This window comes from Bradyrhizobium sp. CFUWI (assembly GCF_056429085.1).
On the sequence record NZ_JBWJZE010000011.1, the window covers coordinates 55,300 to 112,711 of the forward strand.

The window sequence follows — 57,412 nt, forward strand, 5'->3', positions numbered from 1 at the left end:
ATCATCCGCTGCCGCGAGCGGTCGCGCGCCAGCGAGCGCAGGCGAGCCTTGATCAGCGGATCGCCCTCGGCCTGCTTGTGCTCGTCCTTGATCTCCTGCTTGGTCATGCGCAGCTCGCGCCGCCAGTGGAAACGCGCCCAGGCGAGATCGATCGCGACCAGGACGATGGTCGCGATGCAGATCGCCGAGACGATCCGCATCGCGATGTTGAGGATCATCTCCGGCAGCGCGACCGGATCGGTATACATGGCCTCGAACGCCTTCGCCTCCGAGGAGCGCAGCACGAAGACGACCACGGAGCTGACCGCGGCCAGCTTGAACAGCGACTTGGCGAACTCGACGAGCCCTCGCGTTCCGAAGATCCGGCTCCAGCCACTGACCGGCGAGATTCGCGACAATTCGGGCTTGATGCGCTCCAGCACGAAGCGCGGCGCATTCTGCAGCAGCTGTGAGGCGAGTCCGAATACCATGAGGATGACGACCAGCGGCACCAGGAAGCGCAGCGCCTGGAGGCCGACCACGGTGAGCAGGTTCTGCGCGTCCGCGCCGGTGGCGAGCGGGAAGCCTTCGGGATCGTCCAGCAGGCTCTTCAGCGTCGGCGTCAATTGCTGCACGCCCTGGCCGATCAGGAACGCCTGGATGACCATCAGCGCGGCCATCGAGGCGAAAATGGAGGCCTCCCGAGAGACCGGGATCTTGCCCTGTTCGAGCGCGTCACGGACTTTCTTCTCGGTCGGTTCTTCTGTCTTGCTGTCCTGATCGGATGTTTCTGCCATGCCCGTTCAGCGGTCAGCGGAAGACCAGCTCATCCTCCTGCTCGGGGTTGAGCTCGATTTCGCCCTTCTCCGCGAGGTCGAGTGCGAGATCGGTGATGACGCGCCGCGCCTCCAGCACGTCGCGCTGGTTCGACGGCTCGCCGATGGCGAGCTCGTGCTCGACGACGCGGCGCACGCGCGACGCGACCGAGGACAGGATCAGTTCGCGGAAATGCTTGTCGGTTCCCTTCAGTGCGACGACGATGCGATCGGTCGGCACCTGGTCGAAGATCATGGTGCGCGCCTTCGGCGTCAGGTTGGTCACGTCGTCGAAGGTGAACAGCAGCTCCTTCAGGACCTCGGCCGACTTCGGCCGTTTTTCCGACAGGCTCTTCAGCATGTCCTCGATGTGGCCGCGCTCCATCTTGTTGATGATGTCGGCGACGCGGGCGTAGGTGTCGGCGCCGAGGTTGCGGGCGAAGTTCAGCGTCAGGTCCTCGTGCAGCGTCTTCTCGAGCACCCTCATGGCGTCGTCGACGATCGGCTTGAGGCTCAGCACGCGCCGCATCAATTCGTTGCGCAGGCTCGAGGGCAGCTGGCTCATGACCTTGGCGGCACAGGCCGGCTTGACCTTGGACAGGATCAGCGCCGCGGTCTGCGGATGCTCCTTGGACAGGTAGCTCGCGAGCGAGTTTTCAGACACCGACGAGACGCGGTCCCACACCGACCGGCTCGAATTGCCGAGCAGGTCGGACATGATCTGCGAGACCTGATCGGCCGGAAGCACGTCACCGAGCACGGCCTCGAGACCGCCGAGCGTGCCGAGGATGTTGGCGCCCATCGAGAACTGCTGGGCGAACTCCTCGACGATCCCCTCGAGCTCCTGCGCCGTGATCGGCCGCAGCTCTGCCGCGGCCTTGGTGACGATGCGGATCTCCTGCGGCTCGAACTGCTGAAGCACGCTCGCGGCCGCCTGCCGGCCCATCGCCAGGAGGAGCGCCGCGACCTTTTCCGTTCCGCCCAGCGTGGCAACGCCTCGCTGCTTGATGGGGGCGATGCCGACCTGTGCCGCCATGGTCAGCTATCACCCTGCCCCAGTGGTCCGACAATCTCCGTGAGCGAGACGCCGAAGCGGGAATTGTCCTCTTCGACGACGACGACCTCGCCGCGGGCGACGATGCGGCCGTTGACGACGACGTCGACCGGCTCGCCGACCCGGTGGTCGAGCGGAACGACCGCGCCGCGGCCGAGCTTCATCAGGTTCGCCACCGGAATGGTCGCCGATCCCAGCACCACCTGCATGGTGACCGGAATGCGCAGGATGGCATCGACATTGGCGAACTTGCCGCTCTCCTCCGCCGTGCGCGCGGCGATCTCCGCCAGCCGCTCCAGCGGGGTCGTGTCGACATGCCCCTCCTCGGAGGCAGGTGCTCGCGTGGCAGAGTCATAGTCGAAGGATTGCGCCATGGTATCGCCTCTTGGTATTTCCGCTCTCGGAGCGCCTCGGCGTTCCGATCGTATGGTTTCGCCGGCTTCGGCTTCAGTGCTTGTTCACTTCGGCGCCGCCTGCGGTCGCGGCCGGCGCAAGCCCGGCGCGGGCGTCGAGCGCCGCGATCGCCTCATGGGCCTGATCGATCTTGGTGGTCAGCACGTTGGCGAGCCGCCCGAGATTGGCGGTGGAATCATGCGCCGCGCTGATGACCGTGTCGAAGGCGCCCGCCGTCTCGTGCACGATGGTGGAGAACTCGCCCTGGTAGCTGCGCAAGCGCGCCAGCTCGCGGTGCATCCGGGTCACCCGCATGCTGGTGAAGGCGAGCGCGATCAGCAACACGGCATCAACGAGATAGGATATCATCGACGAACTCCCGTTTCTGATCCACGGGATCGGCCACCTGCATGGCGTAATAGCCATCAAGCTGGCCGATCTGACACCAGAACAGCACTTGATTGTTGCTTTCGAGACGGGCCAGCGTGCGCGGCGTAGCTTCGAGCTCGAGCACCTGCCCGACATGGAACTTGACGACGTCGCCGAGGGTCAGCATCTTTTCGTCGAGCACCGCGCTCAGCGTCACCTCGGTCCTTTGGACCTCGCTCTCCATCTGCTCGCGCCAGCGCGGATCGGAAGCGCGACCGTCGCTGACGACGACGTGGGCCAGCTTCTGCCGGAGCGGGTTGAGCGCGGAGTGCGGAATGATCAGGAACATCTGGCCGCCGCGGTACAGCGCCTGCAGCATGATGTTCGCGCAGATCGACATGTTGCCGCTTCGCCCGATCGCCAGCGAAGCCATCGCGGTCTCGACCCGCTCGACGCGGAAGGTGACGTTGGAGGTGCCGGCGAAGGCGGATTGCAGCGCCTTGGCGAAGCGCTCGAACAGCGCCTGCACCAGCCGGATTTCGATGTTCGAGAACGCGCGCTCGACGTCGAGCGGCGGCTCGGCACCGTCGGAGCCGAACATCGCCTCGACCATCGTGAACACGAAATCGCGATCGAGCATGATGATGACGCGCGAATCCCACTGCTCGGCATAGAGCACGGCGGCGACCGCGTTGGCCTCGTAGTCCTTGACGATGTCGCCGACGCGGTCGTTGGTGATGCCATTGACCGAGAAATAGCAGGGCGTTCCGGCCATCGGCTGCAGGCTGTCGGTGCACGATGCCGCCATGCGATCGAAGATCACATTGAGCATCGGCATGCGTTCGATCGATATGCCGGCGGCGTCCAGCAGGTAGTTCGGCAGCTGCTTGCGCTGATCGACTTCGACGTCTTCCATCATCATGCGCGGGCAGCCTTGGGTTCGGGCTCGGTGACGGCGGCCTTGGGACCTGCGATCGTCTCGTTCTCGACAACGTCGATCGACGGGCGCTCGCTGCTCGCGATCATCTTGCGGCCGTGCTCGACGGCGATCTGCGGCATCGCGCCGTTCATGAAGGCCAGCAGCGTCTGCTTGACGATGATGTAGGGCCGGCACTTCTTCTCGCGGGTCATCTTGATCTTGATCGCGAAGGGTGAAAGCACGCCGTAGGACAGAAAGATGCCGGCGAAGGTGCCGACCAGCGCCGCGCCGATGAAGCCGCCCAGCAGCTTCGGCGACTGGTCGAGCGCGCCCATCGCCTTGATGACGCCGAGCACCGCAGCGACGATGCCGAGCGCCGGCAGCGCCTCGGATACCGTCACCAGCGCATGGTAAGGCATCAACTTGGTCTTCACGATGGTGTGAATCTCCTCGTCCATCAGGGCCTCGATCTCATGCGTGCGCGCATTGCCCATGATGATGAGGCGGACGTAATCGCAGATGAACTGGAGCAGCGAGGGATCACCGAGCACGCTCGGGAACGCCTTGAAGATCTCGGAAGAGGCGGGATCGTCGATATGCGCTTCCACCTCGTTGCGGCCCTTGCCCCTGAGCTCGCGCATCAGGGCATGAAGCGCCCCGAGCAGGTCGAGATAGTAGCGCTCACTCGGCACCGCGCCGGTGATGGCCTGCAGGCAGGCGACGCCGGTGTCCACGACCGTCTTCCACGGATTGGCGACGATGAAGGTGCCGACCGCGGTGCCGATGATGATCACGAACTCCCAGGGCTGCATGAGCACGGCCAGATGCCCGCCCATGGCGGCAAAGCCGCCGAGCAGCGCCGCTACCGTGATGAAAACCCCCACGAAACTGCCCAACGCGCCGCTCCATCGCCGATCCCATCGGGAATATCTAGTCGGCGAGCCTTGCGCGAAGCTGGCTTCCCGCATCGCCAGCCTCGCGCAAGCAATTGGCGGCACCTTGACGCCGCGTCGCAACGGCGGCCAGAGAGGCGCGTGTCATGCTATCCACCATCGCGGACTACACCCGACTGACCAGGGACATGGGCAAGTCGCTGACGCAGGTCGCGAAGCAGCCGGACGTCAGCCGCGAGACCGATTACTTCCTGAGCCACATCGGCAACGTGAAGACGATCGACGATTTCCTGAAGGACTATCGCCTCTATTCCTATGCGATGAAGGCCTACGGCCTCAGCGACATGACCTATGCCAAGGCGTTCATGCGCAAGGTGCTGACCGAGGGTATCGCGAACAAGAACACCTTCGCCAACAAGCTGACCGACACGCGCTACCGGGAATTCGCCGCCGCCTTCAATTTCGCCGCCCTCGGCAGCAATGCGACCAAGACCACCCAGGCCACGACCGGAACGGCGACTCAATACGTCAGACAGACGATGGAGCAGAAGGCCGGCGACCAGAACGAGGGCCTGCGGCTGGCGCTCTATTTCACCCGCAAGGCCTCCACGATCACCACCGCCTACCAGGTCCTCGCCGACAAGGCGCTGACGCAGGTGGTTCAGACCGCGCTCGGCCTGCCCTCGACGATCAGCGCCGCCGACATCGACGCCCAGGCCAAGATGATCACGAACAAGGTCAAGCTCACCGATTTCCAGGATCCGGCCAAGGTCACCAGGTTCGTGCAGCGCTTTGCGGCGATGTGGGACGCGACCCAGGCCCAGAGCGACAGCTCGACCAATCCCGCGCTGGTCCTGATCGGCGGCGCGTCGACGTCGGCCGGAATGGATATCGACATGCTCTCGAAACTCCAGTCCATCCGGTTCGGAAAGTAGCACATGCAATCGGCCCTCTATGTGGGATTGTCGGCGCAGGTCGCGCTCGAAAAGCGCCTCCAGACGATCGCCAACAACGTCGCCAACGTGAACACGGCGGCGTTCCGCACCGACGTGGTGAAGTTCGAGACCGTGCTGTCCAAGGCGGGCCCGAACCCGGTCGCCTTCTCTTCGCCCGGCGACAACATCATCTCGCGCGAGATGGGCAACATCACCGAGAGCGGCAACCCGCTCGACGTCGCCGTGGTCGGACAGGGCTGGATCGCCTTCGCCGGTCCGAACGGCACGGTCTATACCCGCGACGGCCGCCTCCAGATCGCCCCCAACGGCGATCTTCAGACCGTGAGCGGCTTTCCGATCGTCGATTCCGGCGGCGCGCAGATCACGCTCGACCCGAACGGCGGGCCGATCTCGATCGCCCGCAGCGGTGCGATCACCCAGGACAACAACGAGATCGGCACCATCGGCCTGTTCAACATCCCCGCTGATGCCAATCTCGAACGCTACGGCAATTCCGGCGTGACGCCGGACCGGCCCGCGACCGCCATCGCCGATTTCTCCCGCGACGGCTTCAAGCAGGGCTATGTCGAGGGCTCCGGGGCCAATCCCATGATGGAATTGACCAAGCTGATCGCGGCCTCGCGCGCCTTCGACGGCACCAATTCGATGATCGAGGGCACCGAGAGCTCGCTTCAGAACGCCATTCGGACGCTGGGCGAACCCGGCAAGTAGAAGCGCGCCTCGCGCGCACCAGGATTGAGGTTGGACGGTTTCCTTGAACGCTCTTCGGCAACTCGAGTGGGCGCTGCTGGAGCTTCAGCAGAGCACTCCCCTGGCAAGCGTCAGCGGTGCGATCTCCGAGATCGCGCCGACGCACTTCCGTGTCTCCGGCCTGTCGCGCTTCGTCAGGCTCGGCGAGCTCATCGGCGTCAATTCGGCCGGTAAGCCCCAGATCGGCGAGGTGGTGCGGATCGACAGCGACGGCATCGTTGCCAAGCCGTTCGACCGGCACTTCGCCGGCGGCCTCGGCTCGGCCGCCTACCGGATGCCGCCCTTGTCCTTTGCGCCCGATCCGAGCTGGAAGGGCCGCGTCATCAACGCTCTCGGCGCGCCGCTCGACGGACAGGGTCCCCTCACGCCGGGCTCCCTTACGGTCTCGGCAGAGGCCGAGGCGCCGTCGGCCATGAAACGCGCACGCGTGCACAAGCCGCTGCGCACCGGCGTGCGCGTCATCGACCTGTTCGCGCCGATCTGCGCCGGCCAGCGCGTCGGCATCTTCGCCGGCTCCGGCGTCGGCAAATCGACGCTGCTGGCGATGCTCGCCCGCAGCCAGGGTTTCGACACCGTCGTGCTGGCCCTGGTCGGCGAGCGTGGCCGCGAGGTGCGCGAGTTCATCGAGGACGTGCTGGGCAACGACCGCCAGCGCGCCGTCACCATCGTGTCGACGGGCGACGAAAGCCCGATGATGCGGCGGCTGGCGCCGAAGACGGCGATGGCGGTCGCCGAATATTTCCGCGACCGGGGCGAATCGGTGCTGCTCATGGTCGATTCGATCACCCGTTTCGCCCACGCCGCCCGCGAGGTCGCTCTCGCGGCCGGCGAGCCCGCGGTCGCGCGCGGCTACGCGCCGTCGGTCTTCACCGACCTGCCGCGCCTGTTGGAGCGCGCCGGCCCCGGCGAGGAAGGCTCCGGCACCATCACCGGGATCTTCTCCGTGCTGGTCGATGGCGACGATCACAACGAGCCGATCGCGGACACCATCCGCAGCACCCTCGATGGACATATCGTGCTGTCCAGGCAGATCGCCGACCAGGCGCGCTATCCCGCCGTCGACGTTCTGGCTTCGGTCTCCCGGCTCGCCCATAACATCTGGGACCCCGAGGAGCGCGAATTGGTGAGCAAGCTGCGCGCCATGATCGCGCAATACGAGGACACGCGCGATCTTCGCCTGATGGGCGGATATCAGTCGGGACGTGATTCGGGTCTCGACCAGGCGGTCGACATGGTTCCGAGAATCTACAACGCGATGCGGCAAGGCGCTTCGGCTCCGCCGAGCGCCGATCCGTTCCGCGAGCTGCGGGACATGCTCAAGGGCGACTAGCAGCTCGGAGCGCCTGCCGGCGCACGGTGCCCTCGCATCGCTCCGCGTTATCGACAAGCGATTGCGCATGCGCGCCACGCTTCCAGCGCATGCACGTGCACGGCCGCCACCGACTTCCAGTGCCCGCACATCGGGCGACAGAACAGGACGGTGACGATGGATGGGGCGATTCGGGGCATGCGCCCAAACAACCGTCGCGTGCAATTTCTGTGAGTTCCCTGATCATTCGCCTTGGAGATCGTACGATTGTGAATGACCTCGCGATAGACATCGTCGTCGTGCACAAGCAGCGATCAACTTGCATCAACGACAGACAACAACGCGCCGTGCAATCAAACCGTCGCACAGTTGCGTACATGCTGCTCGTTGCGCAACGTATCGCGTTCGCCGCGTTCACCATCATGTGTTCCGACGAAGGAGATTGTCTTGAACGTTACATTCGAGTGCAACGACATCCAGTCTCCCCGAGTGTCTTGACTTGATTTTGTTGAGAAGCTCATTCATCGTTTTGGTTGAATACAGAAACGTCTGCTCGTGACTGAACTTTAGGGGCCTCGGTTGAACTACTCCGATCCATCGTCTGCTCGCGGCGGCGACTCGGGCTCCCGTGCAACGACGACGCTAGAGCTCGGCACGATTTTCTCATCGGACACCTTCAGCCGTCCGGCGTCTCTCGACGGATTCGTGAGCCAGGGCGCAAAGCGGCGTCGAGACGCCGCAGACGAAGTTCCGGGGACGAGGTAGATTCATGCCATTGGCACGAGAAGCCGTCGAGCTGCTGGTTCAAGCGGCGAGGGCTTGGTATTTCGAAGGCAATCGGCATGGACTGCGCGATCGGGAATGGATGGCGCTGCGCTTTCTCGGCCGAGCCAACAGGTTTTCGCGCACGCCGTCCGCGCTTGCCGGCTTCATCGGCTCCACCAGAGCGACTGCATCGCAAATCGTGAAGACGCTGGAAAGCAAGTCCTATCTGGTGAGGAAGCCGTCGCAGGAGGACAAGCGCTCCGTCGTCCTGCACGTCACCGCCCAGGGCGAGAAATGCCTCAACCAGCACGACCCGATCAATCACGTGGTGAATGCGGTCGCGGCACTCGGGAACGACGGATGCGTCGGGCTGCGCGACTCGCTCCGCGACGTCCTCAATCACCTCGACGCGGCCCATCAGCGGCTCGATGCCAGCATCTGCCGTGACTGCATGTTTCTCGCCGAACGCGGCCCGGCTACTCCCAAGGGACGCGCAGGCGCCGAGTTCATGTGCCGGCTGTATCGCGCCCCGGTCTCGCTCGAGGAAACCGAATTGCTGTGCACCAGCTTCGAGCGCACCCGAGACCGCCCGAAGATCGAGGAGCATCTCGACCGCGCGCGGATCGCGAGCCAGGGCTGAAGCGCGCGCGATCTCCGGGCGAATAGCCCGGGTAGCGCCTTCATCCTCCTTGCGGCGAGCCCTTGCGACGAAGCAATTCAGAATCCCCCGCGGGCAATTCTGGATTGCTCCCGCGCTCGCCCCAGGCATCGCGGCCTTGTATGCATTATCCCAGTTGCCATCCCAGCGCACTTCGCTTTACATGCCGGCAACTCGCCCGCGGATGACGGCCGAGGCTGAAAAATCGCACAGACAGATTGTCAAAGGGACGGAGCATGGCGCGCAACATATTGATTCTCGGGGCTTCTTACGGCTCGCTGCTGGGCACGAAGCTGCTGATGGCCGGCCACAACGTGACCCTGGTCTGCCGCGCCAAGACCGCGCAGCTGATCAATCGCGAAGGTACCGAGGTGCGCATCAAGTTGCGTGACGAGGCGGTGCACCGGGCGATCTTCTCGCGCGACCTTCCGGGCAAGCTCGACGCGGTGACCCCCGCCAATGTCGATCTCTCCCGCTACGATCTGGTCGGCCTTGCGATGCAGGAGCCGCAATACACCAACCACACGGTGCGCGTGCTCATGGTCAAGATCGCCGCGGCGAAGCTGCCGTGCCTGTCGATCATGAACATGCCGCCGCTGCCCTATCTGAAGCGGATTCCGGCGCTCGCCGACATGGATCTGGAAGAGGCCTACACCAACGCTCAGGTGTGGGAGCGGTTCGAGCCGGGGCTGGTGACGCTGTGCTCGCCCGACCCGCAGGCGTTCCGTCCGCCGGAAGAAGCGGCGAACGTGCTGCATGTCGGCCTGCCCACCAACTTCAAGGCGTCGGTCTTTGCCGACGAGAAGCACAACAAGGTGCTGCGCGAACTCGAAGCCGACATCGATGCGGTGACGCTCGACGGCCACGACGTTCCGGTGAAGCTGAAAGTATTCGATTCCCTGTTCGTGCCGCTGGCGAAATGGTCGATGCTGCTGACCGGCAATTACCGCTGCATCACCCCGCACGAGCCGCAGTCGATCCGGGACGCCGTGCACGGCGACCTCAAGCGCTCGCAGACGATCTACGACCATGTCGACGCGATCGCGCGCCGCCTCGGCGCCGATCCGCAGGACCAGGTGCCGTTCGCAAAATACGCCAAGGCCGCCGAGAGCCTGCTCAAGCCGTCCTCGGCCGCACGGGCGGTCGCAAGCGGCGCGCCCTTCATCGAGCGCGTCGACCTCCTGGTGAAGCTGATCTCGCATCAGCTCGGCGTGCCCAACGCCGAGATCGACCGCACGGTCGACACGGTGGACCAGAAGCTGAACGAGAAGATCGTGCAGGGCGGCTCCGGCGCGCAGTAGGCGCGCCGTTACGGGCGGGGCGCGGCGCTTCAGGCCGTCAGGAAGGATTGAAGCCAGATCAGGCCGGTCACGGCAACCAGCGTGACCGCGCCGATGCGCGTGACCAAGTGGGGTTGGCCGAGGCGACGGGCGCCACGGCCGAGAGTTGCGCCGAGCGCGATCCACGCGGCGCCAGCCGTGAGAATCTGAAGCGCGATCGCGCCGAACCAGGGCAGCAATTCGAGCGGCCCAGCCTCGAGCGGCAGGAGCAGGAAAGCGAACACGAGCGCTTTCGGGTTGAGCAGCGTCGCAAGCAGCACTTGGCCGAACGTCACCGGTGCACCATCGCGAAGCTCGCGTGTGTTGACCCGCCAGAGCATGAAGGCGAGGCAGAGGATATAGACGGTCACCGCGACGCGAAGCACGAGCGCCGCGATCGGGATATCGCTGACGATGGGGCCGAGCGCGAGCCGCAGCACGGCAATCGCCAGCAGATAGCCGCACAGCTCGGCAACGAGCAGATGAAGCGAGCGCGCCATGCCGATCCCCGCGCCCGATGTCGCGAGCAAGGTGTTGGTCGGCCCGGGCACGGCGAGCAGGAAATAGGTCGCTGCGAGGAAGGTCAGAAAGCTCATGCGCCTGATTACCAGGCCCGGGGCCAGGCTGGTTTGATCTTCATCATCGAATCCGGTCCCCAAAGCCCGGAATCGGCGCCGAAGCCGCCGAAATGCCCGCGAACGAGGACGACGATCCGCAAGCCCCCCTCTCGTCCCGCACTTCTACGGCAAATCGAATCAGACCGGGAACGCCGCCGTGGGCAACGCGGCATGACAGCCCCGTGCCGCTCGACGCGCCGCGACGGGATTGATAAGCCGCTGTCCGCGAATGACGAGGACTTGAGTCGGGGACATGACGGTTGCGATCGAGATGGGGCGGACCACGGCGGGCGCCGCGGCCGCCATGGACCTCGAGGAACTCTTGGCGACCCGCCTCCTCGTGCAGGGCAATTCCGGTTCCGGCAAATCGCATTTGCTGCGGCGGCTCCTGGAACAGAGTGCGCCCTGGGTGCAGCAGGCCATCATCGACCCCGAAGGCGATTTCGTCACGCTGGCCGAGCGCTTCGGCCATCTGGTGATCGAGGCCGAGGATCACACCGAGCGCGGCCTTCAGGTTGCCGGCGAACGCGCGCGGCTGCATCGCGTCTCCACCGTTCTCAATCTCGAAGGTCTCGACTCGGAGAACCAGATGCGGCGCGCCGCCGCGTTTCTCGGCGGCCTGTTCGACGTCGACCGCGACCATTGGTATCCGATGCTCGTGGTCGTCGACGAGGCGCAGCTGTTCGCGCCGGCGGTGGCGGGCGAAGTCTCGGACGAAGCGCGAAAGCTCTCGCTCGGCGCCATGACCAACCTGATGTGCCGCGGTCGCAAGCGCGGCCTTGCCGGCATCATCGCGACGCAGCGTTTGGCGAAGCTCGCCAAGAACGTCGCTGCGGAAGCCTCCAACTTCCTGATGGGCCGGACCTTCCTCGACATCGACATGGCGCGCGCCGCCGATCTGCTCGGCATGGAGCGGCGGCAGGCCGAGGCCTTTCGCGATCTCGAGCGAGGACAGTTCATGGCGCTGGGACCTGCGCTGTCGCGACGTCCGCTGCGCCTGAACATCGGCCCGACCGACACCTCTCCGCGCAACTCGACGCCGCGCCTGATGCCGCTGCCGGAAGCGACGCTGGAGGATGCGCGCGCCGTGATCCTGGCCGCGCCGCCGCCCGATGCCAGCCGGCCGCAGCGCCGGCCGGCGCCGGATCTGCTGGAGCAGCTTCGTGCCGCCAAGGCCGCCGCCCCGGTGATCCAGCCGGAAGCGGTCGAGGTGCCGGTCAGCGCCGAGGAGCTCGCCGAGCGGCGCGAGCGCGTGGACCGTACGCTGCGGGCCGTGCTCGCCGCGCCCGACGCGGGCTTCCGCGCCATCGGCGTGCTCTACCAGGAGTTCGTGGTCCGCTGCCGCATCGAGGGCCTCGGGTCGGCGGTGCCCGACCTCAACGAGTTTCGCCGCATGCTGACGCATGCGCGTGCCGGGCTCGGCACCGATCTCACTGAAGACGACGCCTGGCAGGACGTGTCGCTGCGCGCGTCGATTCTGCCCGACGACATGCAGGGCGTGTTCATGATGATCGCGCGCGCCGCCAAGGAAGGCTGGCCCTGCCCCGGCGATGCCGCGATCGCCCGCGCCTATGGCTCGCATTCGCTGCGCCGGGCGCAGCGGCTGCTCGGCTACATGGAGGAGCAGGGCCTGATCGTGGTCCAGCTCGACGGCGGCGGTCGCCGCATCGTGACGCTGGTGGAGCTGGCCTGGGCCACCGCGCCGGGCGACCCCAACGGCGATGATTTGCCGGCCGAGCAGGTCGCGAGCGCGGCGTCGGCCTGAAGGTCAGGCCGCCTCGGAGCCGCCGAGATAGGCGTCGCGGATGCGGGGGTCGTCCTTCAACGCCCGCGCCGGGCCCGACAGCACGATCTTGCCGGTCTGCAGCACATAGGCCTCATGCGCGATCTCGAGCGCGAGGCTGGCGTTCTGCTCGACCATGAACACCGAGACGCCCTCCTGGTTGATGGTCCTGATCAGCTCCAGCACGCGATCGACATAGAGCGGCGACAGGCCCATGGTCGGCTCGTCCATCACGATCATGCGGGGGCGGCTCATCAGCGCGCGCGCCATCGCCACCATCTGCTGCTCGCCGCCGGAGAGCGAGCCGGCACGCTGCGACAGCCGCTGGCCGAGCTTCGGAAACAGTGTCAGCATCCTGTCGAGATCCTGCGCGATCGCCTCGCGATCGTTGCGCACGAAGGCGCCCATCAGGATGTTCTCGCGCACGCTCATGTCCGCAAACAGCCGCCGCGCCTCCGGCACCGAGGCGATGCCGCGCCGGACGATCTGCGGCGTCGTCAGCCCGATGAGCGAGGCGCCGTCGAAGGCCACCTCGCCCGAGCGCGGTTTGACGAGCCCAAGGATGATCTTCATCGTCGTCGACTTGCCGCTGGCATTGCCGCCGAGCAGGCAGACGATGTGGCCGCGCGCGACCGTGATCGACAGGTCGAAATGCACCTGGGCCTGGCCGTAGAACGTATTGACGTTCGACAGTGTCAGCAGCGGTTCCGGGGCGCTCGTCGTCATGCCGCGCTCTCCTGCTCCGCCGTCCCCGACAGTCCGTGGCCGAGATAGGCCTCGATCACCTTGGGATCGGTCCGCACCTGCTCGCCCGGCCCCTCCGCGATCTTCTTGCCCTCGTCCATGACGATGACGCGGTCGGACAGGCGCATCACCATCTCGAGCTTGTGCTCGATCAGCAGGATGGTCAGCCCTTCGGCTTTCAATTCGGCGACGAGCCCCTGCATCTCCGCGGTCTCGGTCGGGTTCATGCCGGCGGTGGGCTCATCGAGCAGCAGCAGCCGCGGCTTCAGCGCCAGCGCGCGCGCGATCTCGACGCGGCGGCGGTTGGCGTAGGACAGGCTATAGGCGGGCTGGTCGATCCGCGGCAAGAGCCGCTCGCCGAAGCGCGCGAGAATGGCCCTCACCTCGTCCCGCAGCCGCTCCTCCTCTGCCTTGACACTGGCGGGACGCAACAGCGCAAGGCCAAGCTCCAGCAGCGGGCCGATGACCGGCACGGCCGGCTTCACCGCGCGCAAGCGCGTGTGCGCGCCGATCAGGACGTTGTCCATCACGCTGAGATTGCCGAACACGCGGCCAAGCTGAAAGGTGCGCGCGATGCCTTCGGCCGCGAGCCGCTCCGGGGACAGGCCGGTGATCTCCTGGCCTTCGAAGTGAACCGTACCCGCGTCGGGCCGGTCGAGGCCGGTGACGAGGTTGAACAGCGTGGTCTTGCCGGCGCCGTTCGGGCCGATGATGCTGACCAGCTCGCCTTTGGCGAGATCGAGGTCGATGGCGTCGACGGCGGTGAGGCCGCCGAAGCGGCGCGTCAGGCCGCGCAGGGACAGCATGGAGTGAAGCTGCTTCTCCATCAGATCGTCCCCAGCAGGCCCTGCGGCCTGAACCGCACCAGCAGCAAGAGAACGATGCCGTAGATCAGGATGCGGTACTCCGCCGCGATCCGAAACACCTCAGGCAGGCCGACCAGCGCGACCGACCCGACGATCGCGCCGAGGACGTTGCCGAGGCCGCCGAGGATGACGACGGTCAGCGCCAGGATGGATTGCTGCGTGTTGAAGGTCTCGTGGTTGATGTAGGAGTAGAGATGCGCGGCGATGCCGCCGCTGACGCCGGCGGCGAAGCCGCCGAAGATGAAGGCGAGCGACTTGTAGCGATTCAGGCTGAGGCCATAGGCGCGCGCGGCGATGTCGTCGTCTCTGATAGCGCGAAAGCTGCGGCCGAGATGCGAGGTGAGCAGCCGCCCCTGCAGCAGCGCCAGCACGACCATCACCGCAAGGCTGAACCAGTAGACCGAGGTCGGGCTGATCAGTTCATAGCCGAACAGAGCCAGCGGTGGGATGCCGGAGATGCCGATCGGGCCGCGCGTCACGCTCTCCCAGTTCAGGATCACCAGCGCCACGATCTCGCCGATCGCGAGCGTCGCGATCGACACGTAATGACCGCGCAGGCGGAAGGACGGCGAGATCAAGAGGGTGCCGAGCGCAGCGCTCATCAGGCCACCGCCGATGACGGCAAGTCCGGCCGGAACGGCCAGCGTCAGCGACAGCAATGCGGAGGTGTAGGCGCCGATCGCAAGCAGCGCGGCATGACCGAGCGAGACCTGCCCCATCGTGCCCGCAACCAGCGTCAGACTGAGCGCGAGCATGCCAAGCAGCCAGGCATTGATCAGGGTCTGGAGCACGTAGAAGGATACCGGAAACAGCGGCAGGATCGCAAAGCCGGCAACGGCGACCAACAGCGCCCAGCGCGGAATATTCACCGGGCGGCTCGGCGCGATGAACGTGCCGGTGAGCGGCTCGGGCGGTGCCTGCCGGGGACTGACGAACAGGCCATTCGGCCGCAGCACCAGCACGAGGACCAGCAGCAGGAACGCGAACAGATTCCGGTAGCTGGTGCCGAGCACGGCAACGCCATAGCTCTCGACGAGGCCCAGCAGCAGGCTACCGATCACCGCGCCCGGCACGTTGCCGGCGCCGCCGACGACTTCCGCGACGACGCCCTTGAGGGTCGCCTGAAGGCTCATCGCCGTGTCGATCTGGTTGTAGTACATGCCGACCAGCATGCCGGAGACGCCGCCGAGCGCCGCCGCGATACCGAACACGGCTTGATTGACCCGGTTGACGTCGACGCCCATCTGCATGGCGGCGTCGCGGTCCTGCGCGGTGGCACGCACGGCCCAGCCGAGCTTGGTGTAACGCAGGAACATAAACAGCAGCAGCGCACTGGTGAGGCCGACGCCGGCAATGAGCAGATCAAGTGGCCCGATCGTCCCGCCACCGACCTGGAAGCGGACATCGGGTAACTGGCTCGGCAGCGCGCGCGGATTGGGCGAGAAGATCAGCATCACCAGCTGGTCGAGCACGAAGCTGATGCCGATGGTCGCGAGCAGCGGCGCGATCCGCACCGAATTCTGCAGCGGCCGCAGACCGAACCGCTCGATGATCAGACCGACGATCGCCGCGGCCACGGCGACCACGATGATGGTGAGAGGCAGCGGCGTGTGCAGTTGCACCACCGCGATCCAGCCGATATAGGCCCCGACCAGATAAATCGACCCTTGCGCGAAGTTGATCAGCCGGCTGACGCCGAAGATCAGCGCGAGCCCGACTGCAACGAGCGCGTAGACATTGCCGACGATCAGTCCGTTGATGGTGTGGTCGAGCCAAGAGGACACGCAGCATTCCTAATCAGGGAGAAAGCGGCCGGAGCGCGCGCTCCGGCCATCGGGTCAGGTCGGCTTGCCGTCCCACAGCGTGAATTGGCCCTTGCGCACGACGAGCTCGGCGTTCATCGCGCCCTTGACGCGGCGACTCTCGACGTCGAACGTCGCCTTGCCGAAGATGACGCTGGAGACGTCCTTCACCTTGGCGAAGGCGTCGCGGATGGCGCGGCGGTCGGTGCCGCCGATCTTCACCACGGCAGCGGCCATGTTCATCGCGTCATAGGAATAGGCGTTGAAGGCGTCGGGCTCCTGCCCGTTGTACTTGGCCTTGAAGCCCTCGATGAACTTCCTCACCTCGGGCCGCGGATCCTGCGGGAAATAGCGCGTGCCGAGATGGACGTCCTCGACCGCCTCGCCGCCGAGCTCCAGGAATTTCGGCGAGTACACCGAGCTGGCCGCGCAGATCGTCTGCTTCAGGCCGACCTGGCGGGCCTGGCGCGCGATCAGTGCGCCGTCGGAATAATAGGCGATCAGGATCAGCCCGTCCGGGCTGGCGTCGCGCACGCGCACCAGGGTGGAGCGGAAGTCGCGTTCCTCGGCGATGTAGCCCTCTGTGATCGCGACCTCGGCGCCGTATTCCTTGGCCGCCTTGACGAAATGGTCGCGGCTGGTGCGGCCCCAATCGGTGTTGAGGTGCAGCACGGCAAGCTTCTTCAAGCCGAGCCGCCTGACGGCGTAGGACGCCAGCAGCGGCTGCTCGTCGGCCTGGCTCACCGACGTGCTCCACATGAAGTCGCCGCCCTTGGTGAAATCGGGGTGCGAGTTGGTGAAGCCGAACTGCACGAGGCCGCCGCGCTGGTAGATCGGCGAGGCCGCCATCGAGGCGGGGCTCGAGAAATCGCCGAGCTCCATGACGATGCGGGGATCGGAGACGAATTTCTGGGCGATCGCGACCGACTGGCGCGGATCGCTCTGGCTGTCCTCGAACTGGTAAGCAAGCTTGCGGCCGTTGATGCCGCCGGCGGCGTGAATCTCGTCGAGCGCGAGATCAAAGCCCTGCTTCCACTGCGCGCCATATTGGGCGTTCGGGCCCGTGAGGGGGCCGCTGACCCCAAGCAGGATCGGCTCGGCGGATTGCGCCAGTGCGGCGCGCGAGAAGGCTGTGCCCGCCATCATGGCGGCAAGCGATCCTTTGACCAGGGTACGGCGATCGATGTTGCTCATTCACGGCTCCATCCATTCAATGTTGATACAGCAGCAATTCTCGTGCCGGTGAGATTGCCTATTTCGAGGGCTCGCCGAGCGACAGCATCAGCCGGTTCGCCCAGTTGAAGAACGAGGCGCCGTTGATGACATCGACGATCTCGGCATCGTCGAGACCGGCGCGGCGGAGCTCCGCGATATTGTCGGGACCGAACGCGATCGGCGTCGCGGCCAGCGCCACGGAGGCCTTGACCACCGCATTCCAGCGCTCGCCGAGATCGGCCCCGACGCCCTCGTCGAGCAGGCGCTGTACGTCCTCGCGGCGCCTGGAATAGGTGCTGGCGAAGCGCGCATGCACCGAGGCGCAATAGATGCATCCGTTGTAGCGCGAGGTTGCGGCGGCCGCGAGCTCCCGCTCGGCACGCGGCAGGCCGTCGGCAACGTTGTAGAAGATGTCCTTGTCGGTCTTGGTGCGAGCTTCCAGCACTTCGGGATCGCGCACCAGGAGGCGGAAATAGTCCGACTTGGCGCGGGCGCGATCGACCAGGCCGGCGTAATGCCGCTCGGTCAACTCGGCCTCGGGCAGCGGATCGATCCAGGAGACCCAACCGAGTTCATCCTGGGTGAAGACGACAGGGGGATTGACGGTGCTCATGATTGCGGCCTCCTAAGCGCTTGCCGCAGCGAGCGTGCGCAGGCCGCTGACGACCCGCAGCTGGAATGACAGGAACGCGACGAGCTGGGAGAAGGTGACGATGCCGGTGGTCGACCAGCCGGCGGCGAGCAGCGCCTTCATGTCGGCGGACGCGGCATCGCGCGGCCGGAACACCAGCAGATGCGCATGCTCAAGCGCCGCGGCGAGCCGCGACCCGAGGGCGGCCTTGCGCTCCGCACTCACGCGGTAGATCAGCCCGGCCTTGTTCTCGATCGACAACGGGCCAGCCGGAAAGGCGCCGTACGGGCCCGACGTCCTGCCCCGCGCGATCTCGGCGTCGATCGCCTCCGCCAGGCGTGCGGCTTCCGCGTTCGCTGCAAGCTTCTCGCGATAGAAGGCGGCGACGGGCGATTCGCCATGAAGCCCGGTCACGAAGGCCGCGATCGCGGCACGTTCGGCAAGCGAAAAATCGCTCGCGTCGATCGGCTCGAACAAGGAGCGATAGCTCTTCTGGGCATTCTCACGCGCCTGCAGGCGGCGGGCGCGGATGACGTCGAGCGCCGAGCCCGGCTCGATCCCGGCGAGCGTGTCGATGATATCTTCAGTTGGCATCATTCAGCCCCGTGCAACGCGATCACATTCATTCCGGCTAGACCGCCAGCGCCACTTCGCCCGCCGTCCGGGTCCAGCCCAGCGCCGGCGCGACCTTCTCCGCGACCAGCTCGATCGAGCGCAGGACGTGAGGGTGCGGCGCATCGACCGAATGCACCTGGAAGACGAGATCGGTCACCCGTTCCAGCGTGGCGTCGGCCCGCAGCGAGGCAATGACGTGATCGGCATCGCCGACATGGGTGTCGAACGCAATGATCATCTCCTCCAGCGTCTCGCCGGGCTTGGCGTGACCGCCCTTCATGAATTGCGGCAGCGCACGGCGCAGCCCAATGTCTGCGAGCCGCATTGCCTCGCGATGATCGTCGGCGACGAAGACGCTGCGTGAGGCCATGATGCGCGGCTCGGCCCCCTTGGGCAGCGCGTCCAGATAGGCATCGATCACCGGATTCTGGATCTCGGCCAGTGTCGCCTTCGGCGCCTCCTTGGTCCGCGGCTGGGTGCGCGACAGCAACAGGCCATCGCCCGCTTTGCCGGCGCGCGCCCCGCCGGCCACCGAGAACGTCGCCTGCCAGATCCGCTTGTCCAGTTGCGGCCGTTGCGGATAGATCGTGTCGCCGCCCGCGAGCGGCTTGCCGACCAGCGCGGTGCGGACGACCTCGAGATTGCTGGCAAAAATCTCGTTGCGCTGGGCGCTGTCGAGGCCGAAGGCGGCAAACGCCGACGGATTGCCGCCGGTGCCGACGCCGAGCTCGAAGCGGCCGTTGCAGAGGAGATCGAGCACCGCGGCGTCCTCCGCCACCCGCACCGCGTTCTCTAGCGGCAGCGTGACGATGCCGGTGCCGAGGCGGATGCGCGAGGTTTGCGCTGCGACGTAGCCGAGAAAGGTGAAGGGCGACGGCAGGCCGCCCTCACGCTCGTGAAAATGATGCTGCGCGATCCACGCGGAATCGAGGCCCGCCTTTTCGGCGCGCACGATCTGCTCGGCCGCGAAGCGGTAGCGGTCCGCCGGCGGGGCCTCGTCGAGCAGCCGCGTGAAAAATCCCAGGCGTTTCAGGTTTGCAAAGCGCTTCATACGACCCCTGTCGGACGAGGATGGCCAGTCCGCCGATGATGTCGGTTACTGTTGCTCCAGACAAGCGGACATTGCGCAAGGCTCATACGCAGGGCTCATACGTCAGGCGCATACGTAAGGCGGCCCGCCGGGATCGATCGCCCTGCGCTGGGCTTTGCATGGGCAGACTGCCTACCAGCTCGGCAGCACCGCGCCCTTGAACTTGGTGAGGACGAACTCCTTCACTTCAGGCGTGTGGTAGCTGTCGACGAGGATCTTGACCCAGGGCTTGTCCTTGTCAGCCGCGCGCACCGCGATCAGATTGACATAGGGGCCCTTGGGGTCTTCGCGCAGGATCGGATCCTTGACCGGATCGAGTCCCGCCTGGGTTGCGTAATTGGTGTTGATCGCGGCGGCATCGACGTCGTCGAGCGCGCGCGGCGCCTGCGCCGCGTCGACCTCGATGAATTTCAGCTTCCTGGGATTCTCGGTGACGTCGAGCACCGTCGGCTTGAAGCCGACACCATCCTTCAGCTTGATCACGCCCTTATCGCGCAACAGCAGCAGCACGCGGCCGCCATTGGTCGGATCGTTCGGGATCGAGACCTTGCCGCCCTCGGGAATGTCGGCGAAGGCCTTATGCTTCTTCGAATAGACGCCGATCGGGAAGTTCACGGTCAGGGCGACCGACTCGATCTTGTAGCCGCGATCGGCCTTCTGGTTGTCGAGATAAGGCTGGTTCTGGAACGAATTCGCCTGGATCTCCCCGGCATCGAGCGCAGCATTCGGCACGACGTAGTCGGAGAATTCGAGCAGCTGGATGTCGAGGCCATTCTTCGCCGCGATCGGCTTCACCGCCTCCAGGATCTGCGCATGCGGCCCCGGCGTAACGCCGATCTTGATGGTCTCGGCCGTGACAGGGGCCGACCACAAGGCGAGCGCGGTGGACAGGATCAGGGGGAGGCGAAACGACATCTTGGACTCCATGGCACGGCGAGAATGATTGGAACCGTATTCGCTGCTCTGCAGGCCGAAATCAATGAAATGGAAATTCATATTGAGCTCCTGTCGCGGGCATGCTTTCTCCATTCGGCGGCAAACGCGAAACGAATTGACGGCGGCCGCGACGCCTTCCGCGTCCTTCACCGAGAAGGTCTTGCGCTGGCCGGCGCAGCCGAACAGGGCGCGCCAGCTGCTGGCTCGGGTCTTGCTGCTGTCGATGCCGGAGATCGGCGTGGCCGGCATCAGGCAGTGCCGGCTGTCCCTGGGCTCATGTGTGGCGATGTCGTGGCGGCTGCAATGAATCTCCGGCCGCCGCAACATCACGAAACTTGATGCGCCGGGAGTGACCGCGTTAGCGTTGCGGCGCGGCCTTAGAACTTCCCCAAGTTCAGTCAAGTACGCACTGGATCGTCGCCTGGGTTTCTCAGGCGGCGATCCAGGTCTCGGCCCACAGGGGCTCTCCACGTCGTCATTTCGTCGCAGGGCGGCCTTGCCGGCATTGCCGCCTCGCGCCTGATGCAACATGATGGTTGCCAGCGATGATTTGTCTTCGAGGTGGAGGGTCAATTGATGAACGAGAACGAAATCCGGGGTCTGGTAGGACAGGTGAAGCAAGGCACGCTGTCGCGACGCTCGTTCATGCAGAGGGTGGCCGCGCTCGGGATCGCGGCCCCGATCGCGAGCCAGATCCTGGTCTGGCACGACGTCGCGATGGCGGATGCCACGCTGCCGTACAAGCCGACCAAGGCCGGCGGCGGCGGCCCGCTGAAGCTGCTGTTCTGGCAGGCGCCGACCCTGCTCAATCCGCATTTCGCGATCGGCACCAAGGACCAGATGGCCTCGCGCGTGTTCTTCGAGCCGCTCGCCGGCTGGGACAGGGAGGGCAATTTGATCCCCTGCCTCGCCGCCGAGGTCCCGACCAAGCAGAACGGCGGCCTTGCCGCCGACGGTACGAGCGTGATCTGGAAGCTGAAGCAGGGCGTCAAGTGGCATGACGGCAAGCCCTTCACCGCCGACGACGTCGTCTTCACCTGGGTCTACGCCGCCGATCTCGCGACGGCGGCCTACACCACGGGATCCTACAAGGACATCAAGGTCGAGAAGATCGACGACCATACGGTCAAGGTGATCTTCAAGGCGCCGACGCCGTTCTGGGCCGACCCGTTCGTCGGCTCGGTCGGCCCGATCCTGCCAAAGCATCATTTCGGCGACTATACCGGCGCCAAGTCGCGCGAGGCGCCGGCCAATCTGAAGCCGGTTGGCACCGGCCCCTACAAATTCGTCGAGTTCAAGCCCGGTGACCTGATCCGCGCCGAGCGCAATCCCGACTATCACATCAAGAACCAGCCGCATTTCGACACGCTCGAGATCAAGGGCGGCGGCGATGCGGTCTCCGCGGCGCGCGCCGTGCTGCAGACCGGCGAATATGACTTCGCCTGGAACATGCAGGTGGAGGAGGAAGTCCTCAAGCGCATGGAGGCGAGCGGCAAGGGCAAGCTCGACATCACGCCCTCCGGCAATGTCGAGTTCATCATCCTCAACACGACCGATCCGTGGACCGAGGTCGACGGCGAGCGTTCGAACGCCAAGACCAAGCATCCGACGCTGTCCGACCCGGCCGTGCGCCGGGCGATCAACCTGTTGATCGACCGCGATTCGATCCAGAAATTCATCTACGGTCGCGGCGGCATCGCCACCGCGAGCTTCGTCAACGCGCCCAAGCAGTTCAAGTCGCCCAAGCTGAAATACGAGTTCAGCATCGACAAGGCCAACAAGGTGCTCGACGAGGCCGGCTGGAAGAAGGGCGCGGACGGCTTCCGCGAGAAGGACGGCAAGAGGCTCAAATACGTGTTCCAGACCTCGACCAACGCGCCGCGCCAGAAGACCCAGGCCATCATCAAGCAGGCCTGCGAGAAGGCCGGCATCGAGATCGAGATCAAGGCGGTCACCGCCTCGGTGTTCTTCTCCTCGGACGTCGGCAACCCCGACACCTACTCGAAATTCTATGCCGACATGGAGATGTACAACACCACGCAGCCGCAGCCCGATCCGGAGCGCTTCCTGAACCAGTGCGTCTCCTGGGAGATCGCCACCAAGGAGAACAAATGGCTCGGCCGCAACATCTCGCGCTGGTCCGATCCCGAAGCCGACAAGGCCTACAAGGCCGCGCAGAACGAGCTCGACCCGGCCAAGCGCGCCGCGCTGCTGATCAAGGTCGACGAGATCTTTTGCGAGGCAAACGTCTTCCTGCCGCTGCTGTCCCGCAACGTCGTCAACGCCCACGTCAATAGCCTCGTGATCGACATGTCGGGCTGGGACGTCACGACGTGGAATTTGGCGGCGTGGTATCGGGTGTGATCCATTGTCCCGGACAAGCTGCAACGCGCAAGCGTTGCAGCGCCGAGCCGGGACCCAGAGGCGCTACGGTACAATGCGGCGACATGGGCCCCGGCTCAGCAGCGCACCGTCGAAGAGACGCTGCGCTGCGTCCGGGGCACGAGCGGAATGGTAACGCTTCGCAAGTGCTCTACCCATCCTCCAGTCCCGAGCCCTCACGCATCATCCTCCCAATGTGTGCTTCAGATCACAGCCGAATCGCGCGCCCTCGCCTATAAACACCGTGCATGGCCGCAAACAAGGTAACGGCGGTACGCGTAAGGCTGCGGAGGCAATCAACAGCTACGGACTTTTCGAGGCCGCCAGGGTGAGGAACCCGGCGGCCTTTTCTTCGTCGCAGGGCGACACTATTGCAACGCAGCACTACTGCTATCGCTTCGAGGACGAGTCGGAACCTTTCCGTTCTTCGCGTTCGTCCTCGATCTGCCGTTCCGCTTCGAGCCAGAACTCCAGCTCGCGATCGGCCGGCCGCCCAGCCTGCTCCCAGAGTTCGTAGGCGCGTGCGCGCACCTTGCCGCGCCGCATCATGCGACCGAGCTTTCGCTTCAGCTCCTCGGCAAAGCTTCGGAAGCGCTGCCCGGTAGATTCGTCCCTGACGAGCGCGGCCGCTCGCGTTGCGAGTTCGATCTGGTGCTCTAGCTTCTTCTGCTCGTCCACCGCCGACACTGCCGTGGCAAAGGAATATCTTCAGGGCCCGTGCGTTCAGACACTGAATTCCCGTCCGTGATGGTCTGTTCCCCAAGGTGCAGCTCGCATCGCCGCGCTGTTCGCTCCAGGCCCTGAGCGGATGGTTTTCGCAGGCCCATCCCGGACCCCGGCAGAATGGGCAGGCCTTGTCGGTCACAGCGCATCCGGCGTCCGCAACGTGTTGGACTTGTCCTCGTTGCGCAGTTCCTGCTCGGCGGCCTGCCAGAACTCGTCCTCGCGGCCTTCAGGCTTGCCGGCCTGCTCCCACAGGCGGTGCGCGCGTTCTCTGATCTCTTGCTCGGTCGGGTCGGACACTGGCGCCTCCTCTCGTGGCGCACGGCCCACCCTGGGGGGCATGGGGGCTTTGGAGGCGGGCCGTGCAGGCCAGCAATCGACGGCGACTCTGGCCCGCTGATTCAAGCGCCGGCGATGCGCGGAAGTTCCTAGTCGCGGGTGAGCGCAGCGACGCAGGGCCCGCCAGTATGGCAGCGCGCCAGGCCCTCTCCTTATAAGCATTCTAAGCAACAGGCCGCTCGCTGCCAGACCATCACTGATATGAAGAGCGGACCGGACCTTTGGTCCAACCCGCCTGAAGTCAATCACCCCCTTCGTGAGCCGCATGATACCGGCGAGTCAAACTGTCCAAGGAAGCTCCGAAATCGTCATGACGGGACGTGACCAATATCGCGCGCGCGTCTTTCGTCGGCTTGTCATCCTGGCGCTTCTCAGCCTTGCGCTTTGCATCAGCATCGCGTGCGACATGGCGCTCGGGCCGGCCAACTATGCCCTGCGGCAAGTGCTGTCCGCCATCTTCGATCCCGCCGGCGCGGAGGCTCAATTGCACGTCGTCATCTGGGATATCCGAATGCCGATCGCGTTGATGGCGGTCCTCGTCGGCGCCTCGCTATCGGTCGCCGGCGCCGAGATGCAGACGATCCTCGCCAATCCGCTGGCGAGCCCGTTCACGCTCGGCATCTCGGCGGCGGCAGCCTTCGGCGCGGCCCTTGGCCTCGTCGGCGGGATCGCGCTGTTTCCCGGTGCGGTCGCGTACATGGTCCCGGTCAATGCCTTCATTATGGCGATGGCGGCCGCCCTGTTCATCCACCTGGCCTCGACCATGCGCGGCGTCAGCGTCGAAACGATCGTGTTGCTCGGTATCGCGCTCGTGTTCAGCTTCAACGCGGCGCTGTCGCTGCTCCAATACCTGGCTTCGGAGCAGGCCCTTGCGGCGGTGGTGTTCTGGACCATGGGAAGCTTCGCCAAGGCGACCTGGTCCAAGGTTGCGATGATCCTGGCGCTGCTGGTCCTCGTCGTGCCATGGCTCATGAAGGACGCCTGGGCGCTGACGGCGTTGCGGCTCGGGGACGACAAGGCCGCGAGCATGGGCGTCAACGTGCGCACACTGCGCCTGCGGGTGATGATGCTCGTCAGCCTGCTCACGGCGATCCCGGTGTCCGTCGTCGGCACGATTGGATTTGTCGGCCTCGTCGGTCCCCATATCGCACGCATGATCGTCGGAGAGGACCAGCGCTTCTTCCTGCCGGCCTCGGCGATCAGCGGCGCTCTGCTGCTGTCGGGCACCTCCGTCCTCAGCAAGACTCTCGTCCCCGGCCTGATCCTGCCGATCGGCATCATCACCGCGCTGATCGGGGTCCCGTTCTTCTTTGTCCTGATCTTCGGCAGCAGGAGGCGCGCATGGTAGCCTTGGCGCTCCAGGGCGTCGGGGCCTCCTACGGCAAGACGAGCGTGCTGGCCGACGTGACACTGGCTGAGCTGCGAAGCGGCACCGTCACGGCGGTGATCGGCCCGAACGCGGCCGGCAAGTCGACCTTGTTCAAGCGGATCGCCGGACTGATCAAGGGGCCGGGATTGGTCGAACTGTCCGACACCGCGCGCGGACCGCAGGCGATCTGCTACATGCCGCAGGACACCGGCGCGAACGCGGTTCTGACCGTCTATGAATCGGTGCTGCTCTCGGCCAAGCAGGGCAGCAGCTGGCGCGTCAGCGACGCCGAGCTTGCGCAGATCGACGGCCTGTTGAAGGCATTGCGAATCGACAATCTGGCGTTTCGCGGCCTCGGCGAGCTCTCCGGCGGCCAACGCCAGCTCGTTTCGCTGGCACAGGCGCTGGTCCGGAGCCCGGAGGTCCTGCTCATGGACGAGCCGACCTCGGCGCTGGATCTGCATCGACAAATCGAGGTGCTGGGTCTCGTCGGCGATCTTGCCAAGCGCAACGGAATGATCGTCATGATCGCGATCCACGAGCTCAATCACGCGCTCCGCTACTGCGAGAACACGATCGTCATCGCGCACGGCAAGATGGCGGCGAGCGGGGCGACGGCCTCGGTCATCACGACCGAGATGCTGCGCAACATCTATCGGATCGATGCGCGCGTCGAGACGTGCTCGCGCGGCACGCCGTTCGTCGTCGTCGACGGCCCGGTCTGAGGCGACGCCGAGGCGCGGAGTCCGCGCTCAGACGGAAGGCGCGGCTCCGACGAAGCGGAGCGCCTGGCACAGCATTGCCGTGACGATGGTTGCATGATCGTCGTTCTCGCCGAGCTCGAAGCGCACGCCGGCCAGCGCGCCGAAGACGGCCCCGACCTCGCCTGAGATTTCGCGCGCATTGTCGATCATGCGGCGAACCTGGCGGATCTCGTGATAGCGCGCACTGAAATTTTCCCGGGCCTGCCACGGCGCAAGCTGCTGCTCCCAGCGCCCGACCGCAGTGTAAAGCCGGATTGGACGCACGAGGGCGCTCGCCGCGGCCAGCGTCCTCGACAGGCCGGCCCTGTCCCACCAGATCGACGGGCTGAAGCTGATATAACCGTTGAACATGTCCGGCCGTTGCGACAGCAGGTCCAGCACAAAATAGCCGGCCAGGGAGTGCCCCAGAAGGATGCGGCGGTCCGGATCGACGTCGAGCCAGGCCTGGATATGCGGCAGCAGCTGATTGCGGAGGAAGCGGACATAGGCGGCCTGGCCGCCGCAGGCATCCGTCGCCTTGTCCGGAAACATACCGGCATCCGCAGGCCCGCGGGTGAAATCGAGATGGCGGCGGTCGACATTGTATCCGGTCGTATTGGGATAGCCGATGCCGACCACGATCGAGGGAACGATGCCGGTGGCCATCGGACGCCGGGAGACGCGCCGCACGGTCTCGGCGACAGTGATGAAATCCGAATTGCCGTCGAGAACATAGATGACCGGAAAGCCGCGAGCCGGCCGCTCGACCTCCGGAACATAGACGAAGATCTCGTAGCGCAGACCGGTTTCCGTCGCGCGCAGCGCGAACGTCCGGCAGCCCGGCATCACGAGCGCTTGCAGCGCCCGCATGTCCTCCGCGTCGCTGTCCGTCGGCACGCGCTCTGACGTGTTTCTCAGCGCCTTGTCATGCATGCAGCGTCGCACCTCCATCGACATAGAGTTCGGCCATGGTGATGTGCCCTGCCTTCTCCGACAGCAGGAACAGCACCGCGTTGACGACGTCCTCCGGCGTGGCGAGCTTGCGCAGCGGAATGCCGGTCTTGAAATTGGCAAGCGACCCTTCGATCACCCGCTCGCCGCCGCGCGCGTCGCTCCACATGCCGGTCTGCATCGGCGTCAGCGTCGATCCCGGCGCCACGATGTTGCAGCGAATGCCATATTCGGCCAGTTCGAGGCCGAGGCAGCGGGTGAACATGGTCGCCGCCGCCTTCGAGGCGGCGTAGGCCGCCATATCCTTGCGCGGCACGCCGGCCGCATTGGAGCTGACGGTGACGATGCTGCCCTTGCCGCGAGGCGCCATGTGGCGAGCGAGCGCACGCGAGACGTGGAAAACCCCGCCGGTGTTGACGGCGAAGACGCGCTCCCATTCGGCATCGCTGGTGTCGACCACCGCAGTCGTCGACAGCACGCCGGCGATATTGATGCCGAAATCGATACCGCCGCATCGAGCGGCGGCTTCCTGGATCAGGCGTTCGACTTCGGCGCTATCAGTCACATCGAGCGGACGCGGCAGGAGATTGCCGCAGGCAAGCTCCGCCAGCGCGTCCACCGCGAGATCGGTGGCAATGACGTTCGCTCCCTCCCGCAACAGCGCCTTGACCATGGCAAGCCCGATCCCGCCGGCCGCGCCGGTCAGGAACGCGGTCCGGCCTTCGAAGTCGCTCACGATGCGCCTCCTTTCCCGTCTGCCTCGCGCGCCAGCAGCGCAGCTTTCAAGGCCGGCGCGAGATGGCGCACGGCTTCCGCACCGATCATGTCGGCATGAACGAGGGGCACGTCGTGGATATCGAGCGATCCGACGTAGGGCATCCAGCTTTCCGGCCGCAGGCGCGGGCCGTTCTGGTTCTTGGCGGCCCGGAAGTGCAGCACCGGCCCATCGTAGCGGCGATGACGGTGGCCCCGCACCAGGCGATTGTTCACGGCGACGACGCGCACCATGCCGTCGAGCGCCGCCGCGGGCAGCCGACCGAGCGGACTTCCGCTTTCGGCGAGAAACGCCGTGACTGCCTGACGCGTCAGCGGCAGATCTGGCAACGCATCGGGATCGTAGCCGCCGATCGCGAGCAGCGCCTTCAGCGCGGCCCCCGGCCCCGGGTCCGGCTCATCGCGCCAGCAATCACAGGGATAGGCATCCAGCATGGCGACGACACCGACCTCACGCCCCGTCTCCGCGAGGTGAACCGCGATGGCCTGCGCGAGGATGCCGCCGACCGACCAGCCGATGAGGTGGATCTTGTCGCGGTCTGCAATGAAGGCGATGCGACGCGCATAATCGCGCGCCATGTCGTCGAAGCTTTGCGGCGCCTGCGCCTCCGGATCGAGCGCCAGGGCCTGAACGCCCCAGGCAGGCCTGTCGGCGCCGAGCGCCCGGGCAAGGCCGTTGTAGCACCAGCTGAGCCCGCCGGCCGGATGAAGCATGAAGACCGCCGGCCGGTTCGGATCGGCCGCGTTCAGCCTGAGCAGCGGCTGCAGGCCCGTCCCCTCGCCCGCTGTCCCCCGATCCAGATATTGGGCGAGCCTGCCGATGGTGGAGTGCTCGAACAGCACGCCGATGCCGGGCTCGTGGCCGGTCGTTTCGCGCAGGCACAGCAACAGCTCCACGGCCAGGAGCGAATGGCCGCCGAGATCGAAGAAATCATCGTCGACCTGCAACGGCCCCTGCGTCTGCAAGACCCGCGCGAACAGCATTGCCACCAGCTTCTCATTGTCGGAGGCAGGCGCCCGGCCGCGACCGCCTGCGAAGACCGGCGCCGGCAGCCTTGCGCGATCGAGCTTGCCATTGCCGTTCATCGGCAAGGCGTCGAGCACGACGACAGCCGATGGCACCATGTACTCCGGCACGAGGCGTCCGGCATGGGAGAGAATGTCATCCTCCACGTCGCTCTCCGCCTCGCCGCGCTCGAGCGTGGCGTAGGCAACGATGCGCTTTTCTCCCGCCCGATCCTCATGCAGGGCAACCACCGCCTGCGTTACCGCCGGATGGGACAGGATCGCGGCTTCGATCTCGCCGAGCTCGATGCGCAGTCCGCGCAGCTTGATCTGATGATCGGAGCGTCCGAGATAGAGGATGGCGCCGTCGCCGCGAACGCGCGCCAGATCGCCGGTGCGGTACATGCGCTCTCCCGGACGGAAGGGATCGGCGACAAAGCGTTCCGCCGTCAGATCGCTCTGGCCGAGATAGCCGCGCGCCAGTTGGACGCCGGCGAGATAGAGATGCCCCTCGACGCCGACCGGGACAGCGCGCAGATGGTCGTCGAGCACGTAAAGGCGCGTATTCCAGACCGGATAGCCGATCGGGACCGGGCGGGAGGAATCGCCGGCGGCAGCCGGCCAATAGCTGACATCGACCGCGGCTTCCGTCGGGCCATAGAGATTGTGCAGCTCCGCCGTCATGCGCGCGTGAAACCGATCGCGCAGATCGGCCGTGAGCTCCTCGCCGCTGCAGAAGACCCGCTTCACCGAAAGCCCGTGCGAGCTCGGCTCGGCGAGAAAGGCCGACAGCATGGACGGCACGAAATGCAAGGTCGTGATCTTCTCGTCGCGAATGAGCCGCGCGATCGCCCTCGGATCCTTGTGCATATCCGGCGGCGCGACCACCAGCCGTCCGCCGCAAAGGAAAGCGAGGAAGAACTCCCAGACGGACACGTCGAAGGTCATCGGGGTCTTTTGCAGGATGACGTCGTCCGCCCCGAAATCGTAATGCTGCCGCATCCATTCGAGCCGGTTGACGATCGCCGCGTGTTCGACCATCACGCCCTTCGGCTCGCCAGTCGAGCCCGACGTGTAGATCACATAGGCGGCGCTGTCGCCGGCGGTCGGCGCAAGGCCGCGACCGTGCGGCGCGGTCGGCCAGTCCGTCGGCGGCAACGTCTCGAGCCCAGCCAGCGGCGGGCTGTCCCCGGTGCCAAGGACGAGAGCCGGCTGCGAGGACGCCAGGATCCTGTCCAGCCGCTCGCGCGGATGAGTAAGGTCGAGCGGCATGTAGGCCGCGCCCGCCCGCAGGATTCCGATCAGCGCCACGACGAGGTCGAGCGAGCGCGGCAGGGTCACGGCGACGATCGCATCGCGCCCGGCGCCGCGCGCGGCGAGCGCCTCCGCCAGCGCTGCGGTACGGCGATCAAGCTCGGCGTAGGTGAGAGTCCGGCCATCGAAGCTGAGCGCAGGCCTGTCGGCGAAGGTCGCAAAGCTGTCGTTCAGCAGCTGCGACAGCGTCCTGTCGGTGACCGGATGCGCGGTATCGTTCAGTTGCTCGAGCAGCCAGCGACGCTCCTCATCCGTGACCGTCGCGACATCGCGCAAGGGCCGCCCCGCAAGCGCCGCCTCGACGGCGGCGCGGACGAAAGCCGCAAGCCGCCTGGCGTGGCTCTCCGCCTCGCCCTCTCCGTAAAGAAGCGGATTGGTATCGACCTCGAGGCTAAGGCTGTGCGCGACCGCGTCGCCGCGAAAAGTGAAGGTGAGATCGTCGACCGGCCCGGTTCCGAGAACGGTCAGCCGCGTGTCGAGGCCGGCCAGCCTGGGCGGTGCATCGAAGGGCAGGATGTTGACGAGCGGGCCGTAGAGCCGCCGTTGACCGCCAACCAGGCCGAGATCGCGACGCATCTGTTCGCCGCGATAGCGGCCGTGGCGGCGATCGCGCGCGATGCGTCCGGCCGCCTGCGCCAGCCATCCGGCCAGCCCGGCCTCTTCATCGACGACGAGACGCAGCGGCAAGATGTTCATCAGCATCGTCGGGACGCGGGCCGCGGCCGAGCCGAAACGCCCCATGAACGGCACGCCGATGGTGACCTCGTTGCGCCTGACGTGGCGGGCGACATAGGCGCCCGTCAGCGCCGTCAGGATATCGGCCCAGGACAGTCGCGTTGCCGAAGCAAGCCGGAGCAGGCTGCGGCAGATATCCGGTTCGACCCGGCTTTCGACATGGCCGTAGGATGATGCGGAACGCGCCAGCCCCGGCGCCAGGCCGGTGACCTCGGCCATGTCCTGCAGGGCATCGCGCCAATAGGCCGCATCCCGCACAGCCCGCTCCGATGCGCGATAGGCGCTCTCGTCGTCGAGAGCGACCGCGTGATGGGTGAGTGGCGCACCGGGCGGCTCGTCGGCGACGGAGGCGTTATAGAGATCCGCAATGCGCTGCGTGACGAGGCCCGTCGCAAAACCGTCGGTCACCACGTGATGCATGCGCTGATACCAGATGAAGCGGTCCGCGCCGAGGCGAAACAGCACCTGGCGCGCGAGCGGTCCGCTTGCCATGTCGAGCGGCGTGGTCATGTCCCTCTGCATCGCCGCAAGGGCCACGCTCCTGGAATCGTCGCATCGGGAAAGGTCTTCGATCTGAAGCAGCGGCCGATTGCACTCCTCCACGATCTGCATGTCCTGGCCCGCGATGCGGACGGCGAGGCTGTCCGCCTCCATCGCGACCTGGCAAACCGCGCGCTCGAACGCCGCCACATCGAGCCTTCCGCCGATTTCGACGAAATGCCCCGTGTTGAAGACGGGATTGCCGGGATCGATGCCCTGCGCGAACCAGATGCCGGACTGAGCCTGCGTCAAGGCGAGCCCGCGCACGGGCTGGTCGGGAACGGATCTCGCGGTCCGTGCCGTCATGATCGCGCCTCCATGATTGCGTCCATGCGTTGGCGGGCAAGCTGCCACCAGCCGGCCAGCGTCGGACGCTCGGCCATGCGAGCGAAATCGAGATGCACCCCCCGCTCCTGCCAAAGCAGCACGAGATTCATCGCGCGCATCGAATCCAGCCCGAGATCGGCCAGATTGTCATCCTCGCCGATCTCCTCCGGATCGATATGGATCAGCGCGGCGATGTCCCGGCGCATGAGATCGCGGCTGAGAAGGATCGTCATGCGGCGACCCTCCGCTCCATCGCGGAGACAAGGGCATCGACCGACAAGGGGATACCGCAGGTGGCGGCGACATAGTCCAATGCCATCTCGTGGCGCTCGCGCGAGAAATCGGCGACCGCATCGGCGGCGAAGAACGGCTTGATATCGCGCTGGAATGCCTCGCCCGCCGTCATCAGGCAGCCGATATGCGCGTAGATTCCGCTGATGACCAACTGGTCGCGGCCGCGCACCTGCATGACGTGGGCGAGATTGCTCATCTGAAAGGCGCTATAGCGATGCTTGACGAAAACGATATCGCCTGCCGTCGGACGCAGCGGATCGATGATCGGCTGATGGTCCGGCGTGTTGCTCATCCCGGCCCCCCAGAGATCGGCCTGCAGTCCGCGGTCGCGGCGATCCTGGTTGCCGGTCTGCGCGGTGTAGAGCACCGGCATGCCCGCCGCCGACGCTGCCGCCTTCAGGCGCGCGATGTTGGCGATGACGGGGGTAATCGGAGAGGCGTCCGGCACGAAAGCGCCGACGAAGTAGTTCTGCATGTCATGGATCAGCAGCGCGGCCCGGCCGGGATCGAATGCCCATCTGGCGCGCGCGGCGGGAATTTCCGCGACGGTAGGAAGGTTGTAATTCGCTATTCTCGGCAGCCCCACGTCAGACCTCCTCCGGTACGGTTTTGAGAAATTGCTCGCGAAGCTGCTGACGCAACACCTTGCGGCTGACCTTGCCGACCGCCGTCGTCTGGAATGCATCGACGAAGACGATCTGGTCCGGCACCTTGAATTCAGCCAGGCCCCGGCCGCGTACGAAGGCCTTGAGCGCCACGATTTTCGGCCTTTGCTCCCGCGGTATGACGAAGGCGCAACTCCGTTCGCCGAGATAGGGATCGGGGACCGAGACCACCGCAGCGTCGAACACGCCTGGATGGGCCAGGAGATGATCCTCGATCTCTTCGGCGGAGACTTTCTCGCCGGCCCGATTGATATGGTCGCCCGCCCGTCCCCGCACCACGAGATTGCCTTCCGGCGTGCGCGAGACGATGTCGCCCGTGCGATAATAGCCGTCCGGCGTGAAGGCACGCGCATTCGCAGCATCGTCGTTGTGATAGGCACGGATGGTATAGGGGCCGCGCGTGAGCAGGAGGCCGGGCTCCCCGTCGGCGACGGCATCGCCGTGATCGTCAACGATCAGCACCTCGTCGTCGGGGCTGATCGGCCGGCCCTGCGTGTTGACGATCGTCTCTTCCGGATCGTCAAGCCGCGTGTAGTTCACCAATCCCTCGGCCATGCCGAAGACCTGCTGCAGGGTGCAGCCGAGCGTGGCCCGGACGCGGGACGCCGCTTCGGGCGCAAATTTTGCGCCACCGACGAGCAGGACCTCGAGGCTCGAGACGTCGTACCTGGACGTTGCCGCCGCCTGCATCCACAGCAGCGCCAAGGGCGGGACCAGGCCGGTTATCGTGACGCGCTCCCGTTCGATCAGAGCGAAGGCCGCTTCGGCGTTCGGCGAGGAGCACATGACGATGCGGGCACCGGCGAAGAGCGCACCGAACACACCGGGCGAGCTCATCGGGAAGTTATGCGCGACCGGCAGAGCCACCATGAACACGCTGTCCGTGGTCAAGCCGCAAATGTCGGCGCTGGCGCGGAAGCTGTAGATATAGTCATCGTGGGTACGCGGAATGAGTTTTGACAGGCCGGTGCTGCCGCCCGATATCTGCAGGAAGGCGACCGCGGAGGCCGAAGGGGGCGGCGGCAACGTCACCTCGCCGCAGGATAGGCCATCAAGCGCGTGGAACTCCTGGGCGTCGCCGATCACGATGACATGGCGAAGACCGCCGGCCCGCGCCCTGACCTCGCGGGCAAGCGCACGGAAGTCGAAATCTCCATCCCCGGCCGCGATGACATAGGCGCTCGCTTCCGCCCTCTCGACGATGAGGGAGATCTCGGCGAGGCGATGGGCAGGAAGCGCGAAGACCGGGATGAGGTTGGCGCGGAACAGCCCGAAGACGACGGACAGGAATTCCGGAATGTTCGGCAGTTGCACCACGACACGATCGCCGGGACGAAGCCCGAGCGCGAGAAAGCGAGCGGCGTTCCGTTCGGCCCGTTCAATCAGGCCGGCATAGGTCCAGCGTTGGTCGCCGCCGACAACGGCCAGCCGATCGGGAATCTCGCGGGCCCGCCGCTCGAGAAAGCCGAACATGGTTTCCCCGCGCCAGTAGCCCTTGTCGCGATAGCGCCGAGCATATTCCTCAGGCCAGACTTGCTTCAGTTCGAGCATGGCGGGCCTCACGCGTCGAACCTGCTGCCATCGATGCCGAAGGCGTCCAGCATTGCGCGGAACTTTGCCGAGGTTTCGGCCAGCTCACCCTCCGGCGTGGACCCCGGCACGATGCCGGCGCCGGCATAAAGCCGCGCGTGTCGGCCCTCGATCTCGGCGCAACGGATCGATACATGCCAGCGCCCGTCGCCCGCGGAATCGCACCAGCCGACGGCACCGGCGTAGAACTCCCGGTCATAGGGCTCGAGCTTGACGATCTGGTCGTGCGCGAGCCTGCGCGGCAGGCCGCAGACGGCAGGCGTCGGATGCAGGAGCCCTGCGAAATAGATCGACGACAGCGAAGCGTCCTTGAGTTGGCCGACGATACGCGTGCCGAGGTGCCACATGCTCGACGTTGCCCTCAAACAGGTGCCCTCGGGCGCCGACAGACCGACGCAATAGGGTGCGAGCGTATCGAGAACGGACTCGACCACCAGCTTGTGCTCGCGGCGATCCTTGTCGGAGGCGAGAAGTCCGGCGCCGGCCTTGCGGTCCTCCTCCGTGTCCCGATGGCGACGGGCGGAGCCCGCGAGCGGATGAGAGCAGATCTGCCCGCCCCGCTTCTCGACGAGCAGCTCCGGCGTTGCGCCGATTAGGCTACGGCGCTGATGCCCGCGGGTCGGCAGAGGGGTCGCAAACACCGTAACGCTGTCGTCCGCGGAAAGCCTGCGCATCAGGTCGGCCGCCGAGAAATCACGGTTCGCCGTCACCTTGAGGCTGCGCGACAGGACCACCTTGCGCAAGCTGGCGTCCGCCGCGGTCAACTGGCCGAGCGCGACAGCAACAGCATGAGCGAACTCGGCGGCAACCGGATCCGCATCGACCGACAGGATCCCGGCCGCGCCTGCTCTCGCGGATGCGAGCCCGTCAAGGCCGGGGATCGCGCCGATGTCATGCCTTCCCTGGACGCGCAGAACGCGTTCGGGCTGGACAAGATGCGAGGGGCGCCCCGGATCGAACGGCAGGGCGCCGACCAGGACGTCCGGGCCCTCCGTCCGCTTCTCGAAGAAGCCGGCGGCACGCGCCGCGAGGTCGGCAAGCGAACCTTCGTCCAGCGTCGCGATCTGACCGAGCGCGAGCATCGTCTCCCCTGCCGTCTTCATGACAAAGGGAATCGGACGGGCGAGGGCGGTCTCGGTTGACGCCTGTTCGTCGATCCAGATCAGGGGGGGCGGCATGCTGCTCTCCAGTCTTCTTCGTGGATTGGGAATATCGGTTGCCCCTGCCCCACCGTGTCGATCGTCAGTCGGTCCAGTAGGTCCCTGTGAGCGGCACGGCCATGAGGCTGTTGAGCGTCCCTCGCGTCGTCTCGACATCGAGGTCCTCAAACAGCTCCGGATGGGTCCATCTCGCGATCAGTTCGAGCGCCAGCACGTCGAGCGGCGAATTGAAGATCTGCTGCGACAAGCCGTGGACCGCCCCTTTCGTCGCGGCAGGGATCGTGCGAAAGCCCGGCCGGGCGAGAAGCCGCGCCATGGAGTCGCGCGTCTGCTTCGCATCGTAGTTCGGACCGATGAGAAGACCGCCCCGATGGGCCATGTATTCGCCGCCGCCTGCGATGTAGACGTCCGGCTTCGAGGCGAGCACATATTCCAGGCTGATCTGCCCGGACGGCTTGCCGGCCAGGATATCGCCGATATTTCGTGCGGCCGCGAATTCGATGAACTTGCCGACACTGCCGGAACCGGGCGAATTGCAGCAGGGCTCCTGCATCGAGGCATGCGTCTCCATGAAGACGACGGGGCGGCCGGATCGATCCGACTTGGCGATGCGCGCCGAGATCAACGCCTTGTGGTGCTTGCGAAACGCGATGACCCTGTCGGCCTCGGCCTGCCGACCGACGGCCTTGCCCAGGATGTCGAGGCTGCGGTCGGAATTGGCCAGGGGATCGGCGACGAAATCGACGAAGATAACGGGAATTCCGGCCTGCTTGAGCTGCCCGAGCTGCTGCTCGGCCGGATGCGAATAGAGCGACAGCACCACCAGATCGGGATTGGCGGCGATGATCTGCTCGGCGATCATGTCCTGGGCGCTGCTCGCCGACCTCGGCAAGGTTGCGATCGCCGGAAACCTTTGCCGATAGGACGCATAGAGCTCGCGGCCGAAGCGGTCGACATCGTGCGGCCAGGCCGCGACGAGGCTGACGGGATCGTCGGTCAGAAACGAGAGCGCGAGGATCAAGCGACCATCATCCACCACCACACGGCGCGCCGGTGCTTCCAGGGCAACGGTCCGCCCCTTGAGATCGTTCAGGACGATCTCGGCGTGCGCGAACGCCGGCATCGCCAGCGCGATCAGCAATGCGGAGATCACCGCGATCGGCCTTCGCGGAACGGTACGTGCCCTGACGGGGAAAGTCGCCTTGTCCATCATGATCGTTTCCAGCTTCGAGATCTCAGCGGCAACTTTCGTCAGACAGCCCAACCCCGGCACGCCAGCCTCGAACCATTGCATCACGCAAGCTCACCATTGATATTTGATCGTTCCCATCGTCGCGCGGCCGCTGCCGTAAAAGCACTGCGTCGAGGACGCGCAAGCCGAGACGTATGTCTTGTCGAAGACGTTCGTCATGTTGAACGCCAGTTTCCAGCCCTTCAGCTGCGGCGATAGTCCGTGGAGATCGTAATGCAGCATCAGATCGGCGAGCGTGTATGCCGGAACGATCATCGCCATCGAATTGATGTTGTCACCGTAGGATTCACCCACGTAGCGGATGCCACCGCCAAAGCCGAAGCCCGCCAGCTGTCCGCTCTGGAGCGTGTAGTCTGCCCACAGTGAAGCGGTATTGGCGGGAGCGCCGACGGGCACCTTGCCCTGGATCGCGATGCCGCTGACCACCTGCGTGCTCCTGGTGATCTCGATGTCGTTGTGGGAGAAAGCTGCAATGAGGTCCAGGCCCGGCAGCGGCGAGACCTTTGCACTCAGTTCGATTCCCTTGGAGCGCACCTGACCCTGTTGAATCTGGCAATAGAGGCCGGACTGCGTACATGCGGGATATTTGGAGTAGAGGTGCGTCGAGTCCATCGTCAGGACGTTGTTCTGGGTGATGTCGTAGAGAGACAGCATGAACATGCCGTTGAAGCCTGTCGGCTGGTACTTGACGCCGATCTCGTACTGCTCGCCGGTCGTGGGCGCAAAAGCCGCGCCAGTGTAGTCCGTCCCGATGGTCGGCTCGAACGAGGTCGAATAGCTCGCATAGGGCGCAAGGCCGTTATCGAACAGATACGTCGCTCCGGCGCGCCAGGTCGTAGCCGAATCCGAGGGATGGCTGCGATTGGTATAGGCGCCGGTGGTGATCGTGCGAGTATCCGAGAACGCGTTCGCCCAGTCGTTGCGAACACCGAGCACCAACGCCAGCTTGCCGAGCCGCATCTGGTCCTGAAGATAGACGCCGGTCTGCTCGCGGTTCTGCACCGTCTTGGTCGTCAGGTTCGGCGCGACGATCGTTCCGTAATTGGGGTTGAGATAGTTGACGTTGGTGGACGTCCCGTTGCCGAAGGTCGCATCGGCGGAGGATGTCTGATAGTCGGCTCCCATCAGCACGGTGTGCTGCAGCCAACCGGTTGCAAATCTGGCTTCAACCTGATTGTCGATCGCGGCGGCCTGCAGCGTTTCGAGATAGTGCGTGGTTGTGCGCGCAAGGCAGAGGTTGGCTATGGTGCCGGCGCCGCAGGTCGAGCCGGCGCCAAACCCGGTCACCGACAGGGCCTTGAAGTCACTCGATATGTTCATGTAGCGGAAGTTTTGTCGGACCGCCCATGTATCGTCAAAGCGATGCTCGAGCTCGTAGGCGATCGAATCCTGAGTACGGTCGTAGGTGTTGTAGTTCGGATGACCTGCAAAGAAGCTGCGCGGGATCTGTCCGTTCGGGTTGGCCTGCAGCGTGCCAAGCGCGGGAAGCGTGTTTGGCTGATAGCTCGATGGATCGCGATCGTGGACGGCCCGCAACGTGAACGTGGTGTCGAGCGTCGGCCGCCAGGTCACCATCGGCGCGATCAGCTCGCGTTCGGTCGTCGTATAATTGACTTCGGTATCGGCTTTGCGGGCAAGTCCGATCAGGCGATACAGCAATTGCCCGTCCTTGGTCAGCGGTCCGCCGACATCGAAGCCGCCTTCGATTCTGTTGTGATCGCCAAACCGCGTCATCACTTCGCCCTGCGGCACCGACGTCGGGCTCTTGCTGATCAGATTGACCATGCCGCCGAGATTGTTCTGGCCATAGAGTACCGAGGCCGGCCCGCGAAGGACTTCCACCCGCTCGAGCAGGTAGGGATCGATCGACGGCATGGCGTAGGAGACGCCGCGCGCCAAGCGCAGACCGTCCCAGAAATGCAGGAAGTTTGCGTTGGCGCTGAAGCCGCCAAAGCCGCGGATGAACACGCCGTCGAAGCGATCGCCGACGCGGGTCTCGGAGACGACACCGGGCTCATAGCGCAGCGCCTCGGCGACGGTGCGGACTCCCTGGGTCGCCATCTGCTCCCTCGTCACCACGGTGATGGATTGCGGGACCTCCAGGATGGACGCATCGGTCTTCGAGCCGGTCGCGCTACGGTGCGCCACGACGCCGCGCACCGGTCCGCGCGCCGTCTCGTTCGCCGCGCCGGATTCCGGCGCCGGCTTCGGCTGTGCGGTCGCGGCGCGAGGTGCCGCCGGCGGAATTGCGTGCGAGGTCCTGCGCGCAGGCCGCGGCTTTGAATGCTCGACCACGACCGGCGGGAGGCTTGTGCTGCTGATGGCCTGGGCGCTCGCGACGCTGACGGCTTCGATCAATTGGCCGGTGGTGACCAGCACAGAAACATGGAGAAACCACTTTGCGCGAAACGTCCTCATCATCCTCAAACCCGCACGACCCCGGCGGAAACAACTTCCGCACGAGGGCCGTACTGACACGGCGCCCGCAGGCGAACCAGAGGCGGACTTTCGTTTGCCGGACTCTCGCTTTCGATCAAGTTTAGGAGACCTACAGACTGCCCGGCATGCGCCCGTTGTCAGCGCAGGCGGCTGGGCGAGACGCCGAAACGTTTGCGGAAGATGGTCGCGAAATGGGCAGCGCCGTATCCGACATGGAACGCCGCCTGCGACACACTCATCTCGCCGGTCGATATCAGCTGGTAGGCCTGCTCCAGTCGATATTCCTGAAGGAAGCCGAAGACGCTTGCGCCATAAAGGCTACGAAAACCCGCGCTGAGCTTTCTCACGTTCAATCCGACCTGCTGCGCCAGCGCCTCCAGGCTTGGCGGCTCGCTCATTGTCGCAACCAGGATATCCCGTGCGCGACGAATCCGTTCGATATCCCGAGATGCCAGGTTGGCATCGCAAACGGCGTCGCTGATACAGGATGAGATCGCGACCGCCACGAGCTGCATGGCCTTTCCGCACAGATACAGCTCGCGTTCCGGGCCACGGATCGGGCAGTTCGTGATCTGCGCGACAAGGGCCCGAAGCGCGTGCCCGACCGGACGTGACGCCAGCCTGGCCCCGGTGCCGCCGCGAGTCGCGAGCGCCTCGAGGGATTGGTCAAGCGCCGCGGCCGTCTGCGATCCAAGGACGCTTTCATCCATTTGCACGATCAAATAGCGTATCGGGACGTTTGCGGCGAAGACCTGATCACGGGCAGCATCCGCCGAGCTCCGGATCACCAGGACGGTCGGCCCGCACACCTCGCGCGCGCTGTCGCCCCCGATGCTGATCTGGAGCCGGCCGCTCAAAAGGACCACCGTCTTGATGCCCGCACGCAGGGCTACGTTGACCCGCTTCGGCTCGTCAAAGCGATTGACGCCGGCAGACAGGATCATCGCCCCGGAAAGCATGAAGAACCGCTCTTGCGCACTTTCCATGTTAGCTGCAATCGTAGGCCTTATCACCGCGCCCCGCCAATCAAGCTGATTGCGTCCCCATCTCCCATGGAGATCGGCCAGCACAACAGGTGTGCCATTGAGCTATTTTAGGTCTATCGGCCATACCAGCGCTACGACAGTACACTAAATCGCTTCTAAGATGTGACGACCGATCGTCGAATAGCAGATTTCAAGATACTCCAGAATAGCGACGCGCCGCAGTCTTGTAGGTATTCTAATCTAAGAACGGTTCGAAGAGGTTCCGCCAGCTGATCGCCCGCTGCTGTGCCAAGTGAGCGGCAATGGCTCCTCGGCCCGATTCTTCGACTGACCGACGGCGCAACATCGGCCTTGATCCAGATTAAACTGGCGCCTGCTCTGCCGGATATCCTGCGAAGCCGATATTCCAACTTCAAGCTGATACAGACAGGTCATGCCGGACATCGCCACCGTCACGATCAATCCCGCGGTCGATGTGTCGACTTCGGTCGAACGGATCGTTCCCGTCGCGAAGCTGCGCGGCACGTCGCAGCGGCGCGATCCTGGCGGCGGCGGCATCAATGTCGCGCGCGTGATCAAGCGGCTCGGCGGCCGCGGCGTGCGCGCGATCTATCCGGTGGGCGGCGCGACGGGCGATCTGCTGCGCCGCCTGCTCGACGCGGAGAGCGTTGACAGCCAGACCTTCCAGATCGCGGGTGAGACGCGAGAGGATTTCTTTGTCCACGAGCAGTCGACTGCGTTGCAGTACCGCTTCATCCTTCCGGGGCCGACACTCGTTGACCGCGAATGGTCGAAGTTCCTGCAGCTGATCGCCTCGCTCGATCCCTTTCCCCGCTTTGTGGTCGCAAGCGGCAGCTTGCCAGGTGGAGTGCCTGACGATTTCTATGCGCGCATGGCCGCGATCACCAAGCGACGTGGATCCCAGATCATTCTCGATACGTCGGGAGCGGCGCTCGCTGCGGCCGTTGCGGACGGCGTCGACCTGATCAAGCCGAACTTGCGCGAGATGCGCGAATTGACGGGCACGGAGCCTCGGGACGCCGGTGAATGGGTGGCGGCCGCCCGACGCATCGTCGAGATGCGGCAAGCGTCGATCGTCGCGCTGACCATGGGACATCTGGGCGCGGCGCTGGTCACCCGGGACCGCACATGGCGGGCAAAGTCTCTGCCGATCATCCCGCAAAGCGCGGTCGGGGCCGGTGACAGTTTTCTCGGCGCACTGGTGCTGCGGCTCGCCTCCGGCACCGATCTGGGCGCCGCCTTCCGCTACGCGATGGCAGCGGGTGCCGCAGCCCTGCTCAATCCCGGCACCGAGCTGTGCCGGACCGCGGATGTCGAACGGCTGGCCGAACAGGTGGTGATCGAAGAAACGTAGCTGACGCCTCCATTGATCTTTCGCAACACTGTACAGCCCGCCTCCCCCCACATTGTCGATGCGGATCGCGCCCCCGACCGGTGCCCTGGAATGCGGAGCAAAGAGATGAGCAGAAATCCCTATGTTCGCTGGTTCAAGGACATTGGCCTTCACGATGTCGGCATGGTCGGCGGCAAGACCGCCTCGCTGGGCGAGCTCTATTCGACGATGTCGCGGCGCGGCATCTCGGTGCCGAACGGCTTTGCGCTGACGGCAGCCGCCTATCGCGCCGCCCTCCTGCAGCAGGGCGCCTGGGAGGAGTTGCGCAAGCTGCTTGCAGGCCTCGACAAGCGGCGTATCGCTGACCTCGCCCGGCGGGGTGCGGCGGCGCGGGACATCGTGTACGCCGCAACGGACGTCGTCGAGCTGAGGCAGAAGGTCGTGGAGGCCTATCGGCAGCTCGAGCAGGAATACGGGCCGAACGTTGCGGTCGCAGTCCGCAGCTCGGCCACCGCCGAGGATCTGCCGAACGCGAGCTTCGCCGGACAGCATGACAGCTTTCTCAACGTCCGCGGCGAGCGCGCGCTGTTCGAGGCTTGCCGCCGCTGCTTCGCGTCGATCTTCACGGACCGCGCGATCTCCTATCGCATCGACAACGGCTTCGACCATTTCAAGGTCGCGCTCTCGGTAGCCGTCATGAAGATGGTCCGGTCCGACCTCGCGTCCAGCGGCGTCATCTTCACTCTTGATACGGAATCCGGGTTTCGCGACGTGGTGTTCGTGACCGGCGCCTACGGGTTGGGCGAGAACATCGTGCAGGGCGCCGTCGAGCCGGACGAGTTCTATGTCCACAAGCCGACCTTCAACGCGGGCTTCCGCGCGGTCCTGTCGCGCCGGATCGGCGCCAAGGACAAGAAGATGATCTATGCGCGGGGGCGCACCGCCACGCGCAACGTGCCGACGTCGCGCCGCGAGCGCGAGGGCCTTTGCATCTCGGACGACGACGTCCTCAGCCTCGCCGAGAGCGCAATCATCATCGAGGACCATTACTCGAAGAAGGCAGGACATCCGCTGCCGATGGACGTCGAATGGGCCAAGGACGGCGCCGACGGAAAGCTCTACATCATCCAGGCCCGGCCCGAGACGGTTGCATCCCGCCGCACGCCCGAGGCGCTGGAAAACTATATCCTGAAGCCGAACTCCGCGGCTTTGCTCGGCGAAGGCCGCGCGGTCGGCGAGAAGATCGCGGCCGGCAAGGTCCGGCTGATTGCCAGGAAGCAGGATCTGCGCGCCTTCAAGCCGGGCGAGGTCCTGGTCGCGCCGGCCACCAGCCCCGACTGGGAGCCGGTCATGAAGATCGCCGCCGCGATCGTCACCGAGCATGGCGGCCGGACCTGCCATGCCGCCATCGTCGCCCGCGAGCTCGGCGTTCCCGCCGTGGTCGGGATTGCAGGCATCACCAGGAAGGCGAAGACCGGGAAAACCGTGACCGTATCCTGCGCCGAGGGCGATATCGGCCACGTCTATGCCGGCCGCCTGCCCTTCGACGTCGAGCGAGTCGCGACCGGGGCACTGAAGAAGCCGCGCACCAAGATCATGGTCAATCTCGGCAATCCGGAACTCGCCTTCAAGACCGCCATGATGCCGAACGACGGCGTGGGCCTGGCGCGCATGGAATTCATCATCAACCAGCACATCGGCATTCACCCCATGGCGCTGGCAAAGCCGAAGCAGGTGAAATCCGCCAAGGACCGGCGAATGATCGAGCAGATCACCCGGCGCTACAAGAAGCCCTCGGACTTCTTCGTCGAGCGCCTGTCGGAGGGCGTGGGCACGATCGCGGCCGCGTTCCATCCGCGTCCGGTCATCGTTCGCCTGTCCGATTTCAAGACCAATGAATATGCCAATCTCAAAGCCGGCGCGGATTTCGAGCCGCGGGAGGAGAACCCGATGCTCGGCTTCCGCGGCGCGGCCCGCTACGCCCACCCCGCCTACGCCGCGGGCTTTGCACTGGAATGCGCCGCACTGCGGCGCGTCCGCGACGACATGGGCCTGACCAACCTGAAGGTCATGATTCCGTTCTGCCGGCGGGTCGAGGAAGCCCGCAATGTCATCCAGACCATGGCCGGGCATGGCTTGAAACAGGGCGAGAACGGGCTGGAGATCTACGTGATGTGCGAGATTCCCAACAACGTCATCCTGATCGACCGGTTCGCGGAGCTGTTCGACGGCTTCTCGATCGGCTCGAACGACCTGACCCAGCTCACGCTGGGCGTCGACAGGGATTCGGACATCGTCGCCTTCGACTTCGACGAGCGCGATCCCGGCATGCTGGAAATGCTGAGACTCGCCGTCGAGGGCGCCAAGCGCAACCGCCGCCATATCGGCATCTGCGGCGAGGCACCGGCGAACTATCCGGAGATTGCACGGTTTCTGGCCGGGCTTGGGATCGACTCGATCAGCGTCAATCCGTCCAGCATCCTCCGGACCATCGGCGTCGTGTACGAGGCCGAGCAGAATGCCGACAATGCCGGGGAGACGAGCCGAAGCGGCCAAGGATTTGACGCGCTGAATCACGCGTCCCTCAGACACTGATCGTGGCAGCTGTGAGGGGACTTCAGGGATTGGGTCACGACTTCGCATTCTCGCGACGATTTTCGCCCGAGCTTTGCTGGTTCACTTCACCCTCTCGTTCAAGAGGGCGCAGGGAAGACCGGGTGCTGACCTCGCACCCGCGGTCTGCTGCGCAAAATGCACGCGCAGAAAAACCGCACAGCAGCATACAGGTGGTGCCGATCACTCGGCCTTCCCTGCGCGGTGGTCGGACGACTTATGCCGTGCTCTCCCGGGAGCCGAACTTTCCTTCTGGCCTCCCTCGTCCTCGCGGAATTCACCGACACCGCGCCGGTTGACGCAGATGCCGCCTCCCCAAGAGCTTGACCGTAGCAACGACGGCCAGGACCACACGGTTTTGCCGTACGCACGGCCCGCCATGTCGCCGCAGTTTTCCCGGCCCTGTCGACGGAGCCGGAAACTTACAGACGAGACGAAACCTAGCAGCGCCGTTCGTCCGCGCGCGGCCACGGGCTCACCGGGGACTACCCGCCCTGCCCGCGCCTCTCGCGCCCGACGCTGCCGCGTCCACCGCAAGCCCGGCTCGCGAACAAGACGACGACGTGATCGCCCCTCAAGGTGAGCCGGGATGGGCGGTGGTATACGTCATTTCCGAATTTCGGTAAAGTAGAATATTTTTGCGGCGAGGGGTTGACGGGCGGCGACACAGGCATTTGATTTCTTGCCACGGCGCAATAAGAGCGCGGGGCACAGCTCGTGCTGTGCCCCGCGGCAAGGTCACAAGGACGCGCGTTACAGCAATCCGACCTTGTGCATGATCTGCCGGATCTGAGCTGGATCAGGATCCATCATCATGGGGGCGACTGTCGCGCTCGCGATCTGTGCCGGACCGCGCATGACGTGGCTCGAACCGTTCTGCATGGGACTAATGGACTGCGGTGCCGGCGCGCTCGCCGGAATCATGCTCGGTGCTTCGACCGGCCGCAATCCAAGCAGACGACGCAGCGTTGCCAGCGAGGGATCGGTTCCGGACGCAGCGGCGGCAACCGGGGCGATTCCGGTTTCCAGGCCGAGCGCCCGCATCGCGTTCGGCAGTCCCGCGCCGGCACGATTCGGGTCACCGAATTGCAGCGGCGTCGCGGAATCCTTCAGTATCTGGAATAGCCGCTCGACCCGGCGTGCATCGCGATTCTGGAAGCTGCCTTTGGTGAAGTCCGGATGGTGCGCCAGCACAAGCGCGGCCAGGCCCGTGACATGTGGCGTCGCCATCGAGGTACCGTCCCATGCACCGAAACCATCGGCGGGAAGCGATGAGACGATCGCCACACCCGGCGCGCAGACGTCGATCTCCGGCCCGAAGCAAGAGAACTTCGCCGGGAAATATCCATCGCGGCTCTGGAAACCATCGAGGGCTTGCTGCGAATGATAGCTGTCGTCGGGAAACTCGCCCCACTTGCCCAATGCGGCGACCGCCAGGCAATGCGGCGTCGAAGCCGGAAACTGCACCGGCCCCGAGGAATTCCCGGCGGCAATGATGCAGGCCATGCCCCTTTCCTTGGCGCGGACGATTCGTTCCTCGATGATCCGCGACGGCTCGCCGCCACCAAGGCTCATGTTGGCGACGTCGATGCCATGCTCCATGCAATAATCGAGCGCAGAGACGAGATCGCTGAACCGGCCGCCCGGGAAGATCCGGCAGACATGGATTTCCGCCGCGGGAGCGAAGCCGCGGATACCGCCGCCTGAGCCGATGGGTCCGCCGGCGATGATTCCAGCGCAATGCGAGCCGTGGCCGATCGTGTCAATGGTCCACGCCGTCTTGTCATTGCCGACGATGCTGGTGCCTTCCCTGATGCCGCGCAGGTTGCGATGGGTCGGCGCCAGGCCGGAATCGATGACCGCGATCTTGATACCGGCGCCATCAAAGGACGGCGGCAGACGATCAAGGCCCATCGCGCGCTCACCCCAACCCGTCAGTTGCTGGCCGGGGAAGCTCCGCAAGACCGCGCCAAGCGCCCTCACAACGATCCGGTTGACACTGTTGGGAACGAGCTGCGGACGATCGAGCCAGAAGGTCCAGTAGTCGACTTTCGGTTTGACGAGAATCGAGCGGATAGTCTCCGGAGTTTCGCCCTGGAGTGTCAACGTGGCACGGCCGGTGGCGTCGGTGATGCCCTGTGCCGGCCACATGCTGCCGAACACATAGACCTCGGCTTCGGGCAGCGGACCGTCCTGGCCCAATACTTCGATAGTCGCGGTGAAGCCGTCAGCCAGCGGCGTCAGCACTCCCGGATTGGGAAGCTGCGGCGTGGTCGGGTCGAGCATGTAGGTCAGCCGCTCGTCACGCTCCACCGCGCAACGCTGTCCTGCCTGGGTCTGCAGCAACCTGGCCTTGTCGGGAGTCATCTTGGCGAGGACCAGCGGACTGAGCGGCACTTGTCCGAGATCTGCGCTCTGAAATCCGAACAGGCGCGGCGCAGGCACCGTCTTCACGACTTCGATGTCGGGGCTGCTGGTGAGCTGCTGGGTCAGAAAATCGATGCTGAAGGTCGCAAGCCCGGGTTGCTGCTGCGGCGCGATCATGAATTGCGCCGGGCGCGATCCGATCGTTGCGGGCCCCTGCCCACGTGCCGGTGACGGGCTGCCGCCTTGCTCGGGAAGCGCACCGTTGCCGTTTGTCGTCAGTTCGGACGCGCCGTGCTCGCCCTGCGCGGAAGTTCCTGATTTGCCTTTTGTGGCCATCTGCGGCCTCCTTGATGTTTTGCGTGTCCAATGTTTGCCCACCGAAATCAGTCGGCATCGAATGGCTTCAGCGCTGAATCCGGTTCAACCACGAGCGTGGCAAACCTCGATTTCAGGCGATCGGCCTGTGTCTGCGTCATCGAAAGGATGACGACGTCGGGTGCGACCTGCGCGACTCGCTTCACGCCGGGTTCACGCTGCAAGTGTTCGCTGAGCTGACCGGATTGGACCGGGTCTCCCTGCACGATGAATTGCTGCGACGCGTTTGAATCCGCCATCTGGTTTCCATTCTCGTCTGTGCGTAGAGGGCGGGCGTTCGCCCGCCCCCTGCGCGTTGGGTCTAGTGCATCGTGCCACCGGGCTGGCCGGCGTTGAAGACGCCGAGCTGGCGACCGATATCCAGGCCGGTCTGGGCACCCTGGCCGATCTTCTTGAGCACGCTCCAGAAGCTCTGCAGCTCGATGTCGGAGACCTGCGCCGCAGCAGGTTGAACGCCGGGCTGGCCGGCGTTGAACACGCCGAGCTGGCGACCGATGTCGAGGCCGGTCTGGGCGCCCTGGCCGATCTTCTTCAGCACGCTCCAGAAGCTCTGCAGCTCCATGTCGGAGACCTGTTCCGTCGCGGGTTGAAGTCCGGGCTGGCCGGCGCTGAACACGCCGAGCTGATGACCGATGTTCACGCCGGTCTGCACGCCCTTGCCGATCTTCTTCAGCACGCTCCAGAAGCCCTGCAGCTCCATGTCGGAGACCTGCTCCGTCGCTGGTTGAAGTCCGGGCTGGCCGGCGCTGAACACGCCGAGCTGCTTGCCGACATCGAGGCCGGTCTGCACGCCCCGCCCCAGCTTCTTCAGCACGCTCCAGAAGCTCTGCAGCTCCATGTCGGAGACCTGCTCCGGCGCCGGTTGAAGGCCGGGCTGGCCGGCGTTGAACACGCCGAGCTGGCGACCGATGTCGAGGCCGGTCTGGGCGCCCTTGCCGATCTTCTTCAGCACGCTCCAGAAGCCCTGCAGCTCCATGTCGGAGACCTGCTCCGGCGCCGGTTGAAGGCCGGGCTGGCCGGCGTTGAAGACGCCGAGCTGCTTGCCGACATCGAGGCCGGTCTGCACGCCCCGCCCCAGCTTCTTCAGCACGCTCCAGAAGCTCTGCAGCTCCATGTCGGAGACCTGCTCCGTCGCGGGTTGAAGTCCGGGCTGGCCGGCGTTGAACACGCCGAGCTGCTTGCCGACATCGAGGCCGGTCTGCACGCCCTGGCCGATCTTCTTCAGCACGCTCCAGAAGCTCTGCAGCTCCATGTCGGAGACCTGCACCGAACCTTGCGGCGTTTCCGGACCGGCGGAAAGCGGCAGGAAACCTCCGCCGATGTTACCTATCATGCCGCCGATATTCTTTCCCCTTTTGCCGCCGAGCAGGTTGCCGATAACTCGTCCGGCCGCACCGCCGAGGATGGAGCCGAATATCCCCTGCGGATCCAATTGGCCGTAGTCCTCATATCCTTGCTGTGTTCCAGTCATGATCAAAGTCTCCTGATGAAGTGCCTGACCCGCGAGCGACACGCGTTCCCTAAAGGGAGTCGGGATCACTACGCACGATTGTGCGAGCGGCTAAGGCTACGACCAGGATCGTGATGCAGGCGTCACGCCGAGCGTGAAAGTTGCGTCAATGTTTTTGGCTCGATGCAATTTGAGTGAGGCAGACCGCAGGGGGGCAGCGTGGAACGTGCGGCGGATTTCGCGCTGCAGCTGCTCGGTCTCCCGCTCCGGCACTGCGCGAACCTCCCGCCACAGCACGGAGCGGCAAAGATCGTACTGACGCAACGCGTCGGTCCGGCGGCCTTGCTGCGCGTAGCAGCGCATCAATATACGATGGACTTCCTCCTGAAGCGGGTCGACCGCAAGAATACGCAGCGCGAGTGCGATCGCTATGTCCGCGTGTTCGCGCCCGTCGGCGTCCAGCAGGCCCGCAAGCGCCTGCATCGCCTTTGTCCTCAGTCGTTGGCGCTCGGCGGACAGCCAGGCTTCGAACTGGCATGAGGTCGAGCTGATGCCCTCGAGAAGGTCACCCCGATAAAGCATCGCCGCGCGAGCCAGTCGTTCGGGATCTCCATCCGCCAGGAGCCGCTCGAACTCCGCGACGTCGCTACTTATGGCGTTCGGGCAGATGCGGATGTCGTCGCGATCGGCCGAGATCACATCGGAATATTGCGGCAACTCACGCCGCAATGTGAGCAGAGCTTGTCGAAGGCTGGCGCGCGCGCGATCGCCGAACTGACCGTCCCACAACAGGGTCGCGAGCTTGCCGCGAGAAATGGCCCGAGGGGAACTGAGCGCCACATAGCCCAGAAGAGTTGCAGCCTTGCGACTGGAGATCAAAACCGACTCGCCGGAAACGCGCATGACTTCGACACCGCCGAAGAGATTGATCTGGAGCAGCGACATTGTCCTAATCCTTCGGTCATTGTCCTCTGTCCCTCATTCTATCCACGGCTGAACACTTTTCTTGTGATCATGATCACCAACGATTCGGACAACGCCTACCGTCCGTACGTCATCGACCAAGTCGAAATGCCCTTACGGCCACCATACAACCTGAGTTAGACAAAGCAATGGAAGTCGCTTGGCGCCGATTCAGCAATTTGTGAGACCACTTATTCTCAATGTGTGAGATAGCCCATAGGCAAAATGCGAGTTGTCGGCGCCGCGATCGGTCGCATTGACGCGTTCATCGACGGCGAAGATGGAACCGCTGAAGACGTTGGCACGATATGGCACACCCAACGCCGTGCAATGGGTCATCACCTCGTGCGGGGGTTGCGTGTGAATGGCGCACCATTCGGAAATAACAATGCGAACTCTTATGCAACTGAAAATCAATATGTAATTCAAGACCGACCGCTTAGAGGTGGAGCCGATCTTCAACAGGATCGGCACGCCGGCTGGAAGGACATTGGAACGAGAGAAGGCGAGTGACCTCAGTGCCGTCATGCATCCGGTGCACCCGGTCGGCGGCGCGATCCGTTGGTCGGGGGCGACGACAGGGAATGAGCAGCAGGGACGCCCGCCGTTAATGTCCTTCAGTCAGATTTGCTGCCAAACTTCGCAACTCTGCGGGCGTGCTCCCATAGCTCAACATTGCTGAAATTCGTGAGCTGCTCGGCAAGTCTCTTTGCAGCGTCATCGTCGACACACTCAAGGTCGACAGCTCTGATGTGGTGGCCGTCTCGAGAAATGAGGTAGGCTTTGTAGTTCGACATAACCAATGCTCCGTGCTTGGGCGGGAGCCTGCAGCACTCTCTGTCACCGCTAACGGCCGACGACGAACGGTGATGCGTCAATGTGCTCTGGCTTTGTGTTCAGACCGCGTCCGAACTCGATCATCGGGGTAGACCGGCCTCGAGCGCCTCAGTTGCTGTCCGCGCTGACTTCAATTATTCGCTTTCGATCCAGTTTCGCTTGCCACACTCGCAGGTGAACATGCGGATTGTGCGCGCTGTCCGGGGCACCAGGATGCTGGTGACGAACTTGGGTCGCCTCCCGCAAGCTGAGCAGGTCAGTGCGATCGACGCCTGTGACGGTTGGTTTTCCATGGGTGCCTCCCTTTCATGAGCGGGAGCACTGTCGGGTCTCTCAGCCACCGAAAGCCCAACGGACAGGGCCGGTGATCACGACAGAACGGCCACGAGGCCATATGGTTGCAAATCATCGATGGATGGCTTGTGGGACAGGGGCACTGTCTCGCATTTACTTCCCTGGCCGACAATAAGGCTTGCGTTTGCTGCGCAAGAGGCAGCCATTAATGATCTCGCGCGCCATGCTGCCAAATCCGTTGGAGGGCGCAATGAACGACTACATCAATCACGAAAATATCCGGCGCTACAAGAAGCTCATCGCCATCGGCGAAGGTGACCCGCATCGGGATGAGGCTCGTCACCAGACGTTGATCCGGCTTCTAGCCGAAGAGGAAGCCAAGCATACGAAGCCAAATGACTGGCCCGACGACGTGGAGGCCGGCGTCCCCGGCCGTCGGAGCTGACAATTGGCGAACTGGGTGGAGCCCAGGCTGCGGCATGGATGATCCGGCCACCTCGGTTCCGTCAGGCATCTCGCCTGCGGCCACAGCCAGGCCAATTGCGACATCAAGCAATGTCCGCCCGCCTTGCGCGGTGCCGCCGGCACGCTCAGTGCCGGATCAATCGGGAAGTGCTCGATGCCGAAGTCAGTTCCCTGGGCGAAGCTGCCTACGGTTCTCCCTTTGGAATTCATGGCGAGTGAGCAAAACGATACAGCGGCGGAACTCCGGTTGGTCCATTCTTGATGGATGTCCCAGATCTCCCCGCTCTCAACGAGCCGCTTCCCAACCACGCCCCATGGCCACAAACCTGTCCGTGACGACATGCTTTGCGGCTTTGAGTTCCCTTCCTTTGAAGAACCAGGGCTGGACTCCGAGAAAGCTCGAGCTCTGGAAGACCCGATCCGGTCACTCATCTGGCTTGGCTGGATCGACGGAATTTCAGGCATTGAGAAGTGACGCAGATGCCGCCCACTCTCCTGATGGAGGAATCGGAGATACCGTCGCCGCCCTGCGACAAATGTGGCGTGCCTATGAGGCATCTCGTCGATCTTCGCAGCGCTGGCACCCGCCCGGCTCAACGGATATTCCGTTGCGATAATTGCTGCCAAGTCGTTTCAGAGCCTGGGTGAACGCGTCCGGCAATCGTCGGGGACGGCTTATGTCTCAAGAATGATGCGAACTCAGGCATCACGGGACTCCATCTACGCCTCGATCAAGCCACGCTCATGAACCGGCTTATCGCAGGCTAGAACGACCGCCGGATCCGGCCTTTGGAGCGGAGCGGGACGCGCTCTTGACGTTGCCGGCGGATGAGGAGGCGAAGGAGCCTCAGCCGAAAGGAGGCGTTCTCTTGCGGCGTTGAACCGCATCAAGGGACGGCGTGCTCCAAGTTCGAAAGGATACGATCATGAACCACCAGATAACAAAAGGCTCGGCTGCCGTCGCGCTCTTCGGTGCGGCGATGCTCGGCTCGGTGCTGCCTTCGGGGGCAGCTCCGATCTCGGCAAGCATGGCGCTTCCGACACAGGCGGCTTCTTCATCCGAAGTGACCGAGGTCTACTACCGACGCCACCATCGTGGCCGCTATTACCGCGCTCCGGGGGCCGCAATCGGTCTCGGCATCCTGGGCGCTGCGGCTGGAGCCGCCGCCTACGGAGCCTACGGCAGTGGCTATTACGGGCCGAGTTATTCGCCGGGCTACTACACGCCAGGCTACTACGGCGACCCGTATCCCTATCGCCGCCAATACTACGCCCCGTACTGAGCGCACGATCGACGTTGTTGTGCGACGGTCTTCATCATGGACCGTCGCACTCAACACGGCTGCGAGGCTCATCAGGAGGCCCCGCCTACTAGCGGGTACCGGACACAGCGAGTACAGCGAGCCCAGCGAGCAAGGCACAACGTCGGGTGCCGGACATAGTTAATTTGCACTAGTTTGATCTTCTTTTGCCGTTCCAGTTCATCCCGCAGTTGCAGTGAGAATTTCCCAGGGGACCGACGTCATGATCGACGAAGACTCGTCAGGCGGTTCGGAACCACCTCCGGGCGTGATTTTTCAGGATCCGGATCAATGCCTACCCGCTGCGGAGCTGACGGATTACCGGCTCATCGCGGCTCGACTGCGAAAGGCGCTTGCGAAGAGCGAGGCGCTGCTTCTTCAAAAGGACGAATTGATCCGCAGGCTGGAACTGTTGAAGGCGGAATCCGACCATCGGCTGTTGAACGATCTCCAGATGACCATCAGCCTTCTTTCGCTGCAGAGCCGTAATTCGATCAACTCCGAAGCGGCTTCACAATTGAGCGCGGCAGCCAGTCGTGTCTCCATGATTGCGCGCATCCACCATCGCCTTCATTCCTACGACGGTGTGAGAACCATCGAGTTCAAGAAATTCCTTCAGGATTTCGGCCTCGAATTTTCTGCGATGTCGTCGTCGGACGCCTCCACCGGAAGAGTCAGCGTCGAAGGCAGTCAGATCGATCTGCCGGCCGTCACCGCCATTCCGCTCGGCTTCATCGCCAACGAGTTGATCACGAACGCGGCAAAATACGGCAAGGGCCGGATCGCGATCAGGTTGGAGCCGGATCCGGAACATGGCTATGCGCTGTCCATCTCCAATGATGGCCCGGCTTTGCCCGAGGGCTTCGACCCCGGCGCAAGCAAAGGGCTGGGAATGAAGATCGTTCGATCATTTACCGACCAGATCGGCGGCGAGTTGCGGATCGAACGTGGCGTCGACGGTCAGGGCGCGCGATTTACCGTGCTGTTTCCGGCACCGGTTGTCCAGCCGCTTTCGCCAACCGCCGCGACCAGCTGAGGCGGCGCTGAAATCCTTGCGGTACACTTCTTCTCCTGGCCCGGCGCGACGCACCCGGATCGACCAGCGAACCTACCGGCGATCGTACGACGCATCCGTGGCCGCTTTCCTGCAATCCAGGCGATTGCCACCGCGCTGGAACGCGTGTTTCCTCGTTCCTGACCGAAGCCGGACTTCGTCGAAACGTGCAATTCGCAACCTCTTTGTTTGGCAGGCCCTCTCAACTGTGGATGCAACAAATGAGCAATGAGCAAAGCCACAAGGTGCACCTAAGTCCCGAAGACCAAGAGCGGCTGCGAGAACTTCGGGCGCAAAAGCCAGCCCGCAACGTACCCAAGCTCGCACTGACGCCCGGCGCGATGCTTGCCGACCGGGTTGCCGAAACAGTTGGTTCTTGGCGCTTCATCATCATCCAAAGCGTGCTACTTGGCTTTTGGATCACGCTGAACATGATGGCATTCATCAACCGCTGGGACCCTTATCCCTTCATCTTGCTCAACCTGGTTCTTTCTTTCCAGGCCGCTTACGCAGCGCCCATCATCATGATGAGCCAGAACCGTCAATCCGAGATTGACCGTAGGCACGCAGAACACGACTATCGGATAAATGTGAAGGCTGAACTCGAGATCGAACTGCTGCACAACAAGATTGACGCCTTGCGTGAGCAGGAAATCCTGCAGCTACTGAACATCATTCAGCGTTTGTCCGCACACCTTGCGCCCGAGCTTATCGCAGCGATCGAGGCCGAAGCGGTGCCCGGCAAGACGAAGTGACCCTGCGATCTCAGGCCATCCTATGAAATGCCGGCGGCAATGCCTCTCGCACGAGTTGACTTAGATTGAGAGCCTCGCCGCTCTCCGTAATGTCAGAGAAGAGAATCTCGACAAAGGGATGCTGCCGGTTGAAGGCAGGGCCTCGCTGATATTTCGCGCTCGCAATGCGCTGAAGTGCGGCAAGGTTCAGCCTGCCGAGGGCATTGTATTGATCGCGAAACAGACTTTGTCGTCCTCCGCGATGCTCGACCGACTCCGCCCAGACGTCCATCACCTTCCGGCCCATGAACGCCTCGACCTGCTCATTTCCCTCCTGAGCAAGCAGCCGCAACCCGTCCATGGTATGTGGTCCGTCATCGACCCGAAACTGTGTAAGTGACATGGAAACCTCCTGTTATGGGCGTCCGGTTAGATCGGGCAGCCCGTCGCCAACTGCGCCTCCCTCATCGTCCCACCGTGACAGAGCCAAAGTGCACGATCTCGCTTCGGCGGGCATGTCGTCCGCCAGAGGCCTTCTGCCGCGACCGGCGTCGTCCTTGTGGTTATGAAGAAATCGCGCGATCTGGCCGCGGAGCGCCGCCGTCTCCAGCAACTTGCCGATCGACCCGGCGGTGTCGAAGATCTCCCGTTGCAGCGTCGTCGGCAGGGCGTTCCACTGCATGATGATGGCTGCGCCAAGACACCGCAGAATAAGCTCTTCTTCGGCCGCAAGGGCTAAGCCGTGCGATCTGCCCTGTTCCGCGACCTGCACTGCATTGTCATACTCGTCCGCCAGTCCCTGCTCGTTGTCGGCGAGCGAGGCAAATCGGTCCTGCTGCTCCTGAAGTCTGAGGATCTCATCCGGGTCGGTCGAACCCTTGATCAGCTCGTCGTACTCGGCTGCCTTTTCGCGGTATTGCTGAGATCTGAACATGCTGGGCTCCTTCGCTCGAACTCTCGGCCCATCGCCGGCCACCCCCGACCGTCAGACTGAAATAGATGTGGGGATCGAAGGTTCGAATAACGAGCCCCGGCGGACAAATAAGACAGCACGAGAGTGAGCAATATTGACCAGCGCGCCGGGCTGCCGAGCCCGCATGCTGCCCGTCGCCGCACGATCATCTGCATCGATGCGCACCGCCTCGTTCTCCCGATCTCAGGCAAGGCAATCGCATATGCGAGCGATCTCGCCTGTGGCCATCCTTCGAGACGCCCGCCATTGGCGGGCCCTCAGGATGAGGACCGGGTGCGATGCGCTTGGGGACGCGCAAAGTCGGGTTTCCTGTAGAACTGATGAAGATCGGCAGGTAGTGTTTGACAGCAGGGCAACCCCCGCAAGTTGACCGAGGTCGGACAAGTTTGTGAGTCAAAGGAGGCTCTCGTGGCAAAGCCAACCAAGGACGTCTTCGACCCCAAAAAATTCCTCGCCAAAGTGGGCGCGGGGAAAGCGATTCTCGAGCTTCCCAGGAACCGGCACGTGTTCCAGCAAGGCGATGTCGCAGACTCCGTGTTCTACATTCAAAAAGGGAAGGTCAAGCTGACGGTCGTATCTGAGCAGGGTAAGGAGGCGGTTGTCGCAATTCTGGAGCCCGGCCAGTTCTTTGGCGAAGGATGCATGAACGGTCATCCGTTGCGCATCGCGACGACGACAACGATGGAAGACTGCGTTATCACGTCGATCACCAAGGATGCGATGATGGGGGCTATTCGTGACGAGCCGAAATTTTCACAGCTCTTCATGTCGTATCTCCTGACCCGGAACAGTCGGATTGAGGAGGACCTGATCGACCAGCTCTTCAATTCGAGCGAGCGGCGGCTTGCTCGACTGCTGTTGCTGCTCGCGAATTTCGGCAAGGAAGGCAATCCGCAGCCGATCAGCGCGAACATTAGTCAGGAGACATTGGCGGAGATGATCGGGACCACGCGATCTCGCGTGAGCTATTTCATGAACAAGTTTCGCCGGCTCGGCCTCATCAGCTATAATGGACACATCGAGGTCCACAATTCGCTTCTGAGCGCTGTCTTGCACGAGAAGCCCCTGCTCCGAGAGCGCGACTAGCAGGACGGTTCAGATGGAAGACTCCTGCTCCGCCCGCGGAGGAGAAAGCAACACCACGCGCAGCATCCGGTTCAGATATTGAGGGCGGCTCTCGAGCCGCCCTCTCGCGTTTTGCAGCCGCTTGTCGCGAGGCTGGCGAGCTAGCCTAACCCTCGATGATGTAGACGATCTCATGCGTGCGCGGGCGAAGGACAAGGTACTTGCCGTTCACCAGGATGAAATCGTATCCACGCCATTCCGGATAGATTTCCACGATACGTGACGGCATCGGATAATAGCGGACGCCGGCGGGGACAGCCGTTCCGATCGAGAGACTGAAGTTGACGTTCGTTACTTCCTCGACCTTCTCTTGCTTCATTGCCGAGGTTATCTGCGAGCGCTTCTCGGCGGGAGGAGCTGCCGTCGCCGCGGTTGCCGCATGTCCCGTCGTCCCACTGTCGGAGGTCGACGGCTTGGTCTCGGCAGTCGGGGTTTTCACGTCCTTTGAGGTGGCGGTCGAATCGACTGCCTTTGCCTTGTCGGCTTTCAACTCGCTTGCCGCCTTGCTGTCAGGAGGTGACTTCGATTCAGCTGTCGGATTCTTCATATCCTTCGAAGCGGTGGTCGGAGCCGTCGAGTCCGGGGCCTTCGACTGGCCCTCAGCTTTCTTGTCGCCCGTCGTCTTTGCATCCGGCTTGCCCTGCACATGTTGAGGCTTGCCCTCTTTTGACGTAGTGCCGGGCGGTAAGGTCTCGGCTCCCTTTGCCGCTGGTGCGTTCATCGGCATCGCAGCATCGCCTTTAGGCGAGGTGGCAGCCGGAGATTCCTTCGCGGCTCCCTGATTGACGCCCTGCGCTGTCGCCAGCCCTGTCGTGGCCAATAGCGCCGCGACAGCCGCAGAAACCATTAAGGACTTCTTCATCTGATATTTTCCAATTCAAATTGCATTCAAGCCGACGAAGATCGGCCATAGGAAGGAACGGGTCTAACAAGCCATAGTTCCGCTGCCGTCTTCGGTTGCGAGCTCGGCGCCGTCAATGACGATGCTGCCGGTAGTCGAGCGCGGTCAGTCCATGGATGGCACGCTCGCACAGCTTGTCGGCATCGCGCTCGCCGTCGCCTGCAGCCTGCACAATTCTCCTGGCTATGATCTCTCGATCTACCTCCAGCTGACCGATATGCTGAAGCGTTCGACACGCCAGCTCGTACGCCGCGTTCACGGCGGTTACCTGCTCCGGGTCAACGGACAAGCTTTCGAAAATCGGATTGACACTGGTCATAATGCTCCTCACGGCCCGCTCGCTTGCGACGCTCGTTATGCCTCGCGATGAACCAGAGCCACTTTGCTCCGGCACCGCGGGACAGACATGCAGACATGTTACCGATTTGTCGGCGCCATCTTCGCAACGAGCTCAGCGAACGGCTTGTAGGACTGCTTGGCAAGATCGCCGTAGAGCGCGCCGATCTTCTGCGACTCCGCAACGAACGTGTCGTAAGTTGA

At 64.3% G+C, this 57,412-nt stretch carries 52 protein-coding genes (2 of these 52 running past the window's edge); 16 read left to right on the forward strand and 36 right to left on the reverse strand.

Features of this window, described 5'->3' with window-relative positions; all coding sequences use genetic code 11:
* From flhB to motA, 6 genes are all read right to left on the reverse strand, one after another.
* Positions 1-776, reverse strand: the 5' portion of a protein-coding gene (gene flhB / locus AC066S_RS23665; RefSeq protein WP_126255025.1) for a flagellar biosynthesis protein FlhB. The gene continues 313 nt to the left of window position 1, outside the view; only the first 776 of its 1,089 coding nucleotides appear in the window; the start codon lies at positions 774-776; its stop codon lies off the left edge, out of view.
* 13 nt (positions 777-789) lie between these two features.
* Positions 790-1,830: a flagellar motor switch protein FliG gene (locus AC066S_RS23670; RefSeq protein WP_126255024.1), complete on the reverse strand. Its 1,041-nt coding sequence runs from the start codon at positions 1,828-1,830 to the stop codon at positions 790-792.
* 2 nt (positions 1,831-1,832) lie between these two features.
* On the reverse strand, positions 1,833-2,222 hold the full coding sequence (gene fliN, locus AC066S_RS23675; RefSeq protein WP_478270728.1) for a flagellar motor switch protein FliN: 390 nt from the start codon (positions 2,220-2,222) through the stop codon (positions 1,833-1,835).
* Positions 2,223-2,295: 73 nt separating this feature from the next.
* The gene (locus tag AC066S_RS23680) at positions 2,296-2,610 is read right to left on the reverse strand and encodes a hypothetical protein (RefSeq protein WP_478270729.1); all 315 of its coding nucleotides are present in this window, start codon (positions 2,608-2,610) and stop codon (positions 2,296-2,298) included.
* Positions 2,591-3,532, reverse strand: coding sequence for a flagellar motor switch protein FliM (locus tag AC066S_RS23685; RefSeq protein ID WP_126255021.1), 942 nt, complete (start codon positions 3,530-3,532; stop codon positions 2,591-2,593). Before AC066S_RS23685 ends, AC066S_RS23680 begins: the two co-directional genes overlap by 20 nt.
* On the reverse strand, positions 3,529-4,425 hold the full coding sequence (motA, locus tag AC066S_RS23690) for a flagellar motor stator protein MotA (protein WP_126255020.1): 897 nt from the start codon (positions 4,423-4,425) through the stop codon (positions 3,529-3,531). Before motA ends, AC066S_RS23685 begins: the two co-directional genes overlap by 4 nt.
* 143 nt (positions 4,426-4,568) lie before the next feature.
* Here motA and AC066S_RS23695 point away from each other — a divergent pair, with 143 nt between their 5' ends.
* The 5 genes from AC066S_RS23695 (at position 4,569) to AC066S_RS23715 (ending at position 10,161) form a co-directional block, all read left to right on the forward strand.
* Positions 4,569-5,357 carry a DUF1217 domain-containing protein gene (locus AC066S_RS23695; RefSeq protein ID WP_478270730.1) on the forward strand — a complete coding sequence of 263 codons (789 nt, stop codon included), beginning with the start codon at positions 4,569-4,571 and terminating at the stop codon, positions 5,355-5,357.
* A gap of 3 nt (positions 5,358-5,360) precedes the next feature.
* Complete coding sequence (flgF, locus tag AC066S_RS23700) at positions 5,361-6,089, forward strand: flagellar basal-body rod protein FlgF (RefSeq protein ID WP_126255018.1); 729 nt, start codon at positions 5,361-5,363, stop codon at positions 6,087-6,089.
* Between the two features lie 43 nt (positions 6,090-6,132).
* Positions 6,133-7,458 (forward strand): flagellar protein export ATPase FliI, encoded by a 1,326-nt coding sequence (fliI, locus tag AC066S_RS23705; protein WP_126255017.1) that lies wholly within the window; start codon positions 6,133-6,135, stop codon positions 7,456-7,458.
* Between the two features lie 748 nt (positions 7,459-8,206).
* Complete coding sequence (locus AC066S_RS23710) at positions 8,207-8,842, forward strand: MarR family winged helix-turn-helix transcriptional regulator (protein WP_126255016.1); 636 nt, start codon at positions 8,207-8,209, stop codon at positions 8,840-8,842.
* Positions 8,843-9,096: 254 nt separating this feature from the next.
* Complete coding sequence (locus AC066S_RS23715; protein ID WP_478270731.1) at positions 9,097-10,161, forward strand: ketopantoate reductase family protein; 1,065 nt, start codon at positions 9,097-9,099, stop codon at positions 10,159-10,161.
* A gap of 29 nt (positions 10,162-10,190) precedes the next feature.
* On the opposite strand, the gene AC066S_RS23720 is transcribed toward AC066S_RS23715, so the two are convergent.
* Complete coding sequence (locus AC066S_RS23720) at positions 10,191-10,775, reverse strand: LysE family translocator (RefSeq protein WP_126255014.1); 585 nt, start codon at positions 10,773-10,775, stop codon at positions 10,191-10,193.
* Between the two features lie 274 nt (positions 10,776-11,049).
* On the opposite strand from AC066S_RS23720, the gene AC066S_RS23725 reads away from it, so the two are divergent.
* Positions 11,050-12,561, forward strand: coding sequence for a helicase HerA domain-containing protein (locus tag AC066S_RS23725; protein ID WP_478270732.1), 1,512 nt, complete (start codon positions 11,050-11,052; stop codon positions 12,559-12,561).
* A 3-nt stretch (positions 12,562-12,564) separates the two neighbouring features.
* Here AC066S_RS23725 and AC066S_RS23730 read toward each other — a convergent pair whose 3' ends face one another.
* The 8 genes from AC066S_RS23730 to AC066S_RS23765 all read right to left on the reverse strand — a co-directional run bounded on the left by AC066S_RS23730 (position 12,565) and on the right by AC066S_RS23765 (position 20,469).
* Entirely contained in the window at positions 12,565-13,305 is a 741-nt protein-coding gene (locus AC066S_RS23730) for an ABC transporter ATP-binding protein (RefSeq protein WP_478270733.1), read from the reverse strand.
* On the reverse strand, positions 13,302-14,150 hold the full coding sequence (locus AC066S_RS23735; protein WP_167767412.1) for an ABC transporter ATP-binding protein: 849 nt from the start codon (positions 14,148-14,150) through the stop codon (positions 13,302-13,304). Before AC066S_RS23735 ends, AC066S_RS23730 begins: the two co-directional genes overlap by 4 nt.
* On the reverse strand, positions 14,150-15,973 hold the full coding sequence (locus AC066S_RS23740; RefSeq protein WP_126255010.1) for an ABC transporter permease: 1,824 nt from the start codon (positions 15,971-15,973) through the stop codon (positions 14,150-14,152). The genes AC066S_RS23735 and AC066S_RS23740 overlap by 1 nt, the downstream gene beginning before the upstream one ends.
* Positions 15,974-16,027: 54 nt before the next feature.
* Positions 16,028-17,185, reverse strand: a complete 1,158-nt coding sequence (locus AC066S_RS23745) for an ABC transporter substrate-binding protein (RefSeq protein ID WP_126255009.1) — start codon at positions 17,183-17,185, stop codon at positions 16,028-16,030.
* A 58-nt stretch (positions 17,186-17,243) separates the two neighbouring features.
* Positions 17,244-17,819 carry an alkylhydroperoxidase domain protein gene (locus tag AC066S_RS23750; RefSeq protein WP_478270734.1) on the reverse strand — a complete coding sequence of 192 codons (576 nt, stop codon included), beginning with the start codon at positions 17,817-17,819 and terminating at the stop codon, positions 17,244-17,246.
* A gap of 12 nt (positions 17,820-17,831) precedes the next feature.
* Positions 17,832-18,431 carry a CMD domain protein gene (locus tag AC066S_RS23755; RefSeq protein ID WP_478270735.1) on the reverse strand — a complete coding sequence of 200 codons (600 nt, stop codon included), beginning with the start codon at positions 18,429-18,431 and terminating at the stop codon, positions 17,832-17,834.
* A gap of 37 nt (positions 18,432-18,468) precedes the next feature.
* A complete protein-coding gene (locus tag AC066S_RS23760) occupies positions 18,469-19,503 on the reverse strand; it encodes a putative FMN-dependent luciferase-like monooxygenase (RefSeq protein WP_126255006.1) in 1,035 nt (344 codons plus the stop codon).
* A 171-nt stretch (positions 19,504-19,674) separates the two neighbouring features.
* Entirely contained in the window at positions 19,675-20,469 is a 795-nt protein-coding gene (locus AC066S_RS23765) for a MetQ/NlpA family ABC transporter substrate-binding protein (protein ID WP_135168807.1), read from the reverse strand.
* 585 nt (positions 20,470-21,054) lie between these two features.
* Here AC066S_RS23765 and AC066S_RS23770 point away from each other — a divergent pair.
* Positions 21,055-22,842 (forward strand): peptide ABC transporter substrate-binding protein, encoded by a 1,788-nt coding sequence (locus AC066S_RS23770; RefSeq protein WP_126255003.1) that lies wholly within the window; start codon positions 21,055-21,057, stop codon positions 22,840-22,842.
* A gap of 408 nt (positions 22,843-23,250) precedes the next feature.
* On the opposite strand, the gene AC066S_RS23775 is transcribed toward AC066S_RS23770, so the two are convergent.
* Complete coding sequence (locus AC066S_RS23775; protein ID WP_478270736.1) at positions 23,251-23,538, reverse strand: DUF2934 domain-containing protein; 288 nt, start codon at positions 23,536-23,538, stop codon at positions 23,251-23,253.
* Between the two features lie 183 nt (positions 23,539-23,721).
* Positions 23,722-23,925: a DUF2934 domain-containing protein gene (locus tag AC066S_RS23780; protein WP_478270737.1), complete on the reverse strand. Its 204-nt coding sequence runs from the start codon at positions 23,923-23,925 to the stop codon at positions 23,722-23,724.
* Positions 23,926-24,232: 307 nt separating this feature from the next.
* On the opposite strand from AC066S_RS23780, the gene AC066S_RS23785 reads away from it, so the two are divergent.
* Together AC066S_RS23785 and AC066S_RS23790 are read left to right on the forward strand one after the other, a co-directional pair.
* A complete protein-coding gene (locus AC066S_RS23785) occupies positions 24,233-25,270 on the forward strand; it encodes a FecCD family ABC transporter permease (RefSeq protein ID WP_126254999.1) in 1,038 nt (345 codons plus the stop codon).
* Complete coding sequence (locus AC066S_RS23790) at positions 25,264-26,016, forward strand: ABC transporter ATP-binding protein (protein WP_478270738.1); 753 nt, start codon at positions 25,264-25,266, stop codon at positions 26,014-26,016. Before AC066S_RS23785 ends, AC066S_RS23790 begins: the two co-directional genes overlap by 7 nt.
* Before the next feature lie 27 nt (positions 26,017-26,043).
* Here AC066S_RS23790 and AC066S_RS23795 read toward each other — a convergent pair whose 3' ends face one another.
* The 10 genes from AC066S_RS23795 to AC066S_RS23840 all read right to left on the reverse strand — a co-directional run bounded on the left by AC066S_RS23795 (position 26,044) and on the right by AC066S_RS23840 (position 40,066).
* Positions 26,044-26,967, reverse strand: coding sequence for an alpha/beta hydrolase (locus AC066S_RS23795; RefSeq protein ID WP_478270739.1), 924 nt, complete (start codon positions 26,965-26,967; stop codon positions 26,044-26,046).
* Positions 26,960-27,721: a 2,3-dihydro-2,3-dihydroxybenzoate dehydrogenase gene (locus AC066S_RS23800; protein ID WP_478270740.1), complete on the reverse strand. Its 762-nt coding sequence runs from the start codon at positions 27,719-27,721 to the stop codon at positions 26,960-26,962. Before AC066S_RS23800 ends, AC066S_RS23795 begins: the two co-directional genes overlap by 8 nt.
* The gene (locus AC066S_RS23805) at positions 27,718-31,659 is read right to left on the reverse strand and encodes an amino acid adenylation domain-containing protein (protein ID WP_478270741.1); all 3,942 of its coding nucleotides are present in this window, start codon (positions 31,657-31,659) and stop codon (positions 27,718-27,720) included. Before AC066S_RS23805 ends, AC066S_RS23800 begins: the two co-directional genes overlap by 4 nt.
* Positions 31,656-31,913, reverse strand: a complete 258-nt coding sequence (locus AC066S_RS23810) for a phosphopantetheine-binding protein (RefSeq protein WP_164718290.1) — start codon at positions 31,911-31,913, stop codon at positions 31,656-31,658. The genes AC066S_RS23805 and AC066S_RS23810 overlap by 4 nt, the downstream gene beginning before the upstream one ends.
* Positions 31,910-32,560, reverse strand: coding sequence for an isochorismatase family protein (locus AC066S_RS23815; RefSeq protein ID WP_478270742.1), 651 nt, complete (start codon positions 32,558-32,560; stop codon positions 31,910-31,912). The genes AC066S_RS23810 and AC066S_RS23815 overlap by 4 nt, the downstream gene beginning before the upstream one ends.
* A 1-nt stretch (position 32,561) precedes the next feature.
* Positions 32,562-34,190 (reverse strand): (2,3-dihydroxybenzoyl)adenylate synthase, encoded by a 1,629-nt coding sequence (locus tag AC066S_RS23820; protein ID WP_478270743.1) that lies wholly within the window; start codon positions 34,188-34,190, stop codon positions 32,562-32,564.
* Positions 34,191-34,198: 8 nt separating this feature from the next.
* Positions 34,199-35,407, reverse strand: coding sequence for an isochorismate synthase (locus AC066S_RS23825; protein ID WP_478270744.1), 1,209 nt, complete (start codon positions 35,405-35,407; stop codon positions 34,199-34,201).
* A gap of 64 nt (positions 35,408-35,471) precedes the next feature.
* The gene (locus AC066S_RS23830) at positions 35,472-36,602 is read right to left on the reverse strand and encodes an ABC transporter substrate-binding protein (RefSeq protein WP_478270745.1); all 1,131 of its coding nucleotides are present in this window, start codon (positions 36,600-36,602) and stop codon (positions 35,472-35,474) included.
* A 90-nt stretch (positions 36,603-36,692) separates the two neighbouring features.
* Positions 36,693-39,062, reverse strand: a complete 2,370-nt coding sequence (locus tag AC066S_RS23835) for a TonB-dependent siderophore receptor (RefSeq protein WP_478270746.1) — start codon at positions 39,060-39,062, stop codon at positions 36,693-36,695.
* A gap of 155 nt (positions 39,063-39,217) precedes the next feature.
* On the reverse strand, positions 39,218-40,066 hold the full coding sequence (locus AC066S_RS23840) for a helix-turn-helix transcriptional regulator (RefSeq protein ID WP_126254991.1): 849 nt from the start codon (positions 40,064-40,066) through the stop codon (positions 39,218-39,220).
* A gap of 433 nt (positions 40,067-40,499) precedes the next feature.
* On the opposite strand from AC066S_RS23840, the gene AC066S_RS23845 reads away from it, so the two are divergent.
* Positions 40,500-41,441 carry a 1-phosphofructokinase family hexose kinase gene (locus AC066S_RS23845; RefSeq protein WP_478270747.1) on the forward strand — a complete coding sequence of 314 codons (942 nt, stop codon included), beginning with the start codon at positions 40,500-40,502 and terminating at the stop codon, positions 41,439-41,441.
* A gap of 105 nt (positions 41,442-41,546) precedes the next feature.
* Positions 41,547-44,015 (forward strand): phosphoenolpyruvate synthase, encoded by a 2,469-nt coding sequence (ppsA, locus tag AC066S_RS23850; protein WP_478270748.1) that lies wholly within the window; start codon positions 41,547-41,549, stop codon positions 44,013-44,015.
* Positions 44,016-44,786: 771 nt separating this feature from the next.
* Here the strand turns inward: ppsA and AC066S_RS23855 are convergent.
* From AC066S_RS23855 to AC066S_RS23870, 4 genes are all read right to left on the reverse strand, one after another.
* Complete coding sequence (locus AC066S_RS23855) at positions 44,787-46,736, reverse strand: S8 family serine peptidase (RefSeq protein WP_478270749.1); 1,950 nt, start codon at positions 46,734-46,736, stop codon at positions 44,787-44,789.
* A gap of 47 nt (positions 46,737-46,783) precedes the next feature.
* Complete coding sequence (locus tag AC066S_RS23860; RefSeq protein ID WP_126254987.1) at positions 46,784-47,014, reverse strand: hypothetical protein; 231 nt, start codon at positions 47,012-47,014, stop codon at positions 46,784-46,786.
* A gap of 62 nt (positions 47,015-47,076) precedes the next feature.
* Positions 47,077-48,246, reverse strand: coding sequence for a hypothetical protein (locus tag AC066S_RS23865; protein WP_478270750.1), 1,170 nt, complete (start codon positions 48,244-48,246; stop codon positions 47,077-47,079).
* 96 nt (positions 48,247-48,342) lie between these two features.
* Positions 48,343-49,170, reverse strand: a complete 828-nt coding sequence (locus AC066S_RS23870; protein ID WP_478270751.1) for an AfsR/SARP family transcriptional regulator — start codon at positions 49,168-49,170, stop codon at positions 48,343-48,345.
* Positions 49,171-50,569: 1,399 nt separating this feature from the next.
* On the opposite strand from AC066S_RS23870, the gene AC066S_RS23875 reads away from it, so the two are divergent.
* The 4 genes from AC066S_RS23875 to AC066S_RS23890 all read left to right on the forward strand — a co-directional run bounded on the left by AC066S_RS23875 (position 50,570) and on the right by AC066S_RS23890 (position 53,894).
* Positions 50,570-50,764 (forward strand): hypothetical protein, encoded by a 195-nt coding sequence (locus AC066S_RS23875; protein WP_126254983.1) that lies wholly within the window; start codon positions 50,570-50,572, stop codon positions 50,762-50,764.
* 946 nt (positions 50,765-51,710) lie between these two features.
* On the forward strand, positions 51,711-52,067 hold the full coding sequence (locus AC066S_RS23880; RefSeq protein ID WP_235885044.1) for a hypothetical protein: 357 nt from the start codon (positions 51,711-51,713) through the stop codon (positions 52,065-52,067).
* A gap of 241 nt (positions 52,068-52,308) precedes the next feature.
* The gene (locus AC066S_RS23885) at positions 52,309-53,121 is read left to right on the forward strand and encodes a sensor histidine kinase (protein WP_478270752.1); all 813 of its coding nucleotides are present in this window, start codon (positions 52,309-52,311) and stop codon (positions 53,119-53,121) included.
* A gap of 239 nt (positions 53,122-53,360) precedes the next feature.
* The gene (locus AC066S_RS23890; RefSeq protein ID WP_478270753.1) at positions 53,361-53,894 is read left to right on the forward strand and encodes a DUF1003 domain-containing protein; all 534 of its coding nucleotides are present in this window, start codon (positions 53,361-53,363) and stop codon (positions 53,892-53,894) included.
* Positions 53,895-53,904: 10 nt separating this feature from the next.
* Here the strand turns inward: AC066S_RS23890 and AC066S_RS23895 are convergent, their stop codons facing one another.
* Both AC066S_RS23895 and AC066S_RS23900 read right to left on the reverse strand, forming a co-directional pair.
* The gene (locus AC066S_RS23895) at positions 53,905-54,276 is read right to left on the reverse strand and encodes a signal transduction histidine kinase (RefSeq protein ID WP_126254979.1); all 372 of its coding nucleotides are present in this window, start codon (positions 54,274-54,276) and stop codon (positions 53,905-53,907) included.
* 12 nt (positions 54,277-54,288) lie between these two features.
* On the reverse strand, positions 54,289-54,807 hold the full coding sequence (locus AC066S_RS23900; protein ID WP_135168759.1) for a hypothetical protein: 519 nt from the start codon (positions 54,805-54,807) through the stop codon (positions 54,289-54,291).
* 447 nt (positions 54,808-55,254) lie between these two features.
* On the opposite strand from AC066S_RS23900, the gene AC066S_RS23905 reads away from it, so the two are divergent.
* On the forward strand, positions 55,255-55,932 hold the full coding sequence (locus AC066S_RS23905; RefSeq protein WP_126254977.1) for a Crp/Fnr family transcriptional regulator: 678 nt from the start codon (positions 55,255-55,257) through the stop codon (positions 55,930-55,932).
* Positions 55,933-56,077: 145 nt separating this feature from the next.
* On the opposite strand, the gene AC066S_RS23910 is transcribed toward AC066S_RS23905, so the two are convergent.
* From AC066S_RS23910 to AC066S_RS23920, 3 genes are all read right to left on the reverse strand, one after another.
* Positions 56,078-56,833, reverse strand: a complete 756-nt coding sequence (locus tag AC066S_RS23910; protein WP_478270754.1) for a DUF1236 domain-containing protein — start codon at positions 56,831-56,833, stop codon at positions 56,078-56,080.
* 112 nt (positions 56,834-56,945) lie between these two features.
* Positions 56,946-57,191 carry a hypothetical protein gene (locus AC066S_RS23915; protein ID WP_126254976.1) on the reverse strand — a complete coding sequence of 82 codons (246 nt, stop codon included), beginning with the start codon at positions 57,189-57,191 and terminating at the stop codon, positions 56,946-56,948.
* 98 nt (positions 57,192-57,289) lie between these two features.
* Positions 57,290-57,412, reverse strand: partial view of a phasin family protein gene (locus tag AC066S_RS23920; protein ID WP_126254975.1) — the end only. Its footprint extends 231 nt past the window's final position; 123 of the gene's 354 nt are visible here — the last part of the coding sequence; its start codon lies beyond the right edge, outside the window; it ends in the stop codon at positions 57,290-57,292.

Bases quoted from the DNA above. Each gene is read 5' to 3' on its own strand.
- AC066S_RS23670 (WP_126255024.1), bottom strand. From the start codon at position 1,830: ATGGCGGCACAGGTCGGCATCGCCCCCATCAAGCAGCGAGGCGTTGCC.
- fliN (WP_478270728.1), bottom strand. From the start codon at position 2,222: ATGGCGCAATCCTTCGACTATGACTCTGCCACGCGAGCACCTGCCTCC.
- AC066S_RS23680 (WP_478270729.1), bottom strand. From the start codon at position 2,610: ATGATATCCTATCTCGTTGATGCCGTGTTGCTGATCGCGCTCGCCTTC.
- AC066S_RS23685 (WP_126255021.1), bottom strand. From the start codon at position 3,532: ATGATGATGGAAGACGTCGAAGTCGATCAGCGCAAGCAGCTGCCGAAC.
- AC066S_RS23695 (WP_478270730.1), top strand. From the start codon at position 4,569: ATGCTATCCACCATCGCGGACTACACCCGACTGACCAGGGACATGGGC.
- flgF (WP_126255018.1), top strand. From the start codon at position 5,361: ATGCAATCGGCCCTCTATGTGGGATTGTCGGCGCAGGTCGCGCTCGAA.
- AC066S_RS23710 (WP_126255016.1), top strand. From the start codon at position 8,207: ATGCCATTGGCACGAGAAGCCGTCGAGCTGCTGGTTCAAGCGGCGAGG.
- AC066S_RS23715 (WP_478270731.1), top strand. From the start codon at position 9,097: ATGGCGCGCAACATATTGATTCTCGGGGCTTCTTACGGCTCGCTGCTG.
- AC066S_RS23720 (WP_126255014.1), bottom strand. From the start codon at position 10,775: ATGAGCTTTCTGACCTTCCTCGCAGCGACCTATTTCCTGCTCGCCGTG.
- AC066S_RS23725 (WP_478270732.1), top strand. From the start codon at position 11,050: ATGACGGTTGCGATCGAGATGGGGCGGACCACGGCGGGCGCCGCGGCC.
- AC066S_RS23730 (WP_478270733.1), bottom strand. From the start codon at position 13,305: ATGACGACGAGCGCCCCGGAACCGCTGCTGACACTGTCGAACGTCAAT.
- AC066S_RS23735 (WP_167767412.1), bottom strand. From the start codon at position 14,150: ATGGAGAAGCAGCTTCACTCCATGCTGTCCCTGCGCGGCCTGACGCGC.
- AC066S_RS23745 (WP_126255009.1), bottom strand. From the start codon at position 17,185: ATGAGCAACATCGATCGCCGTACCCTGGTCAAAGGATCGCTTGCCGCC.
- AC066S_RS23750 (WP_478270734.1), bottom strand. From the start codon at position 17,819: ATGAGCACCGTCAATCCCCCTGTCGTCTTCACCCAGGATGAACTCGGT.
- AC066S_RS23755 (WP_478270735.1), bottom strand. From the start codon at position 18,431: ATGCCAACTGAAGATATCATCGACACGCTCGCCGGGATCGAGCCGGGC.
- AC066S_RS23760 (WP_126255006.1), bottom strand. From the start codon at position 19,503: ATGAAGCGCTTTGCAAACCTGAAACGCCTGGGATTTTTCACGCGGCTG.
- AC066S_RS23765 (WP_135168807.1), bottom strand. From the start codon at position 20,469: ATGGAGTCCAAGATGTCGTTTCGCCTCCCCCTGATCCTGTCCACCGCG.
- AC066S_RS23770 (WP_126255003.1), top strand. From the start codon at position 21,055: ATGAACGAGAACGAAATCCGGGGTCTGGTAGGACAGGTGAAGCAAGGC.
- AC066S_RS23780 (WP_478270737.1), bottom strand. From the start codon at position 23,925: ATGCCCCCCAGGGTGGGCCGTGCGCCACGAGAGGAGGCGCCAGTGTCC.
- AC066S_RS23785 (WP_126254999.1), top strand. From the start codon at position 24,233: ATGACGGGACGTGACCAATATCGCGCGCGCGTCTTTCGTCGGCTTGTC.
- AC066S_RS23790 (WP_478270738.1), top strand. From the start codon at position 25,264: ATGGTAGCCTTGGCGCTCCAGGGCGTCGGGGCCTCCTACGGCAAGACG.
- AC066S_RS23795 (WP_478270739.1), bottom strand. From the start codon at position 26,967: ATGCATGACAAGGCGCTGAGAAACACGTCAGAGCGCGTGCCGACGGAC.
- AC066S_RS23805 (WP_478270741.1), bottom strand. From the start codon at position 31,659: ATGACGGCACGGACCGCGAGATCCGTTCCCGACCAGCCCGTGCGCGGG.
- AC066S_RS23810 (WP_164718290.1), bottom strand. From the start codon at position 31,913: ATGACGATCCTTCTCAGCCGCGATCTCATGCGCCGGGACATCGCCGCG.
- AC066S_RS23820 (WP_478270743.1), bottom strand. From the start codon at position 34,190: ATGCTCGAACTGAAGCAAGTCTGGCCTGAGGAATATGCTCGGCGCTAT.
- AC066S_RS23825 (WP_478270744.1), bottom strand. From the start codon at position 35,407: ATGCCGCCCCCCCTGATCTGGATCGACGAACAGGCGTCAACCGAGACC.
- AC066S_RS23830 (WP_478270745.1), bottom strand. From the start codon at position 36,602: ATGATGGACAAGGCGACTTTCCCCGTCAGGGCACGTACCGTTCCGCGA.
- AC066S_RS23835 (WP_478270746.1), bottom strand. From the start codon at position 39,062: ATGATGAGGACGTTTCGCGCAAAGTGGTTTCTCCATGTTTCTGTGCTG.
- AC066S_RS23840 (WP_126254991.1), bottom strand. From the start codon at position 40,066: ATGGAAAGTGCGCAAGAGCGGTTCTTCATGCTTTCCGGGGCGATGATC.
- AC066S_RS23845 (WP_478270747.1), top strand. From the start codon at position 40,500: ATGCCGGACATCGCCACCGTCACGATCAATCCCGCGGTCGATGTGTCG.
- ppsA (WP_478270748.1), top strand. From the start codon at position 41,547: ATGAGCAGAAATCCCTATGTTCGCTGGTTCAAGGACATTGGCCTTCAC.
- AC066S_RS23855 (WP_478270749.1), bottom strand. From the start codon at position 46,736: ATGGCCACAAAAGGCAAATCAGGAACTTCCGCGCAGGGCGAGCACGGC.
- AC066S_RS23860 (WP_126254987.1), bottom strand. From the start codon at position 47,014: ATGGCGGATTCAAACGCGTCGCAGCAATTCATCGTGCAGGGAGACCCG.
- AC066S_RS23865 (WP_478270750.1), bottom strand. From the start codon at position 48,246: ATGACTGGAACACAGCAAGGATATGAGGACTACGGCCAATTGGATCCG.
- AC066S_RS23870 (WP_478270751.1), bottom strand. From the start codon at position 49,170: ATGTCGCTGCTCCAGATCAATCTCTTCGGCGGTGTCGAAGTCATGCGC.
- AC066S_RS23875 (WP_126254983.1), top strand. From the start codon at position 50,570: ATGAACGACTACATCAATCACGAAAATATCCGGCGCTACAAGAAGCTC.
- AC066S_RS23880 (WP_235885044.1), top strand. From the start codon at position 51,711: ATGAACCACCAGATAACAAAAGGCTCGGCTGCCGTCGCGCTCTTCGGT.
- AC066S_RS23885 (WP_478270752.1), top strand. From the start codon at position 52,309: ATGATCGACGAAGACTCGTCAGGCGGTTCGGAACCACCTCCGGGCGTG.
- AC066S_RS23890 (WP_478270753.1), top strand. From the start codon at position 53,361: ATGAGCAATGAGCAAAGCCACAAGGTGCACCTAAGTCCCGAAGACCAA.
- AC066S_RS23895 (WP_126254979.1), bottom strand. From the start codon at position 54,276: ATGTCACTTACACAGTTTCGGGTCGATGACGGACCACATACCATGGAC.
- AC066S_RS23900 (WP_135168759.1), bottom strand. From the start codon at position 54,807: ATGTTCAGATCTCAGCAATACCGCGAAAAGGCAGCCGAGTACGACGAG.
- AC066S_RS23910 (WP_478270754.1), bottom strand. From the start codon at position 56,833: ATGAAGAAGTCCTTAATGGTTTCTGCGGCTGTCGCGGCGCTATTGGCC.
- AC066S_RS23915 (WP_126254976.1), bottom strand. From the start codon at position 57,191: ATGACCAGTGTCAATCCGATTTTCGAAAGCTTGTCCGTTGACCCGGAG.